This window comes from Mesorhizobium sp. WSM4906 (assembly GCF_029674625.1).
Taxonomy (GTDB): domain Bacteria; phylum Pseudomonadota; class Alphaproteobacteria; order Rhizobiales; family Rhizobiaceae; genus Mesorhizobium.
In genome coordinates, this window is sequence record NZ_CP121355.1 from 112,072 (window position 1) to 169,416 (window position 57,345).

Genomic DNA, 57,345 nt, shown 5'->3' on the forward strand with positions numbered 1-57,345 from the left:
GGCGGCCGGCCAAACCATCATCTATTTCCAGGCGCCCTGGGGATTGCAGCTCGAAGCAATCAGCTACCCGCAAGGCATGGCCTACGAGAAGGGCGCGGAGACTGTGCTGTGGAGCCCGAAGGATCCGACCAAGTGAGCGGATCCGCTAGAGCGTCGAGCAATCGTTCAATTATGAAACTTCAAGCTTGAAATAATTGATCGCTGGCGCAATACTGAACATTGGGATCGCCGGCCTCGCCGGCGACTCCTATGCGAAGAGGAGATCGCAAGACATGAAGGTTGCGGTTCTCGGCGGCGGACCGGCCGGACTCTACTTTGCCATCTCGCTGAAATTGCGCGATGCCGCGCATGAGGTGACGGTCTATGAACGCAACCGCCCGGACGACACGTTCGGCTGGGGTGTAGTGCTATCAGCCGAGACGCTGGAGAACCTGACCAGGAACGACCCGGTCAGCGCCGTCTGGATCAAGAAGCATTTCGCCTATTGGGACGACATCGCCGTCATCCATGACGGCGTGCGCACCGTCTCCACCGGCCACGGCTTCTGCGGCATCGGCCGCAAGCGGCTCCTGATCCTGCTGCAGCGGCGAGCGCGTGAGCTCGGCATCAAGATGATGTTCGAGACGGAGATTTCCGACCCGAGGCCGTTCATGGAAACGCATGACCTGGTGGTCGCGTCCGACGGGCTGAACTCGAGGTCACGCGCGGCTTTCGCCGATGTCTTCAAGCCGGACATCGACACCCGCAAGTGCAAGTTCGTGTGGCTCGGCACGACGCAGAAATTCGACGACGCCTTCACCTTCATCTTCGAGAAAACGGAGCATGGCTGGGTGTGGGCGCATGCCTACCAGTTCGACAGCGAGACCGCGACATTCATCGTCGAGTGCAGTCAGCAAACGTGGGAGCGCTTCGGCTTCGGCGCGATGACGCAGCAGGAGTCGATCGCGGTCTGCGAGCGCATCTTCGAAAAACATCTCGGCGGCCATCCGCTGATGACCAACGCCAACCACATTCGCGGTTCGGCCTGGATCAACTTCCCGCGCGTGCTGTGCGAGCGCTGGTCGCACAAGAACCTGGCGCTGATGGGCGATGCCGCGGCCAGCGCCCATTTCTCGATCGGCTCCGGCACCAAGCTCGCGCTCGAAAGCGCGGTGGCGCTCGCGGACTATGTCGAGTCCGAGCCCGACCTCGAGGCCGCCTTCCGCAAATACGAAGACGCGCGGCGCACCGAGGTGCTCAAGCTGCAATCGGCGGCGCGTAACTCACTCGAATGGTTTGAGGAGGTGGAACGCTATCTCGGATTAGATCCTGTTCAGTTCAACTATTCGCTGCTCACCCGCTCGCAGCGCATCAGCCACGAGAACCTTCGTCTGCGCGACGCCGAATGGCTGGCGGGCGCCGAAGAGTGGTTCCAGCGCAAGGCCGGCGCCGGCGGCAACAGCTTACGCCGCGCGCCGATGTTCGCGCCGTTCAGGCTGCGCGACATGGCGCTCAGCAACCGCATCGTCGTCTCGCCGATGGCGCAGTACAAGGCGGTCGACGGCTGCCCGACAGACTGGCATTTCGCTCACTATGCCGAGCGCGCCAAGGGAGGCGCCGGTCTGGTCTATATCGAGATGACCTGCGTCAGCCCGGAAGGACGCATCACGCCCGGATGCCCCGGCTTCTACAAGCCGGAACACGAGGTCGCCTGGAAGCGCCTGGTCGATTTCGTCCATGCCGAGACCGAGGCGAAAATCTGCGCCCAGATCGGCCATTCCGGCGCCAAGGGCTCGACCCGCCTCGGCTGGGAAGGAACCGACGAGCCGCTCGCCTCCGGCAACTGGCCGGTCATGGCGCCGTCGGCGGTGCCATGGTCGCCGCAGAACCAGGTGCCGAAGGCGATGGACCGCGCCGACATGGACGTCGTGCGCGACCAGTTCGTCGCTGCGGCTAAGATGGCCGGGCGCTGCGGTTTCGACATGCTGGAGATCCATGCCGCGCATGGCTATCTGCTCTCCGCTTTCATCACGCCGCTCACCAACAGGCGCACCGACGACTATGGCGGCTCGCTTGAAAACCGCATGCGCTATCCATTGGAGATCTTCCATGCGGTGCGCGCGGTGTGGCCGGCCGAGAAGCCGATCTCCATGCGCATCTCCGCCAATGACTGGGTGGGCATCGAGGGCGTCACGCCGGCCGACGCGGTCGAGATCGCAAAGTTGCTACATCACGCAGGCGTCGACCTCTGCGACGTCTCGGCCGGCCAGACCACGATCGCTGCCAAGCCTATCTATGGCCGCATGTTCCAGACGCCGTTCTCCGACCGCATCCGCAACGAGGTCGGCATGGCGACGATGGCGGTCGGCAACATCTATGAGCCCGACCACGCCAATTCGATCCTGATGGCCGGCCGCGCCGACCTGGTGGCACTGGCCAGGCCGCATCTCACCGATCCCTATTGGACGCTGCATGCGGCGGTGACCCTCGGCGACCGTGGCGTCAAATGGCCGGATCCCTATCTGCGCGGACGCGACCAGATCTATCGCCTGGCCGAACGCGAAGCAGCGGCGGGGCTGAAGGTATGAGCGCTTCCATGTTGTTAGGTCGGCGCCGCCCCTCATCCGCCTGCCGGCACCTTCTCCCCACAATAGCATGCAGGGCAGCTTGGCGCATGCATTGTCTTGCGCTGCGCTGGTCGACCCCCACTCCGTCTCGGCTTCGCCGATCCACCTCTCCCCCGATCGACGGGGGAGAGGAAGGGCGCGAGCCGATGAGGCTCCCTTCCTTTCCCTCCGGAGGGGGGAAAGGTGGCGCTGCGAAGCAGCGACGGATTGGGGGAACCACCTGGCAACCAAGCATCGGGCCAATCATTCACACCAGTCACAGAATATCTTTGCATGCCATGGCGTTGGTCTGGCGTGAGGGTGAGGAGCAGCGCGATGTTTCGAGGGTTGGCGCATGATCTCCGGCAGGCACGCCCTCGTCACCGGCGGCGGTTCCGGCGTTGGCCGCGCCATCGCGCTGGCGCTGGCGAAAGCGGGCGTTGACGTCACCATCTGCGGCCGGCGCGAAGAAGCGCTCGCCGAGGTCGCAAAGGAAAACGACCGCATCTTCGGCATCGCCGCCGATGTCACCGACGAAGCCGAAATGGCGACCCTCTACGAGAAGGCGGGGGCCGCGCGCGGACCGTTCGACATCGTGGTCGCCAATGCCGGCATGGCCGGCAGTGCGCCGGCGCATAAGGCCTCGCTGGCCGACTGGCAGCGCACGCTCGACGTCAACCTCACCGGTGCCTTCCTGACCGTTAAGCCGGCGCTTGCCGGCATGCTGGCACTGAAGACGGGCCGCATCGTCTTTGTCGCTTCGACGGCCGGCCTGAAAGGCTATGCCTATGTCGCGCCTTATGTCGCCGCCAAGCATGGCGTCGTAGGATTGATGCGGGCCTTGGCCACTGAGACCGCCAAGTCGGGCGTCACCGTGAATGCCGTCTGCCCCGGCTTCGTCGAGACGGACATGCTGGAAGAATCCATCCAGCGTATCGTCGAAAAGACCGGACGCCCCGCCGACGAGGCGCGCGCGAGTCTTGTCGCGACCAACCCGCAAGGGCGTTTCATCCAGCCCGAGGAAGTCGCCGAAGCCGTGCTGTGGCTGTGCAGTGACGCGGCGCGGTCGATCACCGGACAGGCGATCTCGGTCTCGGGGGGCGAGACATGGTAGCGGGACCGACGTCCACCGGGCCGGGCAAGGACAGGCTGCGCCTATGGATACGCCTGCTGCGCGCCTCGCGCACCATCGAGGCCGAGCTGCGCGAGCGGCTGAAGAAGGAGTTCGACACCACGCTGCCGCGCTTCGACGTGATGGCGGCGCTCTACCGGTCGCCGGAAGGCATGCTGATGAGCGACCTGTCGCGCTTCCTGCTGGTGTCGAACGGCAATGTGACGGGCATCGTCGACCGGCTGGTCTCGGAAGGGCTGGTGACACGGGCGCGGCGCAACGGCGATCGTCGCACCTCGATGGTGCGGCTGACCGAGGCAGGTTCGAAGTCTTTCGCGGCAATCGCCGCCGCGCATGAAAGCTGGGTCGGCGAGCTGCTCGGCACTGTCAGCGAGGACGAGGCGCGAAGCCTGACCGGCATGCTGAAATCGTTCCGCAGCAATTGGGAGGGACGCGAATGAGCGCCATGGCCAAGCTCAAGCCGAAGCACTTCCTCTGGGAGGTCGAAGGCCGGGTCGCAAGGATCCGGCTCGACCGCCCGGAGCGCAAGAACCCGCTGACCTTCGACAGCTACGCCGAGCTGCGCGACACGTTTCGCGAGCTCGTTTATGCCGAGGATGTCGACGCCGTGGTGTTCCTGCCCAATGGCGGCAATTTCTGCTCGGGCGGCGATGTCCACGACATCATCGGCCCGCTGGTCAAGATGGATATGAAGGCGCTGCTCGCCTTCACGCGCATGACCGGCGACTTCGTCAGGGCGATGCTCAACTGCGGCAAGCCGATCATCTCGGCAGTCGACGGCGTCGCGGTCGGCGCCGGCGCGATCATCGCCATGGCTTCCGATATCCGCGTCGCCACGCCTGAGGCAAAGACGGCTTTCCTGTTCACCCGCGTCGGGCTTGCCGGCTGCGACATGGGCGCCTGCGCGATCCTGCCGCGCATCATCGGCCAGGGCCGCGCCGCCGAGCTGCTCTACACCGGCCGCACCATGAGCGCTGCCGAAGGCGAGCGCTGGGGGTTCTACAATCGCCTGGTCGATGCGGCGACGCTCGAGGCGGACGCGCTCGATATGGCGGCGCGCATCGTCTCCGGGCCGACCTTTGCGCATGGCATCACCAAGACGCAGCTCAACCAGGAATGGTCGATGAGCCTCGACCAGGCGATCGAGGCGGAAGCGCAGGCGCAGGCGATCTGCATGCGGACCGGCGATTTCGAGCGGGCGTACAAGGCGTTCGTGGCGAAAGAGAAGCCGGTGTTCGAGGGGAATTGAGGATGGATTGTTTATTGGAGACGCTGGCGGGACAGCGCCCCCCTCTGGCCTGCCGGCCATCTCCCCCACAAGGGGGGAGATCAGATGTCACGTCGGCTTTCGCCAATTTCCAACGTCGAAGGAAGAGCGTCGCCGGCGAAGCTGCCGATCTCCCCCCTTGTGGGGGAGATGTCCGGCAGGACAGAGGGGGGCGCCGTAGAGCGGAGATCTTAGAGAGTAGCGGGGGCGCCAATGCCTGACCGCACCTTCCTCGACTGGCCTTTCTTCGAAGACCGCCACCGCCAACTCGCCGAGCGCCTCGACGCCTGGTGCGCGAAAAACCTGCCGGTCGATCATCACGACGTCGACGCCGCCTGCCGCGCGCTGGTGGCGATGCTTGGCCAGGACGGCTGGCTCAAGCCGACCGCGCTCGATCCGGACAATCCCGCACCGCTCGATGTACGCGCGCTCTGCATCACGCGCGAGACGCTGGCGCGCCATGACGGGCTGGCCGACTTCGCCTTCGCCATGCAGGGGCTGGGCACCGGCACGATCTCGCTGTTCGGCACGCCGGACCAGCAGCGCTGGCTGGAAAAGACGCGGGCCGGCGAGGCGATCTCCGCCTTTGCACTTTCGGAACCGCGCTCAGGCTCGGATGTCGCCAACATGGAGATGACGGCCGTCCGCGACGGCGGCGACTATGTGCTTTCCGGCGAAAAGACCTGGATCTCCAATGGCGGCATCGCCGACGTCTATACCGTCTTTGCACGGACCGGCGAGGCGCCGGGCGCCAAGGGGATTTCCGCCTTCGTCGTGCCCGCCAACGCGAAGGGCCTCGGCGTTGCCGAACGGCTGGAAGTGATTGCCCCGCATCCGCTGGCTAGGCTGTCTTTCGACAATGTGCGCGCTCCTGCGTCCGCCATGATCGGCAAGCCCGGCGATGGTTTCCGCATCGCCATGTCGGTGCTCGACGTCTTCCGCTCGACGGTCGGCGCCGCGGCTCTCGGCTTCGCCCGCCGGGCGCTGGACGAAAGCGTCAAGCGGGCCGCCGAACGAAAACTGTTCGGCGCGCCGATGGCAGAGCTGCAGATGGTGCAGGGCCACATCGCCGACATGGCGCTGGATGTCGACGCCGCCGCGTTGCTCATCTATCGCGCCGCCTGGACCAAGGACATGGGCGCCGCGCGCGTCACACGCGAGGCGGCGATGGCGAAGCTCTTCGCCACCGACAAGGCGCAGGAGGTGATCGACAAGGCGGTGCAGCTGCATGGCGGCGACGGCGTGCGCAAGGGTCACATCGTCGAGAGCCTCTATCGCGAGATCCGGGCGTTGCGCATCTATGAGGGAGCATCGGACGTGCAGAAGGTGGTGATCGCCAGGCAGGTGATGGGTGCGGCGTGAGCCGGAAAAATGAACTCAAGGGGCTAGATATGCACACCATCCTGCAGCCGAAAGGCTGGGCCAAGCCGATCGGCTACGCCAATGGCGTCGCGGCGCGCGGACGCCTCGTGTTCGTCGGCGGCCAGGTCGGCTGGAACGCCGAATGTCGTTTCGAAACCGACGACTTCGTCGGCCAGGTGCGCCAGACGCTCGCCAACATCGTCACGGTGCTGGCCGAAGCGGGCGGAGAGCCGCAGCACATCACGTCGATGACCTGGTATTTCACCGACAAGGCCGAATATCTCGCCAATCTCAAAGGAATCGGCGCGGCCTACCGCGCCGTCATCGGCCGGCATTTCCCGGCGATGGCCGCCATGCAGGTGATGGCGCTGGTTGAGGATCGGGCGAAGGTCGAGATACAGGCTACGGCGGTTATACCGGAGTGAGGTCTGGGCTTGGGTTTGATTGCTCGACAATAGGTCGCTGGCGCCCCCAGCCTGGACGGCCAATTTTCAACATCGGCGCTGCCCCTCATCTGGCTGCCGCCATCTTCTCCCCGTAAAACGGGGAGAAGGGGCTGTCATCGGCGGTTTCGCCAATCGCCAGAGTTGTTGAGCAAGCGCCAACGCTGCGATCAGCCCCCTTCTCCCCGTTCGCGGGGAGAAGGTGCCGGCAGGCAGATGAGGGGCGGCGCCAACGCCGGTAGTTAGAACCTCAGCCCAGGTTGTTGATCGCGATCCACACGCGTCGCTTGGCTCCCGCCACAATTTGTGATCAGATGATCATGCCTGCTTCGGTGGGCCGCTTATGTGTCTTCGCACATAGGCTTTATCGGAGGAAAGCAAAAGCGTGGCTCTGGGCTTCGAACCGGTATCGGGACGCATCACCGTCCAGGATGGCGTCTATCAGCAGCTTCGCCATGCCTTGATGGTCGGCAGCTTCGATCCCGGGCAGGTGCTGACCATCGCCTCGCTGGCCGAGGCTTTCGGCACGTCGAACATGCCGGTGCGCGAGGCCTTGCGGCGGCTGGCGGCGGAGAACGCGCTGGAAATTTCGCAAAACGGCTCGGCCTGCGTGCCGGTGGTGACGCGGGCGCGGCTCGACGACCTCTGCCGGGCCCGCCTCGCCGTCGAGGGGCTCGCCGCCGAGCTTGGCGCGCCGCGCCTGACCGCAGCCGAGATCGCCACCCTGCAGAGGGTCACCGACGAGCAGCAGGCGATCGGCCGCGACGGCAGCATCTACGAGCTGATCGCCAAGAACCAGCAGTTCCATTTCACCATCTATCGCGCCTCCGGCTCCGACGTTCTGTTCCAGCTGATCGAGACGCTGTGGCTGCGGTTCGGCCCCTACATGCGGCTTTTGTCCAACCATGTCGCGCCGCTGATGCGCGCCGGCGTCATGGAGCCCTCGGGCCGGCACGTCGCGATCATCGCGGCGCTGAAGGACAAGGATTTCGCGCGAGCCCGCAAGGAAGTGATGGCCGACATCACCGCGACGCAGGAGACCCTGCGCACGATCTGCCCGGATGTGCCCGAGCCCCGCGCGGTGGATTTCGCCGCCTTCGGCAAGGCTTCCTGATTCCCGACAGGTCGCTGACATCTCGGCGGCCAAGGTTTCACGGCTCGCTTTGCTCAATCATCGTGGCATTGGCTGAAGCCTCCACAACGTCGTCATCCTTGGGCGTAGCGACGCGAAGCGGAGCGAAGACCCGAGGATCCATGCCGTGACCTCGGCCAAGGGTGCAACGGCGCAGAATTCTGCACCGCTGGCGAAGTTTCTATGTAACGGCATGGATCCAATGGTCTGCGCAGCGTCGCTTCGCTCCTTGCTCCGCCATAGGATGACGAAACTGAGAGGCGCTTCGACCTATCCCCACAGTGTGCGATTTTGCAGCGGCTTCCTGGACCAAAACAATCGCGTGATTTTCAGCCATCAACCGGTCGTTTCTGACCGCCCGCGATTGATCCCTGTCCGGTTTTGTGATCACATGATCACAAGGGAGCGAGAGACAGCAAATGTCCGGCTATTTTCTCTACCATTCGATCGGCACTTTCCCCGGCAAGGCCGAGCGAATGGCCGCCGCGCTGACGGAATTTTCCAACATCTGGTCGGCGGAGGATGATGGCCAATGGCCGGCCGCGCTTGCCGCGCGGCAGCGCTTCATCGATGCCTGGACGCGGCTGATCGAGGCGCCGCGGGGCACGCTCACCACCGCCGAAAATGTCACCGCCGCGCTCTACAGCCTGATCGGCGGCCTGCCGGCCGCGCGCATGGTGGGAAAACGCCTGCTGGTTGCCGGCGACTGTTTTCCGAGCCTGCATTTCCTGCTCGCCGGCCTCGCCGAGCGTTTCGGCTTCACGCTCGACACGGTGCCGCTGCGGCCAGGCGAAAACTGGGTGCGCGACGAGGATTTCATCGCCCGCTGGCAGGAAGACGTCGGGCTGGCGCTGATCACCTTCGTCACCTCGACGGCCTCTCACCGCTGCGATGTCGGGCGGCTCGCCGCGCATGGCCGCGCCATGGGCAGCATCGTCGGCGTCGACGTCACGCAAGGCATCGGCGTCGCGCCGTTTTCCGTGGCAGCGACGCCGGTCGATTTCGTCGTCTCGACCTCGCTGAAATGGCTGTGCGGTTCCTCCGGCGCCGGCATCCTGCAAGTCGCCCCCGACCTGCTCACGACCTGTCGGCCGGAGCTGCGCGGCTGGTTCAGCCAGCCGAACCCGTTCTCCTGGGATCTCGACGCCTTCACCTATGCCGACGATGCGCGCCGCTTCGACCACGGCACGCCGGCGATCCTCGCAAGCGTGGCCTCGCTGCCCGGGCTGGACTGGGTGGAGAAGACCGGCATCGACGCCATCCGCGCGCGGAATGCAATGCTCGTCGAGCGCATCATCAACGCCGCTCTGGAGAATGGCTGGGCGGTCCGTTCGCCGCTCGATGCCAAGGAGCGCGGCGGCAGCGTCATGCTCGGCCTGCCGCAAGGCGCAGAGCCGGCAACGATCGTCGCTTCGCTGCGCAACGAGCGGCTTTACTGCGATGCGCGCGGCACGACGCTGAGGCTGTCGCCGGGCATGGTCACGACGGAGGCGGCGATCGAAGCGCTGATCGCTCGGCTCAAGGAGCATATCGGTTCGCGGCGGCGCCGCGCATCCTGAATTCAGGCACCGCCTCGCCTGCGGCGCCCGGGAGTTGGGCGCCGAAAGCGGCGGATGAGGAACCGAACCAGAGGGAAGCAAGATGTTGAAACGTCTAGGACTGATTGGGGTGATCATCGCCGCAGGCGTCGCCTTCGCGGCACCTGCCTTTGCCGACAAGATCATGGTTGGCGCCTACCCGGCCAATCCGCCATGGGAATACAAGACCGATTCCGGCGGCTTCGAAGGTTTCGAGATCGACGTCGCCAACGATGTCGCCAAGCGCATCGGCGCCGAGGTCGAATTCCAGGATCTCGGCTTCCAGGCGCTGTTTGCGGCAACCGCTTCGGGCCGCATCGACTTTGCCGTCTCCTCGATCTCGGTGACCAAGGAGCGGCTGCAGAACCAGGGCTTCACGCAAGCCTATTACGACAGCGACGGCACCATCGTCGGCAAGGCGGATTCCACCATCAAGTCGCTCGACGACCTCAAGGGCAAGACCATCGGCGTCATCGCCGGCTCCACCGGCGAGGCCTACATGAAGGAAAACGCCACCAAGCTCGGCGTCGCCGAGACCAAGAGCTACAACGCCCAGCAGGACCTTTTGCTCGACGTGCAGAACGGCCGCATCGACGGCGGCGCCGGCGAGCTCGCCGGCTTCCTGTTCGCCATCAAGCAGATGCCGGCGCTGAAAATCCTGGTCCGCATCCCGACCGGCGAGCGCTTCGCGATGATGACCAAGAAGGGCCATCCGTTGCTTGAGAAGGTCAACGACGCCATCAGCGAAATGAAGAAGGACGGCACGATGGCCGCGATCCACAAGAAGTGGTTCGGCGTCGATCCGGAGGCCGGCACCAGCACGGTGACGCCAGGCCCGATCCCTCAGTAAGCCGGCTAATCACAATATTCGACGAGGGCGGCGGCAAGGGCTGGCGCTCTCGCTTCGACAATTCGGGTCTTTGCCGAACATGGCGGGCCTTGTCTGACGGTGAGCGCCGATGGAACTGATCGATACCTTCTTCAACTGGGGCATCCTGGTCCGATCCTTTCCGATCCTCATTCGCGGGCTCGGCAACACCATCCTGCTCGGCTGCGCCGCGATCGTCTTCGGCACCATCGCCGGGCTGGCGATCTGCCTGGTGCGGCTCTACGCCCCGAAGCCGCTCAGGCGGCTGGCGACGCTCTATATCGACATGTTCCGCGCGCTGCCGATCCTGGTGGTGCTGATCCTGATCTACTACGCCCTGCCCTTCATCGGCATCCGGCTCTCGTCCTTCGTGTCGGCTGCGCTTGCGCTATCGCTGGTGCTCGCGGCCTTCACCGCGGAAGTCTGCCGCGCCGGCATCCAGAACATCCCGAAAGGCCAGTTCGAGGCGGCCGCGGCACTCGGCCTGCCCTTCTGGGTCGCCATGCGCAAGGTGATTCTGCCGCAGGCGATCCGCGTCGTCATTCCGCCGCTCACCAGCAACTGCGTCTCGGTGTTCAAGGACACCGCGCTCGCCTCGGTCGTTGCGATGCCGGATCTCCTGAAACAGGCGACCGACGCGCAGGCGCTGATGGCCAACCCGACGCCGCTGATCGGCGCCGCGATCATCTACCTCGCCTTCCTGTGGCCGCTGGTGCGGCTGGTCGGCTACCTCGAAGAGCGCGGCAAGGCCCAGTCCGGCGCGCACTAACCTCCCCTCGAATGACATTGATGACCTGAAGGAGACTCCCCGTGAACCAGCACCATGTTTCGAAAGCGCCGAATTCGAAAGCGCATGATGGGGCCGCTTCGTTCCCGGTCGAGAGGATCCGCGCCATGTTCCCTGCGCTGAAGCAGGCCGGCGACTTCGTCTTCATGGACAACGCCGCCGGCGCGCAGATCCCGCAAAGCGTGCTCGACGCCGTGACCAACCATCTGGTCGGGCACAACGTCCAGCGCGGCGGCCGCTACGGCCACAGCGTCACCGTCGACCAGTCGGTCGCCGACGCCCGCGAAAGCGTTGCGCTTTTGATCAACGCCTACAGCCCATCCGAAATCTGCTTCGGCATGAACGCCACCTCGTTCATCCGTCTGGTCAGCCTCGGCATCGGCCAGATGCTTGCCAAAGATGGAGATGGGGGACGCGACGAGATCGTCGTCACCGACATGGACCATGACGCCAACATCGCGACCTGGCTGGCGCTGGAGCAGGCCGGCGCCACGTTCAAATGGTGGCGCATGCGCGATGACGGCAATCTCCATGTCGACGACCTCAAGCCGCTGGTCTCGGACCGCACGCGGCTCGTCGCCTGTACGGTGACGGCGCATTCGATCGGCTCGATCGTAGACGTCGCTTCGGTCGCCAGGATCGCGCATGCGGCGGGCGCGGAAGTCTTCCTCGACTGCGTGCATTACGGGCCGCATGGGCTGATCGACGTGCAGGCCTGGGACTGCGATTACCTCGTCTGCTCCGGCTACAAGAATTTCTCGCCGCATATGGGCTTCCTCTGGGGCCGGTTCGAAACGCTGAAGCGGCTGCCGACCTTCCGCGAGGATTTCATTCCGGACGAGCCGCCCTACAAGGTCGAAGCTGGCACCTTCATCTACGAGAACGTGTCGGGCATGGATGCGGCGGTGCGCTATCTGGAATCGGTCGGCCGCAATTTCCTAGCCCAGAACAACCGGTCGCGCCGCGACAACATCGTCGCCGGCATGAACGCCATCCGCGACTACGAGCTGATGCTGGCGCGCGAGATGCTGAAGGTGCTGAGGGATTGCGGCGCGACCATCTACGGCGTCGCCGACGCGGCGCGCATCAACGAGCGCGTGCCGACCTTCTGCTTCAATATCGGCACGCTGTCGCCGCAAAGGATCGTCGAGGAGATGGCGGCCATGCAGATCGGCATCCGCGACGGCCACATGTATGCGCCACAGCTGATGAAGCGGCTCAACCTGTCGATGGACAGCGGCGCGATCCGCGCCTCGCTGGTGCACTACAACACGGTGGAGGAGGTGCACCGCTTCGGCGAGGCGCTGCGGGCGATCATTGCCAAGCTGTCGTGAAACAACCGAGCCTTCATGGGGGAAGTGGTGCGTAGCAAGTTCCGCTTCGTCATCCACGGGCGAAGCAAGGAGCGAAGCGACGCGGCGCAGACCCGAGGATCCATTCCGTTACATCGGAGCGGTGCCAACGGTGCAGAATTCTGCACCACTGCGTTCTTCGGCCGGCGTCACGGAATGGATCCTAGGGTCTGCGCGACGCTTCGCGTCGCTCCGCCCTAGGATGACGACCTCCTAGGCCTAAGCCGCTTTCTTCTTCGCCAATCTTGCCTTGATGCTCGCCACATCGGCACGCGGCGTCGCGGCGAACAGGGTCTTGGTGTAGCTGTGCTTGGGGTCCGAAAAGACCTCGTCGCGCGAGCCGTATTCGACCGCTTCGCCGAAATACATCACCATCACGTCGTCGGCGATGTAGCGCACCACCGACAGGTCGTGGCTGATGAAGACGTAGGTCAGCTTGAACTCGTCCTGCAGGTCGGCGAGGAGGTTGAGCACCTGCGCCTGCACCGAAAGGTCGAGCGCCGAGACCGGCTCGTCCAGCACCAGCAGGCTTGGGTTCAGCATCAGCGCGCGGGCGATGGCGATGCGCTGGCGCTGGCCGCCGGAGAACATGTGCGGATAGCGGTTGTAGTGCTCGGGGCCGAGACCGACCTTCTTCAGCATCTTCATCGCAAGATCGCGGCGTTCCTCGGCCGGCTTGTCGGTGTTGATCAAGAGCGGCTCGCCGAGCACGTCGCCGATCTTCTGGCGCGGGTTGAGCGAGCCGTAGGGGTTCTGGAAGACGATCTGCACCTTGCGGCGCATCTCCTTGGTCAGTCCGTCCCTGGCGATGTCGACCTTGTTGCCGTCAATCAAAAGCTCGCCGGCCGTCGCCGGATCGATCAAAGTGATGATGCGGGCGAGCGTGGACTTGCCGCAGCCGCTTTCGCCGACGATGGCAAGCGTCTTGCCCTTCTCGACGCTGAAGGAGACGCCCTTCACCGCATGCACGGTGCGCGCAGGGCGGAACAGGCCGCCGCCGACATGGTAGTCGCGCTTGATGTTCTTGCCTTCGACGACCTTGGTCATGCGGCGGCTCCAGTCATGTACCAACTCCCTGGGGCGCCGGCTCGAACAGCATGTCGGAGACGGTCGGCAGCCGGTCGCCGACGGCGTTTTCCGGCAGCGCCGACAGCAGCGCGCGCGTGTAGTTGCTCTTCGGCGATTCAAAGAGCGACAACACGTCGGCCTCTTCCATCTTGCGGCCCTTGTACTGGACGATGACGCGATCGGCGGTCTCGGCGACCACGCCCATATTGTGGGTGATCATGATCAGGCCCATGCCGTATTTGGCCTGCAGCGAGACCAAGAGATCGAGGATCTGCTTCTGGATGGTGACGTCGAGCGCGGTGGTCGGCTCGTCGGCGATCAGGAGCTTCGGATTGCAGGCGATCGCCATCGCGATCATGACGCGCTGGCACTGGCCGCCCGACATCTGGTGCGGGAAGGAATTGAGCCGCTCGGCCGGCTCGGGAATGCCGACCTGCTTGAAAAGCTCGATGGCACGCGCACGGCGCTGGGCCTTGTCCATGCCCATGTGAAAGCGCAGCACTTCCTCTATCTGGAAGCCGACGGTGAAGCAGGGATTGAGGCTGGCGATCGGTTCCTGGAAGATCATGGCAATGTCCTTGCCGATGATCTTGCGGCGCTCGGCCGGATTGATCTTGAGGAGATCGCGGCCGTTGAAGGTCATGCGGTCGGCGGTGACGGTGGCCGTCCACGGCAGAAGGCCCATCACCGCCAGCATCGACACCGACTTGCCTGAGCCGGATTCGCCGACGATGGCGAGCACCTCGCGCTCGTCGACACGGAGCGAAACGCCGTCGACGGCGCGGAACGGGCCCGAAGCGGTCTGGAATTCGACGACGAGATTATGGATGTCGAGCAATGCCATCACGACCTCCTGAGCTTCGGATCGAGCGCGTCGCGCAGGCCGTCGCCGATCAGGTTGATGGCGAGCACGGTGATGAGGATGGCAAGACCGGGGAAGGTCACCACCCACCAGGCGCGCAGGATGAACTCGCGCGCCGAGGCGAGCATCGTGCCCCATTCCGGCGTCGGCGGCTGCGCGCCGAGGCCGAGGAAGCCCAGCGCCGCCGCTTCGAGGATGGCGTTGGAGAAGGACAGCGTGCCTTGGACGATCAGCGGCGCCAGGCAATTGGGCAGGATGGTGCGAAGCATCAGCCTCAGATGGCCGGCGCCGGCGACCTTCGCCGCCACGACATATTCGCGGCTCTTCTCGGCCATGACGGCGGCACGAACCAGGCGGGCGAAATGCGGCTGGAGCACCAGTGAGATCGCCAGCATAGCATTGAACAGGCCGGGGCCGAGGATGGTCACCAGAACCAGCGCCAAGAGCAGCGACGGGAAAGCCAGGATAAGGTCCATGACGCGCATGATCGCGACGTCGACCCAGCCGCGGAAATAGCCGGCGAGCAGGCCAAGCGTGATGCCACCGGTGAGAGCCAGCGTGACCACGACCGCGCCAATCAGCAGCGAGAAGCGCGCGCCGTAGAGCAGGCGCGAAAGGATGTCGCGGCCAACCGGATCGGTGCCAAGCAGATATTGAGTGCTGCCACCCGTCTGCCAGGCCGGCGGCCTGAGGAACGCGGTCTTGTCCTGGATGTCGGGCGCATAGGGCGCGAGCAGCGGCGCGAAGAGTGCCGCCAGCACCAAAAGGATGAAGACGAAGAGGCCGATGACGGCGCCGCGGTTGACCGAGAAATAATGCCAGAAGGTCTTGAAGCCGGTCAGTCGGTCAGGGCTGCCGGCGGCCATGGGAGCGATTTCGGTCGACTGACTCATCACGCCGCCCTGATGCGCGGGTTGATGACGGCATAGAGCACGTCGACGATGAGGTTCACGGCCATGACGATGAGGGCGATCAAAAGCAGACCTGACTGCACGACGACATAGTCGCGCTTGAAGATGGAATCGACCATCCACTTGCCGATGCCCGGCCAGGCGAAGATGGTTTCGGTGAGAATGGCGCCGGCAAGCAGCGTGCCGACCTGCAGGCCGATGGTGGTGACGACCGGGATCAGCGCGTTGCGCAGCGCGTGCACGCCAATGACGCGGGCGGCGGAAAGCCCCTTGGCGCGGGCGGTGCGGACATAGTCTTCGCCCAGTACCTCGAGCATGGCGGAGCGAGTCTGGCGCGCGATCACCGCCAGCGGAATGGTGCCGAGCACGATCGCGGGCAGGACGAGATGGCTGAGCGCCGAGCGCAGCGCGTCCCATTTGCCATAGAGGATGCTGTCGATGGTCATGAAGCCGGTGATCGGCTTCAGGAAGAACTGCAGGCCCATGCGGCCCGACACCGGCGTCCAGCCGAGATAGCCGGAAAAGAAGATGATGAGCAGCAGGCCCCACCAGAAGATCGGCATGGAATAGCCGACGAGCGCGGTGCCCATCAGCGACTGGTCGAACCACGAGCCGCGCTTGACGGCAGCGAATATGCCGGCCGGGATGCCGATCACCATGGCGAAGATCATGGCGAAGAAGGACAGTTCCAGCGTCGCCGGGAAGAGCGTCTTGAACTCCTCGAGAACCGGGCGCTTGGATGAAATCGAGACGCCGAAGTCACCCGTGGCGACCTCGCCGACATAGCGCGCATACTGCTCCCAGATCGGCAGATTGTAGCCGAACTGTTCCTTGAGCTCTTCGTAGCGGGCGGGGGTGACGCCATGCTCGCCGGCCATGGCCAGGATCGGATCGCCGGGCAGCAGCCGGACGAAGGCGAAGGCGCAGATGGTGATGCCGACCAGGGTCGGGATCAGAAGTGCTATTTTGTTGAGAAGATATCGGAGCATCGTCGAATGGAATGGGGCGGCGCTAAAATCGCGCCGCCCCGTTCGCAATATTACTCGGCCTTGTCAACGCCGTCGAAGCGATGAATGCCGAGCGGGTCCATCTTGAAGCCGCTGACATTGTTGCGAACGACCGCATAAACCTGGCTGTGAGCCAGCAGGAAGGCGGGCGCCTGCTTGGCGAAGATTTCCTGCGCCTGCTCATAGAGCTTGGTGCGCTCGCCCTGGTCGCTGGTCTTCTTGGCCTTCTGGATCAGGTCCTCGAAGTCCTTGTCGCACCAGCTGGAGTAGTTCGAGACGCCGATGGCCGAGCAGGCGAAGAGGGTGGCGAAGAAGTTGTCCGGATCGCCATTGTCGCCGGTCCAGCCGATCTGGAAGGCGCCGGGACGGTCCTTCTTCTTGCCTTCCTCGCGATACTTCGTCCATTCGTAGTTGACGATGTTGGCCTTGACGCCGACCTTGGCCCAGTCGGCCTGGATCAGCTCAGCCGCGCGCTGGAAGTTCGGGTTGTACGGACGCACGCGGTCGGCGGCCCAGAGCTGGATTTCCTTCAGCCCGGCATCGGCCAGCACCTTCTTGGCCGCTTCAGGGTCGTAGGAATCGAACTTCACATCCTTGTTCCACGACCACATGGTCGGCGGGATCAGGTTCTGGGCCGGCGTGGCACCTGCATCCTGGAACAGCGACTTGATCAGGGCTTCCCGGTCGATCGCCTGGTTGAGCGCATGGCGAACCTCGGGCTTGTCGAGCGGCGGAATCGTCGTGTTGTAGCTCATGTAGCCGATGTTGAGGCCGGCCTGGTCCATCAGGGTCACGTCCTTGTTGGCCTTGATGGTGGCGATGTCGGCCGGGTTCGGATAGGGCGCGACGTCGCATTCGCCGGCCAGCACCTTCTGGATGCGGGCGGTCGCGTCAGGCGTGATGGCGAAGACGAGATCGTCGATCTTCTCCTTGCCCTTGAAGTAGTCGGGGTTCGCCGCATAGCGGATGACCGAATCCAGCTGATAGTCGACGAACTGGAACGGGCCGGTGCCGATCGGCTTGGTCGAGAAGTCGGCCATCTTGCCATCCTTCTCGAGCTGGTCGGCATATTCCTTCGAGACGATCGAAGCGAAGTCCATGCCGAGATTGGCCAGCATCGGCGCGTTCGGCTCGGTCAGCGTCAGCTTGACGGTCAGGTCGTCGACCTTTTCCCACTTGGCGACGTATTTCGGCATGTCCATGCCGGTGTAATAGTCCCAGGTCAGGTTCGGCAGATACTTCTCGCCGTTCCACGGATTCTGCTTGTTGAACTGACGGTCGAAGGAGAAGACGACGTCATCGGCATTGAGATCGCGGGTCGGCTTGAAATAGTCGGTGGTCTGGAACTTCACGCCCGGATGCAGGTGGAAAGTATAGACCAGGCCGTCGTCGGAGATTTCCCATTTGTCGGCGAGGCCGGGCTCGATCTCGGTGCCGCCATGCTTGAACTCGACGAGGCGCGAATAGACCGTGCGCGACGAAGCGTCGAAGTCGTTACCGCCCGTCGTCGTACCCGGGTCGAAATTGGCCGGCGACGCTTCCGAGCAATAAACAAGCGTCTTTGCATTGGCCATGCCACCCAGGACGCTTGCAGCCAGCAACGCGGCTGCAAAAGTCATTGTCTTTTTCATTGAGCACTCCCTGATGTTCTTCCAAGCCCCTCTATCAGGCTCGCGAAGCGCGCATATAAGCACCGTTTTTCGGGCTTTGGAACACCCCGTTTGCGTACCCCATGGTAAGCAGGAAAAGAATCCGTATTCTCCTCAAATAGCGGAAAAAATGAGCAGAATTTTTCACTCACGACATTGTTAACGACCGCATTTTTTTATTGATCGACCGTTTGCCGGAATCAGAACGAGTAGCCCCTGCTTGCAATCCCGGTCCTCGTCCGCATGCGCTTCGAGGAGCGGTCGGGCGAAGAGATTTCGACGGCAAATCTTTCCGCCGCTGCCGCTAGGGCAAGACTTGCACGGCCGCTGATAGAGGCAATACATAGGCGCTATGCCGGATTTGTTGGGAATCCGCGATCGGCGGCAGCGGAGAACGCTTCCGATATCGGAGGCGGACGCGCCGCGAGGCAGCAAGACAAGGCACACCAGGGAGGGATTTGGTGGCAAAAGCAGCAAAGACGACGCCCCCGGCGAAGGCAAAAGCCAAGGCCGCGACCACCAATGCCGGCGCACCCAAGGCTTCACCTGCAAAGACTTCATCGGCCAAGGCCTCACCGGCCAAGACTTCTTCACCGGCAAAGACGGCGTCAAAGCCCAAGGTCACCGCGAAGCCAGTTGCCGCTCAAGCGAAGACGAGCCCCAAGTCCATAACCAAGGCTGAGACCGCAAAAACCAGCAAGCCCGCCGCCACGAAGGCAGCGAGCACCGCAAAGCCGGCATCCGCTCCGGCCAAGCATCTGCCGAAGGCGATCACGGAACTCACCGCCGGGTTGCCGGACAAGCCGTGGCTCAAGAACTATCCGAAGAACATGCCTGCCGAGATCGGCCCGCTGCCATACAATTCGATCGGCGACTTCCTTGTCGGCGCCTGCAAGGAGTTTGCCGGCCGACCGGCCTTCGTCTGCATGGGCAAGTCGATCTCCTACGCCGAGCTCGAGCGGCTTTCGGCGGCCTTCGCCGCCTATCTGCAGTCGAAAGGACTGGAGAAGGGCGCGCGCGTGGCGCTGATGATGCCGAATGTGCTGCAATATCCGGTAGCGATGATGGCGGTGCTTCGCGCCGGCTTCACGGTGGTGAACGTCAACCCGCTCTACACGCCGCGCGAGCTGGAGCATCAGCTCAAGGATTCCGGCGCGCAGGCCATCGTCATCCTGGAAAACTTCGCCAACACGCTGCAGGCGGTGATCGCCCGGACGCCGGTCAAGCATGTGGTGGTCGCGGCGATGGGCGACATGCTGGGCGGCCTGAAGGGAGCGATCGTCAACCTCGTCGTGCGGCGGGTGAAGAAGATGGTTCCCGCCTGGTCGCTGCCCGGCCACGTCAAATTCAACGCCGCGCTGAAGGCCGGCGGGCACCTCGCCTTCAAGCCCGCGGCGGTGTCGGGTGACGATATCGCCTTCCTGCAATATACCGGCGGCACGACCGGCGTCTCGAAGGGTGCGACGCTGCTGCACCGGAACGTGTTGTCCAACGTGGCGCAGAATTCGCTGTGGGTGGAGGACGCCTACACGGTCAAGCCGAAGCCGGCGCATCTCAACTTCATCTGCGCGCTGCCACTTTACCACATCTTCGCGCTGACGGTGAACGCGCTGATGGGCATGCAGCAAGGCGCGCAGAACGTGCTCGTCCCGAACCCGCGCGACATTCCGGGCTTCGTCAAGGAACTGCAGAAATATCCGGCCCACATCTTCCCCGGCCTCAACACGCTGTTCAACGCGCTGCTCAACAACGAGGATTTCCGCAAGCTCGATTTCAAGCCGCTGATCCTGACGCTTGGCGGCGGCATGGCGGTGCAGAAGGGCGTGGCCGAGCGCTGGAAGGCGCTGACCGGCTGTCCGGTGAGCGAGGGCTACGGGCTTTCCGAAACCTCGCCGGTGGCCACCGCCAACAAGTTCAGCTCAAGCGACTTCACCGGCACGATCGGCCTGCCGCTGCCTTCGACCGAGATTGCCATCCGCGACGACGACGGCAACAACGTGCCGCTCGGTGAAGTCGGCGAGATCTGCATCCGCGGGCCGCAGGTGATGGCCGGCTACTGGAACCGTCCGGACGAGACCGCCAAGGTGATGACCAAGGACGGCTTCTTCAAGTCGGGCGACATGGGCTTCATGGACGAGCGCGGCTACACCAAGATCGTCGACCGCAAGAAGGACATGATCCTGGTCTCCGGCTTCAACGTCTATCCGAACGAGCTGGAAGAGGTCGTGGCGCACCACCCGGGCGTGCTGGAAGTGGCGGCGATCGGTGTGCCGGACGAGCATTCCGGCGAGGTGCCGAAGCTGTTCGTGGTCAAGAAGGACCCGGCGCTCACCGTCGAGGCGCTGACTGCCTATTGCCGCGAGAACCTGACCGGCTACAAGCGGCCGAGATACATCGAATTCCGCAGCGAGCTGCCGAAGACGCCGGTCGGCAAGATCCTGCGGCGCGCATTGCGGGAATAACTTGGCCGACAGTATCGCCGGTGTGACGCCAGACCGCCGCGCAGGCCTCGATCCGGCGGAATTCATCAAGGCGAACATGCGGCTTTTGCCGGTGCCGTCGCTGCCTGAAATCCGCCTCTATGCGGCCCATCCCGGCAGCGGGCTGAGGCGGCTCCTGGAGCCGGACGACGGCAAATACGACCGCTCAGCCGAGCCGCAGCCGCCCTACTGGGCCTATGCCTGGGCGGGCGGCGCGGTGCTGGCGCGCTACATCCTCGACCGGCCTTCGAGCGTCGCGGGCCGTCGCGTGCTCGACCTCGGGGCCGGCTCCGGCCTTGTCGCCATCGCTGCGGCAAAGGCCGGAGCAAGCGAGGTGATCGCGGCGGAAATCGACCGCAACGGCATTGTCGCGCTTGGCCTCAACGCTGCGGCGAACGGCGTCGCCATGACCATAATCGGCGAGGACATCACCAACGGTCCGCCGCCCGGCGTCGATCTGGTGCTGGCTGGCGATGTTTTTTACGGACGGGCGGTCGCGCGGCGGGTCATCCCATTCCTCGACCGGTGCCTTGGCGCCGGCATCGACGTGATGGTCGGCGACCCGGGCCGCGCCTGGCTGCCCAGGCGGCGGCTTCGCCTGCTTGGCGAATATCAGGTGCCAGATGTCGGCGGGAACGGCGGCGGCGAGCCGAAGCCGAGCGGAGTGTTTGCGTTTGTGCCGAAGGGCGCCGGTTAGAGCAGCTCATCTCTGGTGGAATCGCTGACCTGCTCTAACGGAAAGCCGTCGCACGCTTTTCCTGGAAGTGCTTCAGCCAGCCGCCACGCTCAACCGCGCGGCCAGAAAATCCGGCAGGTCGGCGACCGAATCCAGGATGACGTCGGCCATCGGCGACAGCGAGTCGCGCGTGCCGGTGCCGGAAAGAACGCCCACCGCCAGCCCGCAGCCGCCCGCACGCGCCATTTCGAGGTCGTGGCGGTTGTCGCCGACCATGGCGATCTCGCTGGGCTTCAGCCCGGTCAGGTCGCAGAACGCGACGACCGTGTCGGGCGCCGGCTTGGGGTTGGCCACGGCATCGTAACCGAAGGCGGCGTCGAAGAGCTGCGCGACGCCGAGCGTGGCGAGCGTCTTCTCGGCGCCGCTGGTGGAATCGTTGGTGGCGACGCCCATGCGGAAGGATTTCTTGTGCAGCGTCCTCAGCGAATCGATGATGCCGGGAAGCGCGACCGCCATCGATGAGCCCTGCACCGAGGTGATCTCGTTGAAGCGGGAGACGGCCAGCATCTGGTCCTCGTCGGACAGGCGCGGGAACCAGAGCTCGACGACATCCATGTTCGAGCCGGACGCGAAGATCGAATCGGGCTTGAAGCGCTTGCTGACGAAATCGAAGCCGGCGGCGGCGAGCAGCCTGTCGGCCTTCCAGCGGTCGCCCTCGGCGGCGTCCATGGCCATGAAGTCGGCAATGCCGAGCCAGGTTGCGTTGAAGTCGACAAGTGTGCCGTCCTTGTCGAACAGAATTCCCTTGATATCCGCCAAATCCTTTTACTCCGCGCCGCGCAATTGGTGGATATGAGCCACCAGTCCGGCAGTCGAGGCGTCGCGTTTTGCGGCAGTCTCCTTGCCTTCCACGACAGGCAGCAGGCCCGTCGCCAATTCCTTGCCAAGTTCGACACCCCACTGGTCGAACGAATTGATGTTGAACAGCGTGCCCTCGACGAAGACGCGATGCTCGTATAGCGCGATCAGCCGGCCGAGCGTGCGCGGATCGAGCTTGCGATAGAGGATGGTGAGCGAGGGCCGGTTGCCCGAAAACACACGGTGCGGCGCGATGCGGTCGACATCGGCGGGCTTCAAGCCCTTGGCCAGCATCTGCGCGCGCGCCTCTTCCAGCGTGCGGCCCTTCATGAAGGCCTCCGACTGGGCCAGGCAGTTGGCGAGCAGCAGGTCGTGATGGGTCTTCAGTTCCGGCTCGTGGCCGACGGCGGCAGCGAGGAACTCGACCGGGATGAAATCGGTGCCCTGATGCAAAAGCTGGAAGAAGGCATGCTGCCCGTTGGTGCCGGGCTCGCCCCAGACCAGCGGACCGGTCGGCGTCGCGACGGCGCCGCCATCCAGCGTCACACTCTTGCCGTTCGATTCCATATCGAGCTGCTGCAGGTAGGCCGGCAGGCGCGACAGGCGCTGGTCGTAGGGAATGACGGCGCGCGCCGGATATTTGCAGACGACGCGGTGCCACCAGCCGATCAGCCCGAGCAGAGCCGGCAGGTTCTTCCGCAGGGGTGCTGAGCGGAAATGCTCGTCCATCTCATGCGCGCCGTCGAGGAAGGCGCGGAAGTTGCGCGGACCGATGGCGATCATCACCGGCAGGCCGATGGCGCTCCAGACCGAGTAGCGGCCACCGACCCAATCCCAGAAGCCGAAGACGCGGTCCTTTTCGATGCCGAACTTCGCCACCAGGTCGAGCGCGGTCGAGACGGCGGCGAAATGCTTGCCGATCGCCTCCTTGCCCAGCGCCTTCTCCACCCATTTGCGCGCCGTCTCGGCGTTGGTCATCGTCTCGACCGTGGTGAAGGTCTTGGAGGCGACGATGAACAGCGTCGTTTCTGGAGACAAACCCTTCAGCGTGTCGTGGATATGGGCGCCGTCGACATTGGAGACGTAATGCGCGCGCGGGCCGTCGTGGTAGGGGGCGAGCGCCAGCGTGACCATCGCCGGCCCAAGGTCCGAGCCGCCGATGCCGATATTGACGATGTCGGTGATCTTCTTGCCGGTGGCGCCGGCGGCCTCGCCGGAGCGGATGGCATCGGCAAAGGCGCCCATGGCGTCGAGCACGGCAATCACATCGGCCTTGGTGTCTTGGCCATCGACCACGACGCCCTTGCCGGTCAAATTGCGCAACGCCGTGTGCAGCACGGCGCGGCCCTCGGTGACGTTGATCTTCTTGCCTTCGAACATCGCGGCGCGGCGGCCTTCGAGATCGGCGGCGCCGGCTAGCTTCTCCAGCATGGCCATCGTGTCGGCGTCGACCGCGCATTTCGACCAGTCGAGCAGAAGGTCGCCATCGCTGGCGGAGAATTTTTCGAAGCGCTTGGGATCGGCGGCGAAGGCTTCGCGCATGATGCCCTTGGCCGCAACGCGCTGGTCACGCAACGCGGCAAGCTGCTTGTCGAAGGCTGACTGGTCCACTGGCGGGCTCCTGGCGGGTTTTTACAATGATTTTAACAGGCTGGATGTTTCCGGCGCGTGTCGTCGCGACATTCTATTGAGCCGATTTCCCTTTTTTCGTTCAAGCGCGGCGGCGATGACCCAAGGTCACGCCTCGATGACCTAAGGGTCACGCCCCGACGACGCAAAGCGTCACGTCTCGATGACGCGAGGCGTCACGCTTCGATGACCTAAGGCATCACGCCTCGATGAGGCAAGGCGCCACGCCTTTATGCCGCACCGCATCACGCTTTTATGATGCGCCGCAGCACCTTTTCGTGGCCAATGGACGGACCACTTCGTGGCCAATGGATCACTGGCATAAATCCCAGCGATCAGAAAAATTGATTGGCGCAACCCCTTGTGCCACCCCTACACTCGACTGGTCCAGCCAAGTGAAAACAGCTGGCCATCCGAGGAAGATCTCCCATGCCACAGCGCAATGACACGGCCATATGGTCCGGCCTGTTCCGGATTTCGGCCGAATCCGGACAAACCCTCCAGGCGCAGATCCGCCAGGCGATCGTAGCAGCCATCCTCGACCGACAAATCGCCGCCTCGATGCCGCTGCCGTCCTGCCGGATTCTGGCGGAAAAACTTGGGGTTGCCCGCGGCACGGTGGTGCTTGCCTTCCAGCAGCTGGTCGACCAGGGCTTTTTGGTGGCGCGCGAGCGGCGCGGCCACTTCGTCAACCCCGACGTGCTGGCCACCCCCGCCAAGCCACACCAGAAGGCACCCGACCAGCAGAACGAGATCGACTGGAAGGCCCGCCGCCAGATCGCCGCCAGCGACATGCCGCCGCCGGCCAAGCATGACAACTGGATCAAGTCCTCCTATCCGTTCGTCTACGGCCAGTTCGATCCGGCGCTGTTCCCGACCGCCGAATGGCGCGAATGCAACCGCATGGCGCTCGCGGTGCTCGAGATCCGCAACTGGGCGTCCGACATGGTGGACCGCGACGATCCGCTGCTGATCGAGCAGATCCAGGCCCGGCTTTTGCCGCGCCGCGGCATCTTCGCCAATCCGGACGAGATCATCGTGACGCTGGGCGCGCAGAACGCACTCTATATGCTCGCCTCGCTGCTGATGACGAAGGGCTCGAAGGTGGCGATGGAAGACCCGGGCTATCCGGACGCCCGCTCGATCTTCCGGCTCGCCGGCGCCGACATCCAGCCAGTACCGGTCGACCAGTCGGGCATCGTGACCTCGGCGATCCCCAGCGATTCAGGCTTCGTCTTCGTCACCCCCAGCCATCATTGCCCGACCATGGTGCCACTGTCGGCGGAGCGGCGGCAGGACCTGTTGGCGCGGGCCAACCGCAACAACCAGATCATCATCGAGGACGGCTACGACAGCCAGCTCCTCGACGAGGCGCCGCAGCAGGCGCTGAAGAGCCTCGACCGCTCGGGCCGCGTCATCTATGTCGGCTCGATGTCGAAGACGCTGGCGCCAGGCCTGCGGCTCGGCTACATCGTCGCCTCGGCCGGGCTGATCGCCGAGCTTCGCGCGCTTCGCCGCTTCATGCTCAGGCACCCGCCGGCGAACAACCAGCGCGCGGTGGCGCTGTTCCTGTCGCTCGGCCACCACGAGGCGCTGGTGCGCCGGCTCTCCGCCGCCTTCGACGAGCGGCGCAAGCGTCTGGTCCATGCGATTTCCGCTTTCCTGCCAGAGTGGCGTTCGACCGACTCGGCGGGCGGAACGTCGCTCTGGCTGGAGGGGCCGCGCGGCACCGATTCACGTGGTCTCGCGGAGGCCGCCGCATCGCGCAGCGTCATCATCGAGCCCGGCGACCGCTTCTTCGAACGCAGCGAAAAGCCCTCGCGTTTCATGCGCTTGGGCATCTCCTCGATCTCGCTGCAGCACATCGAGCCGGGCATCCGGGAACTCGCCACGGCGGCCGGACGCAGGCCCGCTGCCGCCTGATCGCTACGAACTACCGAAAAGAGAGCCGGCGCTTCGCCGGCTCTTTTTATTTTGGCGCGTTTCATCGCTTTAGCATTCTGGCATATTCGACGGAGTTGGTTGGCCCATAGGCTGTGCCAATGCCGGCGGCATAGTCGGGGCCTATAGGGGACGAGGCAGGCCGATGGTGGACCAACCGCCACGCACCCTGCCCCTGAAAAACCAAAGGTGGAGTGCTTTCCATGTCAGTGGCTCTTGAGAAGCAGGAAGCGTCGTCGGACCAGCGTTCGCGGCGGTCCGGCGGGCGCGAAGCGCGCCGCGCGATGCGGGCAGCGCCGCTCGCAGACGATATCCGTCCGGTGCGGCCCGGCCTCGAAGGCGGCAGCTACGGCCCATTGAGCCAGAACGACTGCGAGCGCATCCACGAGGCGGTGCTGACGCTTCTGGAGACGGTCGGCTTCGCCAACGCCATTCCCTCCTGCATCGAAGCGCTGACCAGGGTCGGCGCAACCTATGGCGATGACGGGCGCGTCCGCCTGCCGCGCGCGCTGGTGCTCGATACGATCAAAAAGGCGGCGCGCCACTTCACGCTCCACGGCCAGGACCCCAAACACGACATGGTGATCCAGGGTAAGCGCGTCCACTACGGCACGGCCGGCGCGGCCGTGCATCTCGTCGACGTCGAGAAGCGCGAATACCGCGAATCGCAACTGCAGGACATCTACGACGCCGCCCGCCTCGTCGACGGGCTCGACAACATCCATTTCTTCCAGCGCACGATGGTGCCGCGAGACATCCCCGATCCGCTCGAGATGGATTTCAACACGCTCTATGCCTGCGTGATGGGGACATCGAAACATGTCGGCACCTCGTTCACGGTGCGCGAGAACGTCAAGCCGGCGCTGGAAATGCTCTATGCGATTGCCGGCGGCGAGGAGAATTTCCGGGCGCGGCCGTTCGTCTCCAACTCGAACTGCTTCGTCGTGCCGCCGATGAAATTCGCCGAGGACGCCTGCGGCGTGCTCGAAGCCTGCGTCGAGGGCGGCATCCCGATCCTGCTCCTGTCTGCCGGCCAGGCCGGCGCCACGGCTCCCGCCGCCATCGCCGGCGCGGTTGTCCAGGCGGTGGCGGAAGTGCTGATGGGCCTGGTCTATGTCAACGCGATAAAACCCGGCCATCCGGCGATCTTCGGCACCTGGCCGTTCGTCTCCGACCTCAGGACCGGCGCCATGTCCGGCGGCTCGGCCGAGCAGTCGGTGCTGACCGCGGCGTGCGCGCAGATGGCGCAATATTACGACCTGCCCGGCGGCTCGGCCGCCGGCATGACGGACTCGAAGCTGCCCGACATCCAATCCGGCTACGAAAAGGGCATCACCAATGTGATGGCGGGGCTGTCAGGCCTCAACCTCGTCTATGAATCGGCCGGCATGCATGCCTCGCTGCTCGGCTTCTGCCTCGAAAGCCTGATCATCGACAACGACATGCTCGGCCACTGCCTGCGCTGTGTGCGCGGCATCGAGGTAACCGACGACGCGCTGTCGATCGACACCATTACCGATGTCTGCCTGAAGGGACCTGGCCACTATCTCGGCAACGAGCAGACGCTGAAGCTGATGCAGACCGAGTATTTCTATCCCGCTGTCGGCGACCGGTTCTCGCCCAAGGAATGGAACGAGAAGGGTCGGCCCGACATCCTGCAACGGGCGATCGCCGAGAAGAAGCGGGTGCTTGCCGAGCGTTTTCCGCGGCATGTGTCGCGGCTCGTCGACGACAAGCTGCGCGCGCGCTTCGGCGAGATGATCAAACTGCCGCGCAACAAGATGGGCGGATAAGCTCTATCCCGCAGATCACTCGGCAGTCAGTCTGTAGCGCTCGACGACTTCTGCGCTGATAAGCTTCGCGTGCAGCGTCATCAGCACGATCTGCGCATCGAAACTGTCGCCGGCTTCGAGCGCGGCCTCGATGCGGTGCTCGGCCTCCAGCGTAAGTTCCTTGCCGTTGGCCTGCTCGAAGGTATCCCGTCCAGCAACACAATAGCTGCAAAGCTGCGCCACCGATTGATAGGCCCGCGGCGGCGGCTCTTCCGGCCAACGGTCGTTCATCAGATTGACGATGGTGAGTTTCACGCCCTCTGGCACCAAGGCGGGATGCAGGTCCGCCTGGCGCAGCGCATCATCGAGCTGGCGCAGGTCGCCCGAGCGACCGAACATGCCGAGGAAGCCGAGGGAAGAGCGCCGTTTCGCCATGATGATCTTGGTCCAGCCGGGATGACGCCTATCTGGATGTGCAAGGCGGCTGAAACAAGGGCGTAAGAAAAGGGGCGGCCCGCGCTTCGCGAGCCGCCCCTTCGATTCCCTAAGCAGGAAACCTCAGTGGTTGTCGCGCGGCACGCCGCTGGTATGCGCTACATCCTGGTATTTCACCGCCGGCTTCAGCACCATTCCGGCCGAGAACTGGTCGACCATTCCGCGCTGGATCTCCTGCCAGGGCGTCTGGTGCTTGGGATAGTGATAGCCGCCATTGCCCTGCAGCTCGGCCCGCCGCCTTGCGATCTCCTCGTCGCTGACGAGGATGTTGGCGGTGCCCTTCCTGAGATCGATACGGACGCGGTCGCCGGTCTTGAGCAGCGCGAGGCCGCCGCCGATGGCGGCTTCCGGCGAGGCATTGAGGATCGACGGCGAGCCGGACGTGCCGGACTGACGGCCGTCGCCGATGCAGGCCAGCGAATGGATGCCCTTCTTGATGAGATAGGCCGGCGGCTGCATGTTGACCACCTCGGCGCCGCCTGGATAGCCGACCGGACCGGCGCCGCGCATGAACAGGATCGTGTGCTCGTCGATCCCTTGCGCCGGATCGTCGATGCGGGCGTGGTAATCTTCCGGACCGTCGAAGACCATGGCGTTGCCTTCGAAGGCCTCCGGATCGTTCGGGTTGGAGAGATAGCGCTCGCGGAATTCGGGCGAGATGCCGCTGGTCTTCATGATCGCGGAATCGAACAGATTGCCCTTGAGGTTGATGAAGCCGGCATTGGCCTTGAGTGGCTTGGCGGCGCTGCTGATCACCTCCGGGTTCTCGTTGACGGCATCCCTGCAATTGTCGCCCATGGTCTTGCCGTTGGCGGTGATCGCATCGGGATGCGGCAGCAGGCCGCCCTTCATCAGCTCGGCCACCACCGCCGGCACACCGCCGGCACGGTGGTAGTCCTCGCCGAGATACTCGCCCGTCGGCTGCAGGTTGACGAGGAGCGGGATGTTGAGGCCAACCTTCTGCCAGTCGTCGTTGTCGAGCGCCACGCCGAGATGGCGGGCAATCGCGTTGAGGTGGATCGGCGCGTTGGTGGAGCCGCCGATGGCCGAGTTGACGACGATGGCGTTCTCGAACGCCTTGCGGGTCATGATGTCGGAAGGCTTCAGGTCCTCATGCACCATCTCGACGATGCGCCTGCCCGTCTCGTAGCCCATCTGGCCGCGCTCGCGATAGGGCGCGGGGATGGCGGCCGAGCCGGGTAGCTGCATGCCGAGCGCCTCGGCCAGCGAGTTCATCGTGGTGGCGGTGCCCATGGTGTTGCAATAGCCGGTCGACGGCGCCGAGGAGGCGACGATGTCCATAAATTCGTCATAGTCGATCTCGCCGGCCGACAGCCGCTGGCGCGATTCCCAGACGATGGTGCCGGAACCGGTGCGCTTGCCCTTGTGCCAGCCGTTGAGCATCGGACCGACCGAGAACGCGATAGCCGGAATATTGACGGTGGCGGCCGCCATCAGCAGCGCGGGCGTGGTCTTGTCGCAGCCGATGGTGAGCACCACGCCGTCGATCGGATAGCCGTAGAGCACCTCGACGAGGCCAAGATAGGCGAGGTTGCGGTCGAGCGCCGCGGTCGGGCGCTTGCCGGTTTCCTGGATCGGGTGGCACGGGAACTCGAAGGGGATGCCGCCCATCGACACGATGCCTTCGCGCACGCGCTTGGCGAGTTCGACATGGTGCCGATTGCAGGGCGAGAGATCGGAGCCCGTTTGCGCGATGCCGATCAGCGGCTTGCCCGACATCAGCTCGGCGCGTGTCAGTCCGTAATTGAGGTAGCGCTCGAGATAGAGCGCCGTCATGCCCGGATTGTCGGGATTATCGAACCACTCCTGCGAGCGAAATTTCTTCTTCTTGGTGGGGGCGCCTGCCATGGTGGTCTCCGTATTTGTATGACAAATCGATATGACAACGCGCTCACGCAAGCAAGAGGCACGAGCGCCGCAGACCCGCACTTTGGTGCGATAGACAGATTAAGGGCCACGCGCTACGACCAATCGGCATCAGCAATCCGGGAGGTCTTGATGGCTTTGGTGATCGAAGGCGAGGAACGGATCGCCGCACCCGTTGAGAAAGTCTGGAAGGCCCTCAATGACCCGGACATCCTCAAGGTGGCCATTCCCGGCTGCAAGAGCCTGGAAAAGAAATCGGACACCGAGATGGCCGCGACGGTTGTGCTGAAGATCGGGCCGATCAAGGCGACGTTCAACGGCGAGGTGACGTTGAAGAACCTCAAGCCGCCGCATTCCTACACCATCCAGGGCGAAGGCAAGGGCGGCGTCGCCGGCTTTGCCAAGGGCGGCGCCGACGTGACGCTGACCGCCGACGGCGCGGACACGACAGTGCTCACATATGCAGCCAAGGCCGATGTCGGCGGCAAGATCGCACAGCTCGGCAGCCGGCTGATCCAATCGACATCGAAAAAGCTGGCGGGGCAGTTCTTCTCGACGTTCGGTGAGAAAGTGGGGGGCTGACCCCTCCTCCTTCGAGGGAGGATATCCGCGCTACTCGAAAACTATCGACGGCACGGCGGCTTCCGACGCGCCGCGCTCCTCCTGGACCCTGTCCCAGACTTTTTTGGCGATGTCGCGATAGATCTTCGCCTCGGCGCCGTCCGGCTTCGCCACCACCACCGGCGAACCGGCGTCCGAGCTTTCACGGATACCCATTTCGAGCGGCACTTCGCCCAGGAAGGTGACGCCAAGACGCTCGGCCTCGCGGCGCGCGCCGCCATGGCCGAAAATATCGTAGCGTTTGCCGGTGTCGGGCGCGAGGAAATAGCTCATGTTCTCGACGATGCCGAGCACCGGCACGTCGACCTTCTTGAACATGTTGAGCCCTTTACGCGCATCAATCAACGCAAGGTCCTGCGGCGTCGAGACGATGACGGCGCCGGCGAGAGGTACCTGCTGGGCCATGGTGAGCTGGGCATCGCCGGTGCCGGGCGGCATGTCCACAACCAGCACGTCGAGCGGCCCCCACTCGACCTCGCGCAACATCTGGGTGAGCGCCGACATCACCATCGGGCCGCGCCAGATCATCGGCGTCTCCTCATCGACGAGGAAACCCATCGACATCACCTTGAGGCCATAATTCTGCATCGGCCTCAGGACCTTGCCATCGACGGTCTGGGGCCGGCCATGGATGTTGAGCAGCCTCGGCATCGACGGCCCGTATATATCGGCATCGAGCACGCCGACGTTCAGTCCATTGGCGGCAAGGCCGAGCGCCAGGTTGACGGCGGTGGTCGACTTGCCGACGCCGCCCTTGCCGGAGGCCACCGCAATGATCGCATCGATGCCGGGCACGCCGCGCTTGCCGTGGCTGTGCGAAGCGGGCGCTGGACGCTGCGGCGCTGCCTGGGGAGTTGGGTGCGGCGGCGCTGCCTGCGGAGCCGGACGCGGCCGAACCGGCGCTTCCATGCCGCCGCCCTTCTTTTCCGCCGTCAGCGCAACGACGGCGCTGGCGACGCCGGGGATGGCCTTCACCACGCGCTCGGCGGCGGCACGCAGCGGCTCCATCTCCTGCGCACGGGCGGCGGGAACGGTGATCGAGAAGAACACTTTGGAATCGGCGATGAAAATCTCCGAGACCAGGCCGAGGTCGACGATATTGCCGGTGAAATCCGGTCCGTTGACCGTCTTCAGGCGCTCGATAACGGTTTCCTTGCTGACGGACATGAGCTTTTTCCCAAGCGTTTGCCGGTTCAGATAATGCAGTTCCCGCAGAGAACCAAGCTCCGGAACGACATGTGCGGCGACATGCCTTCAAAAACTTGCGCTCGCTTGTCGGGTTTTGCGGGCGTCTTTCGTCTTCAAGAAAGATGCATCCCGATTGCGCAGGCCGCGGTCGCCGGAAGACAGTGCAACCCTATCTTCCAGGTTACTCCATCGTCCTGGTTTCGGGCGCGGCAGCCAACTGGGAGCGGCCAACGGAGAAAGGAGACAGTCATGCTCGAACACAGCAACGCGACAGCCAATCTCGCGGTGAAGGATCTGGAGAAGGCCAAGGCCTTCTACGCGGGAACGCTCGGCCTCAAGCAAGTCGACGACATGGACGGCGAGCTGATCGTCTACGAAAGCGGCGACACGGTCATCAATGTCTATCATTCGCAATTCGCCGGCACCAACAAGGCGACGGCGGTAACCTGGGCGGTGGGCGACCAGATCGAACCGATCGTCAAGTCGTTGCGCTCGAAGGGCGTCAGCTTCGAGCACTACGATATGCCCGGTCTGTCGCTCAAGGGCGACATCCACGTCGGCCACGGCATGAAAGTCGCATGGTTCAAGGATCCCGACGGGAACATCTTGAATCTCGTGGGAAAGTAGCTTCGCCCGCAGACGCAGGCGGGCCGCATCATCCGGCCAGCCTCGTGGCGAGGTAGGTGAGCGCTGAAATCGCCGCTGTCGCCGGCAGGGTGATGACCCATGCCACGACGATGTTGCCGGCTATGCCCCAGCGCACCGCCGAGACGCGGCGGGCGGCGCCGACGCCGATGATCGCCCCTGTAATGGTATGCGTGGTGGAGACGGGGACACCGAGCCACGTCGCGGCAAAAAGCGTTATGGCGCCGCCCGTCTCGGCGCAAAAACCCTGCATCGGGTTCAGCCGGGTGATCTTCGAGCCCATGGTGTGAACGATGCGCCAGCCGCCGAGCAGCGTGCCCAGCGCCAGCGCCGACTGGCAGGTGATGACCACCCAGAGCGGCACATAGAAGCTCTGGCCGAGCATGCCTTGCGAATAGAGCAGCACGGCGATGATGCCCATGGTCTTCTGCGCGTCATTGCCGCCATGTCCCAGCGAATAGAGCGAGGCGGAAAAGAACTGCAGGACACGAAACGAGCTGTCGACGGCGAACGGCGTCTGGCGCACGAACAGCCAGGAGACGATGAGAACGAGAACGAGCGCCAGGACGAATCCGGTAGCCGGCGAAAGCACGATCGCCGCGACCGTCTTGCCGAGCCCGGACCAGACGATGGCGCCGGTTCCGGCCTTGGCGACACCGGCGCCGACCAGCCCGCCGATCAGCGCATGCGAGCTGCTCGACGGAATGCCCACGATCCAGGTGACGATGTTCCAGACGATGGCGCCGACGAGCGCGGCGAAGATCACCGCCGGCGTCACGATGCTGGCGTCGACGATGCCTTTTCCAACCGTCTCGGCGACATGCAGGCCGAAGAACAGGAAGGCGATGAAATTGAAGAAAGCCGCCCAGAACACCGCATAGTGCGGCCTGAGCACGCGGGTGGAAACGATGGTCGCGATCGAATTGGCGGCATCGTGCAGGCCGTTGAGGAAATCGAAGAACAGCGCCACGGCGACGAGGCCGACCAGCAGGGGAAAGGCGATCGTGGCGTCCATCGCCTAAACGTTCTCGATGACGATGCCGCTGATCTCGTTGGCGACATCCTCGAAACGGTCGACCACCTTTTCCAGCTGACCGTAGATCTCCGAGCCAATCAGATAGGCCATCGGGTCGCTGCGGCCGTGTCGCTTGAACAGGTCCTTCAGGCCCTGCTCGTGCAGGTCGTCGGCGCGGCCTTCGACGCGCATGACCTCTTCGGCTATGGCATTCAGGCGCGCGGCGTTCGCGCCCACCTTGCCGAGCAGCGGGATGGCCTCCGCGACCAATCGGGCAGCCTGGACGATGACGCCGCCCATTTCCCGCATCAGGGGATCGAACTCTTTCATCTCGAACAATTTCACCGTCTTGACGGTCTTGTGCATCATGTCGATGGCGTCATCCATCGACTGGATCAGATCCTTGATGTCGCCGGTCGAAGGGCGTGATGAAGGAGCGCCTGACGGCAAGCAGGACCTCCGCGGTGATGCCGTCCGCCTCGTCCTCGAGGTCGATGATCGTCTGACACCAGCGGTCGATGTCCTTGCCCTGGAGAAGCCGCTCGAGCGCCTCGGCGCCGCCCACCACCGTGCGCGAATGCCGTTCGAACAGGTCGAAGAAGCGATCCTCGCGGGGCAACAGCTTGCGAAACCAACCCAGCATCTCGTCCTCCCTGCTTCCGCCCGTCCCACATAGCGCCATGCGCGGCGCGGGAAAACAGATAGCCGGCTCAAAAATGTGGATGAGATCCGATTGGCCGTGCGTCTTGCGCAGCAGGGCGATTTCCCCGACCTTGGGCAAACCGCGGATCGGATGACATGATCGACAAGCTGGAATTCTTCATTGCGCTCGCCAGGGAAGAGCATTTCGGCCGCGCGGCCGAGGTGTGCGGCGTCACCCAGCCGACGCTGTCGGCCGGCATCAAGCAACTCGAAGAGCAGCTCGGCGTCATGCTGGTGCTGCGCGGCTCGCGCTTCCAGGGCCTGACGCCGGAAGGCAAGCAGGTACTGGTATGGGCTCGACGCATCGTCGGAGATTCAAGGACCATGCGCGAGGAGATGCGGGCGGCGCGCCACGGCCTGTCCGGCCGCATCCGCATCGCCGCCGTCCCGACCGCGCTCGCCATGGTGGCGCGACTGACGACGCCGTTCCGCGAAAAGCATCCCGGCGTCACCTTCTCGGTGCTGTCGCGCACCTCGATCGAGGTGCTGACGCTGCTCGGCAATCTCGATATCGATGCCGGCATCACCTATCTCGACAACGAGCCGCTGGGGCGGGTGACCAGCGTGCCGCTCTATGACGAGCGCTACCAGCTGATCACGGCGGTCGGGAACCCCTATTCCGACCGCGACAAAGTGACGTGGGCCGAGATCAGCCAGCTGCCGCTCTGCCTGCTGACGCCGGACATGCAGAACCGCCGCATCATCGACCAGCATCTGGCCGAAGCCGGCGTACAGGTGCGGCCGACGCTGGAATCCAACTCGATGATCGTGCTGTTCTCACATATCCGGACCGGCAAATGGTCGTCGATCATGCCGCTCAACCTGGCGGAGACATTCGGTTTTTCCGAACCGATCCGGGCCATTCCGATCGTCGATCCCGATGCCAGCCACACGGTCGGGCTGGTGGCGGCGCCGCGCGAGCCGCATACGCCGCTGGTGCAGGCGCTGCTGGACGAGGCGATGGCGCTGGCAGACGATTTCCGCGCCCATCGCTAGGCTAGACAATGCGGACCGATCGTCCTTGATAGAAATTTTCTATCAAGCGACGGGAGAGCTTTATTGATCTCAGGGGTTTCCTCTGATTTCGTAAGGACTTAGCGATAATGCGCCCTTTGCATGTCGTTGCCCCGAAACCGCTCTATATTCTGGGGTGACATATGTTGGGCCGCCACGACCAGGGAGGGCGCTGCATGCCGATGCAGCCTGCAAGTACCGAGATCGCGTCGCGCACGGCGGCGATCGTCAACGAGTTCAAGGGCCTCGAAGGTCCGCTGCTGCCGATCCTCCACGGCATCCAGGAAGAATTCGGCCATGTGCCGCAGGCGGCCCTGCCGGTCATCGCAGACGGGCTGAACCTGTCCAGGGCCGAGGTGCACGGCGTCGTCACGTTCTATCACGATTTCCGCGCCCAGCCCGCCGGCCGACACGTGCTGAAGCTCTGCCAGGCGGAAGCCTGCCAGTCGATGGGCTCGGAGGCGGTCGCCGCCAAGGTCAAGCAACTGCTCGGCATCGATTTCCACGAGACCGCTCGTGACGGATCGGTTACATTGGAGCCGGTCTACTGCCTCGGGCTTTGCGCCTGCTCGCCGTCGGCGATGCTGGATGGCGAAGTGATCGGCCGGCTCGATGACGAGAAGATCGAAGAGATCGTCGCGGAGGTGCGTTCATGATCCCGCGCATCTACATCCCCGCAGATTCCGGCGCGCTGGCGCTCGGCGCCGAAAAGGTCGCCAAGGCGATCGAGAAGGAACTCACGGAGCGCGGCGTCGAGGCCAAGATCGTGCGCAACGGCTCGCGCGGCGCCTATTTCCTGGAGCCGATGGTGGAAGTGGCCACCGCCGAAGGCCGCATCGCCTACGGGCCGGTGAAGCCGTCGGACGTCAAGAGCCTGTTCGACAGCGGCTTCCTCAAGGGCGGCCATCACAAGCGCTGGCTCGGCGCGCCGGACAAGATTCCCTTCCTCGCCAAGCAGACGCGGCTGACCTTTGCCCGTTGCGGCGTCATCGATCCTTTGTCGCTCGACAGCTACAAGTCGCATGGCGGTCTCAACGGGCTGCAGAAAGCCGTCGCCATGGCGCCGGCCGACATCGTCAGCCAAGTCACGGAGTCCGGCTTGCGCGGCCGCGGCGGCGCCGGCTTCCCGACTGGCATCAAGTGGAAGACGGTTCTCGATACGACTTCCGACCAGAAATACATCGTCTGCAACGCCGATGAGGGCGACAGCGCCACCTTCGCCGACCGCATGATCATGGAGGGCGATCCCTTCGTGCTGATCGAAGGCATGGCGATTGCCGGCATCGCCACCGGCGCGACCAAGGGCTTCGTCTATATCCGCTCGGAATATCCGCATGCGGTGGCGACGATGAACAAGGCCGTCGCGATCGCCCGCAAGGCCGGCGTGCTCGGCGCCAACGTGCTGGGTTCGCCTCATGCCTTCGACATGGAGATCCGCGTCGGCGCAGGTGCCTATGTCTGCGGCGAAGAAACCTCGTTGCTCAACAGCCTCGAGGGCAAGCGCGGCGTGGTACGTGCCAAGCCGCCGCTGCCGGCGATCCAGGGCTTGTTCGGCAAGCCGACGGTGATCAACAACGTGATCAGCCTGGCCTCCGTGCCGATCATCATGGACAAGGGCGCCGCCTACTACAAGGATTTCGGCATGGGCCGCTCACGCGGCACGATCCCGATCCAGATCGCCGGCAACGTCAAGCATGGCGGGCTGTTCGAGACGGCCTTCGGCCTGACGCTCGGCGAGATCGTCGACGAGATCGGCGGCGGCACGGCTTCGGGCCGTCCGGTGAAAGCGGTGCAGGTCGGCGGCCCGCTCGGCGCCTATTTCCCGCGCGCGCTTTTCGACACGCCGTTCGACTACGAAGAATTCGCCAAGCGCGATGGACTGATCGGCCATGCCGGCATCACCGTGTTCGACGACAGCGCCGACATGATGAAGCAGGCGCGCTTCGCCATGGAGTTCTGCGCCATCGAGAGCTGCGGCAAGTGCACGCCCTGCCGCATCGGCTCAACGCGCGGCATGGAGGTTCTCGACAAGGTCGCCGCCGGCATCGAGGCGGAGAAGAACCTCGCTTTGGTCAGCGACCTCTGCAACACGATGAAGTTCGGATCGCTCTGCGCGCTGGGCGGCTTCACGCCCTACCCGGTGATGAGCTCGATCACGCATTTCCCCGAGGATTTCAAGCCCGCGCCGACGCGCGTGGCTGCTGAATAGGAGCTGGCAGATGAACATCAGGGCCGACTTCCCGACACTCATCGAAGAGATCGACTACGGCACGCCGGAGTCGAAAGCGACGAAGCAGGTCACGCTGACGGTCGACGGGCAGAGCATCACCGTGCCGGAAGGCACCTCGATCATGCGCGCGGCGATGGAAGGCGGGGTCGAGATCCCGAAGCTTTGCGCCACCGACATGCTGGATTCCTTCGGCTCCTGCCGCGTCTGCCTTGTCGAGATCGAAGGCCGCGGCGGCACGCCGGCCTCCTGCACCACGCCGGTCGGCGAAGGCATGGTGGTGCGCACGCAGTCGGAGCGGCTCGACGCCATCCGACGCGGCGTCATGGAGCTCTATGTCTCCGACCATCCGACCGGCTGGAACGAGAAGGCCGGAACCGGCGCCAGCGAGTTCGACGCGGTGGCAAAGTCGGTCGGTCTCACGGAGAACCGTTACGGCGTCGAAGGGCGCAACCACGTCAAGGAAGAAGGCGGCGTGGCGCCCGGCCATGGCTCTTTGGCCGTCGACTACATCGCCCGCGACGAATCCAACCCTTATTTCACCTACGATCCGGCGCAGTGCATCGTCTGCTCGCGCTGCGTACGCGCCTGCGAAGAAGTGCAGGGCACCTTCGCGCTGACCATCGAGGGCCGCGGCTTCGAGTCCCGCATGGTCGCCGGCATGCATGAGGATTTCATCGCTTCCGAATGCGTGTCCTGCGGCGCCTGCGTGCAGGCCTGCCCGACCGACGCGCTGCGCGAGAAGACGGTGCTCGAAAAGGGCATGCCGGAGCGCTCGGCCGTCACCACCTGCGCCTATTGCGGCGTCGGCTGCTCGTTCAAGGCCGAAGTGAAGGGTGACGAGGTCATCCGCATGATGCCCTACAAGGACGGCAAGGCGAACCACGGCCATTCCTGCGTGAAGGGCCGCTTCGCCTATGGCTACGCCACCCACAAGGACCGCATCCTTTCGCCGATGATCCGCGAGAAGATCACCGATCCGTGGCGCGAGGTGACCTGGGAAGAGGCGATCGCCCACACCGCGAAGGAATTCCGCCGCATCCAGTATCAGTATGGACGCGGCTCGATCGGCGGCATCACCTCCTCGCGCTGCACGAACGAAGAGACCTATCTGGTGCAGAAGCTGGTGCGGCAGGGCTTCCGCAACAACAATGTCGACACCTGCGCCCGCGTCTGCCACTCGCCGACCGGATACGGGCTCGGCCAGACCTACGGCACCTCGGCCGGCACGCAGGACTTCGATTCGGTCGAATTTACCGACGTCGCCGTCATCATCGGCGCCAACCCGGCTTCCGCCCATCCGGTGTTCGCCTCGCGACTGAAGAAGCGGCTGCGTCAGGGCGCCAAGCTGATCGTGCTCGATCCACGCCGCACCGAGATGGTGAAGTCGGTGCATGTCGAGGCGGACTACCACCTGCCGCTGAAGCCCGGCACCAATGTGGCGGTGCTGACGGCGCTGGCGCATGTCATCGTCACCGAGGGCCTGTTCGACGAAGCCTTCATCCGCGAGCGCTGCGACTGGGCCGAGTTCCAGGACTGGGCGTCCTTCGTCGCTCTGCCGGAAAACAGTCCGGAGACCGTCGGCAAGCTGGCCGGCGTCGATCCGGAGGCGATTCGGGGTGCCGCGCGCCTCTACGCCAAGGGCGGCAACGGCGCGATCTATTACGGCCTCGGCGTCACCGAGCACAGCCAGGGCTCGACGACGGTGATGGCGATCGCCAACCTTGCCATGGCCACCGGCAATATCGGACGTCCGGGCGTCGGCGTGAACCCGCTGCGCGGCCAGAACAACGTGCAGGGCTCCTGCGACATGGGCTCCTTCCCGCACGAGCTGCCGGGCTATCGCCACATCTCCGGCGAAGCCGTGCGCGACATCTATGAGAGCCTGTGGGGCGTTAAGCTGGACGAAGAGCCCGGCCTGCGCATCCCCAACATGCTGGATGCCGCCGTCGACGGCTCCTTCAAGGGCATCTACATCCAGGGCGAGGACATCCTGCAGTCCGATCCCGACACCAAGCATGTCGCCGCCGGCCTCGCCGCGATGGAATGCGTCGTCGTGCACGACCTCTTCCTCAACGAGACGGCGAATTACGCGCATGTCTTCCTGCCGGGCTCGACCTTCCTCGAGAAGGACGGCACCTTCACCAATGCCGAGCGCCGCATCAACATGGTGCGCAAGGTGCTGGAGCCGAAGGCGCGCTACGCCGACTGGGAGGCGACGCAGGTGCTTGCCCGCGCTATCGGCCTCGACTGGAACTATACGCATCCGTCGCAGATCATGGACGAGATCGCCAAGACGACGCCGAGCTTCGCCGGCGTCTCCTTCGAGCTGCTCGACCGCGTCGGCTCGGTGCAGTGGCCCTGCAACGAGAAGGCGCCGCTCGGCACCCCGATCATGCATGTTGACGGCTTCGTGCGCGGCAAGGGCAAGTTCATCCGCACCGAATATGTGGCGACGGACGAACGGACCGGACCGCGCTACCCGCTGCTGCTCACCACCGGGCGGATCCTGTCGCAGTACAATGTCGGTGCGCAGACCAGGCGCACCGAGAATGTCACATGGCATGCCGAGGACCGGCTGGAGATCCATCCGCACGACGCCGAGGATCGCGGCATCCGCGACGGCGACTGGGTGCGGCTGGCGAGCCGTTCCGGCGAAACCACGCTGCGCGCGCTGATCACCGACCGCGTCTCGCCCGGCGTCGTCTACACGACCTTCCACCATCCGGACACGCAGGCCAACGTGATCACGACCGACTTCTCGGACTGGGCGACCAACTGTCCGGAATACAAGGTCACCGCCGTGCAGGTGGCGCCGTCCAACGGCCCGACCGAGTGGCAGAGGGAGTATAACGAGCAGGCTCGCCAGAGCCGCCGCATCGCCCCGCTGGAAGCGGCGGAGTAGATGTGTCGAGGCAAGAGCTTCAATCTTGACGGCTGATCGACCCCCACTCCGTCAAGCTTCGCTTGACACCTCTCCCCCGATCGACGGGGGAGAGGAAAGGCGCGTGCGTCCAAAGCTGTCGCGGAGGACAGGCAGTACAGAGGGGTACGCCTCGTGACCCGCCCTCCTGTCACTCAAATCTCTCGTCTCGCGCGTCGCGCCGGCGGCACCGCGGCCGCGAACCGCATGGTGCCGGAGGAGACGCCGGTGGCGTTCTCCTATGCCGGCACCACCCATGCGGTGATGATGGCAAGCCCCTCCGATTTCGAGGACTTCGCGCTCGGCTTCTCGCTGACCGAGGGCATCATTGCCGACCCGGAAGAGATCGAAGCGATCGAGGTGGAGGATCTCGGCGCCGGCATCGACATCCAGATCAAGCTGAAGGACAAGGCCAATACGCGCTTCCAGGCGCGGCGGCGCCGGCTCGCCGGACCCGTCGGCTGCGGCCTGTGCGGCATCGAATCCATCGAGGAAGCGATGCGTTCGGTCGACGCTGTGGGTGCGTCGAAGCTTACGCTTGAGGCCGAGGATGTCATCCGTTCGGTCAAGCTTCTGTCGAAGCTGCAGCCGCTGCATACAAAAACCGGCGCGGTGCACGCCGCGGGCTTCTACGTTCCCGGCAAGGGCATCGTGATGGCGCGCGAGGATGTCGGCCGGCACAACGCGCTGGACAAGCTCGCGGGCGCGCTGGCGAAAGCCGGCATCGACGGCGCAAACGGCGCCGTCGTCGTCACCTCGCGCGTGTCGGTGGAGATGGTGCAAAAGACAGCTGCCATCGGCGCGCCGATCATCATGGCGGTCTCGGCGCCGACCGCACTTGCCATCCGCACAGCTGAGGCTGCCGGCATGACGCTGGTGGCGCTGGTGCGCGGCGACGATTTCGATATTTTCACCCACCCCGACCGGGTGGCTTCCGGAGTTGCCAAGCATGTCGCATGACGAAGACCACATCGCCAGCACCAAGGAAAAGCTGGTGCGCATGGCCAATCAGATCGCCACCTTCTTCCATTCGAAGCCGCGCGAGGAAGGCATTACCGGCGTTGCCGAGCACATCAACAAGTTCTGGGAGCCCAGGATGCGGCGACAGTTCTTCGAGTTGCTGGACGGCGATCCGGAGGATTTCGACGACCTGGTGATCGCCGCCTCGGCCAAGATCAAGCGCCCGCTGACTCCCGAACAGGCCGACAAGAGCCTCGGCTATGCCAGGCCCGCCGATGCCGAGGGCGCAGTTCCGCACAAATAGGGGCCGCACCCCTCGGCGCCAGAGGTCTTATATTTCCGCCCTCTAAAGTTTGGCTGCCGCAAGCGGCCCGTCTCTGCTATGCTCGGCGCAGGAATTCGTCTGGCCGGACGGGGGCAGTTGCGTGAGGCCGATCGAGACCAGATACGCCCGTAGCGGGGATATGCGGATCGCCTACCAAGTGGTCGGCCAGGGTTCGTTCGATCTCGTCCTCGTGCCGGGCTTCATCTCCAATCTCGACCTGCAGTGGGAAGACGAAGGCTACAGCCGCCTGCTGAAACGGCTCTCGGCCTTCTCGCGGCTGATCCTGTTCGACAAACGCGGCACCGGCCTTTCCGACCGCGTCGACACCCGTCACCTGCCGAGCCTCGAGACCCGCATGGACGACGTGCGCGCGGTGATGGATGCCGCCGGCAGCGGCCGCGCCGCGATCCTCGGCGCATCGGAAGGCGCGCCAATGGCGATGCTGTTCGGCGCCACCTATCCGGAGCGAACGCGGGCGCTGGTGCTTTACGGCGGCTATGCGCATTTCCACAAATGGGTGATGCCGCCGGAGCGGCTGGAAGCCTTCATCGAGACGGCGGAGACCTCCTGGGGCACCGGCGCGACCTTGCCCAATTTCGCGCCGGGCCGGGTGGACGACACGCATTTTTCCCGGTGGTGGGCGCGGTTCGAACGGCTGTCGGCCAGCCCGACCGCCGCCGCGGCCCTTGCCCGCATGAATGCCGGCATCGACGTGCGCGGCATACTGCCGGCGATCAGCGCGCCGACGCTGCTCGTCCATCGCCGCAACGACGCGCGCGTCGACCCGGAGGCCAGCCGCTTCCTCGCCAGGAAGATCCACGGTGCCCGGCTGGTCGAAATCCCCGGCCGCGACCATCCGATCTGGACCGGAGACGTCGACCGCGTGGCCGACCTGATCGAGGAGTTCCTGACCGGCCAGCCGGCGGTCGCCGACACCGAGCGCGTGCTCGCCGCGCTGCTGGTGACGCGCATCTACGACACGGCCAAGCTCGGCGACCGCATGTGGAGCGAACGCAGCCAGCGCTTCCAGGAGACATGGCGGCTCTTGGTCGGCCGCCATGGCGGGCGCGTCGCCGGCACGCATGGCGAATTGATGATCTCGCGCTTCGATGGGCCGGCGCGCGCCATACGCTGCGCGGCGGCGCTGCGCGACGCCGCGCAGCAGATCGGCGTGGCGAGCGCGCAAGGGGTGCATGTCGGCGAGATCGAAATGCGCGGCGCGCCGGTCGGCCTGACGGCGCGGGTGACGATACAGCTCGCCACCCATGCCGGGCGCGGGGACATCCTAGCCTCGCGGCTGGTCGCCGAACTCGCGGTAGGCTCCGGCCTGCATTTCGTCGACGCCGGCCGCATCACCCTCGACGAATTGGGCGAGCCGCTGCCGGTGGTACAGGCGACGTCGGAACAGCATCTGGAACCCGCCTGCCGCCCCAAACCCAAAGCAATGGAGCCGGTCGCCTTGACGGCCCGGGAAAGCGAGGTGGTGAGCCTGATCGCGGACGGCATGAGCAATGCGGCGATCGCCGCCGAGCTGAAACTCAGCGAGCATACGGTCAAGCGGCACGTCGCCAACATACTGCTCAAGCTCGACCTGCCGTCGCGGGCAGCGGCGGCGGCGTTCTCGGCAAGGCACGCTGGCCCGGACGGGCCATGAGAGCCATGGCGCTTTCGAGCGAAGCGGGCGAAGCGCCTTAAGGGTTACGAATTCTTCCCATGCAGGCCGGGCGATGTCGCCGAGACGGCACTGCGAATGGAGGATGAAATGCTGAAACTGAATCGCAAGATCGGATTGCTGGCATTTGCCGCAGGCGCATTGCTGGCCATCACCTCGGCTCGGGCCGAAGACGCTTCGGCCACCGCCGCCTACAAGGACATCCAGGCGACGCTCGGCTCGGTGCCAGATATGTTCAAGACATTGCCGGACGTCGCCGTGGCCGGCGCCTGGGCCGAGATCAAGGGCGTCCAGCTCAATCCGAACACCGCCCTCAACGGCAAGACCAAGGAACTGATGGGCCTCGCGGTCGCCTCGCAGATCCCGTGCCAGTACTGCATCTATTTCCACACGCTGGCGGCCAAGGCCAACGGCGCGAGCGACGAGGAGATCAAGGAGGCCGTGGCGATGGCGGCGATCGTGCGGCACTGGTCGACCATGCTCAACGGCAGCCAGGTCGACCTCGCCGCCTTCAAGAAGCAGACCGACGACCTGTTCACCGCCGTCAAGGCGAAGTCGCAGTGAGAACTCGCTGCCCGGCACGTGTGCCGGGCGGCGCCCCAATCGAATGCCCGGTCAGACGGGCCATGGAGATCAAAATGCTGACCAAGACACAAATTGTGGACGGCGCGGCGATCAAGAAGGCGATCGAGGGCCGTGACGGCAGGCTGCTTTCAAGCTTCTACACCGATGACGCGCTGGTGCGCGTGATCGACCGCAACAACCCGCCGAGCAAGCCGCGCGAAATCCGCGGCCGCGCGGCGATCACCACGTTCTGGGACGACATCTGCAGCCGGGCGATGACCCACAAGGTCGACACCACAATCGCCGAAGGCGACAGCCTCGCCTTCACGCAAGCCTGCGCCTATCCGGACGGCACGAAAGTGTTATGCGCGGCGATGCTGGAACTGAAGAACGGCCGCATTGCACGGCAGACGGTCGTGCAGGCCTGGGACGAGTAGACCAACCGCGGCTCAACCGCAAATCAGGGAGGAGAAGCAAATGTTCAGCGCCAGATGGCAGATCGATGCCAAATTCGGGCACAAGCAAACCGCACTGGAACTGATGCGGAAATGGGAGCGCGAGATCGGCTCGCAGGTCGGCCTCGCCGACCTTAAGTTCCGACTCATGACCGGTTCAGTCGGCGCGCGGGAAGCGACGATCGAGGCCCACCACGAGGTCGAGAGCCTGGCCCAGCTGGAGGAATTCTTCGCCAAGATCGCCAAGATCGAAGCGCACGCCAAATGGGGCAAGGAGCTGGAGCCCTATGTGGTGTCGGGCACCAGCGTCTGGCAGATCTTCCGGATCGTGGAGTAGTGGCCCGAGCGGCAGGGCAGATGAGGGGCGGAGCTGACTTCTCAGAACTTGGCGCTGCCCCTCATCCGGCCCTTCGGGCCACCTTCTCCCCGTAAAACGGGGAGAAGGAAAGACCGCCGCTCCCTACATCAGGCCGAGTTGCTTGTAGAAGCCGAGCGCATCGTAATAGTCGCTCTGGGTCGCGATCTTGCCGTCCTTGATGGAAAACGTCGAGGCACCGGTGAAGGAGAACTTCTTGCCGGTGGCGGCCGTGCCGTCGCCCCAGGCACCGGTGTTGGTGCCGGAGAACTCCCACTCGAACGAGACGCGGTCGCCATCGACAACCGGCTTGCCCTTCATTGTCCAAACGGCATCGGGAACGGCCTTCAGGAAGTTGTCGATGACGCCGGTCTTGGCGGCGTCCTTGCCGGCCACCGGCTTGCCGACGGAGGCATCGTAATAGGTCACGTCATCGGCGAAGTAGCCGGCGGCCTTGGCCGAGTCATGCGCATTCCAGGCCGCGACGTAGGCCTCGACCACCGACTGCGCGGTGTCTCCGGCAAAGGACGGCGTCACGGCGAAAAGCGTGGCGGCGACGGCTGCTGATGTCAGAAATTGGCGGCGCTGCATTGTTGTTTTCCTCCCCGGTTGAAATGCTTGCCTCCGTTTGCTCCTCTCCTGTAGGAGAAGGTGACGAAGCTCGGTCGGATGAGGGGCGCCGGCCTGGCGCCAAGCTTACCCCTCACTCGGATTGCCAACCGATTTGCGAAGAGCAAATCGGGGCAATCCGACCTCTCCCACAAGGGAAGAGGTAAAGCGCTAGCCGTGCGCCACCATGACGTGGCGAACGGCGGTGTAGTCTTCCAGCGCGTAAAGCGACATGTCCTTGCCGTAGCCGGACTGCTTGAGCCCGCCATGCGGCATCTCGTTGGTCAGCATGAAGTGGGTGTTGATCCAGGTGCAGCCATATTGCAGGCGGGCGGCCGTCGCCATGGCGCGCGAGATGTCCTTGGTCCACACGGACGAGGCGAGGCCGTAGTCGCTGTCGTTGGCCCAGTTCACCGCTTCGTCGACCTCCGAGAAGCGGGTGATCGAGACGACCGGGCCGAATACCTCGCGGCGCACGATCTCGTCCTCCTGCAGCGCGCCGGCGACAACCGTCGGCTGATAGTAGAAGCCCGAGCCCTCGCCCGGCTTACCGCCGGTGGTGATCTCGATGTGCTTCAGTTCCGAGGCGCGCTCGACGAAACTCGAGACGCGGTCGCGCTGGCGACGCGAGATCAGCGGCCCGATCTCGTTCTCGGTATCTTCGGGAAGGTTGTACCTGATGGTCGAGACCGCCGAGGAGAGGTCGGCAACGAGCTTGTCGTAAATCTTCTTGCCGGCATAGATGCGGCAGGCGGCAGTGCAGTCCTGGCCGGCATTGTAGTAGCCGAAGGCGCGCAGCCCGTTGACCACGGCGCCGAGGTCGGCATCGTCGAACACGATCACCGGCGCCTTGCCGCCGAGTTCGAGATGCGTGCGCTTGACCGATTTGGCGGCGGCCTGCAGCACCTTCTTGCCGGTGGCAACGTCACCGGTGATCGAGATCATGTTGACCTTGGCATGGTTGATCAGCGTGTTGCCGACGCTGTCGCCGCGGCCGAGCACGACATTGACGACGCCTTCCGGCAGAATCTCCGAGAGGATCTTCGCCAGCTTCAACGCCGTCAGCGGCGTCTGCTCCGACGGCTTGAAGACGGCCGTGTTGCCGCCGCCGATCGCCGGCGCCAGCTTCCAGGCCATCATCATCAGCGGATAGTTCCAAGGCGCGATGGAGGCGACGATGCCGATCGGATCGCGCCTGACCATCGAGGTGTGGCCCGGCAGATATTCGCCGGCGACCTGGCCGGGCATCGAACGGACCGCGCCGGCGAAGAAGCGGTAGCAGTCGACGATCGCCGGAATCTCGTCATTAAGCACCGCGTTGATCGGCTTGCCGCAATTCAACGCCTCGAGCTCCGCGAACTCCTTCGCCTCCGCCTCGATACGGTCCGCGATCTTCAAGAGATAGCCCGAGCGCTGCGCAGGCGTCGTGCGCGACCAACTGACGAACGCTTGTTCGGCGGCACTGACGGCGGCCTCGATCTGCGCCGGGCTCGCTTCGGCCAAGTTGAAGATGGTCGCCCCGGTTTTCGGATTGAGGATCGGCTCCTCGGTTTCGGTGCCCTTCTCGAATTTCGAGCCGATCAGCATCTGGGTGTCCATTGGGTGTCTCCCTTAAAAGGAGCGAATAGCGAGTAGCGAATAGCGAGTAGAGGGACGGCTATGATTTCCCTATTGGCTATTCGCTACTCCCTACGCGCTGTTTTTCATTTTCCACTGCCGGCGATCTGGTCGCCGTCGCGGGTCAGGTAATAGGCAAGCAAGATCGGCAGCAGCGTCACCAGCACGACCACCATGGCCACGACATTGGTGACCGGGCGCTGGCGCGGGCGGATCAGCTCCTCCAGCATCCAGATCGGCACGGTCTGCTGTTGGCCGGCAGTGAAGGTGGTGACGATGACCTCGTCGAAGGACAGCGCGAAGGCGAGCATGCCGCCGGCAAGGAGCGCGGTGGCAATATTGGGCAGCACGACATGCCTGAACGTCTGGAAGCCGTCGGCGCCGAGGTCCATCGAGGCCTCGATCATCGAGCCGGAGGCGCGGCGGAGGCGGGCGACGGCGTTGTTGTAGACGACGACCACGCAGAAGGTGGCGTGGCCGAGCACGATCGTCCAGAACGAGAACGGGATGTCGGCCAGAGCGAAGGCCGAGCGCAGCGCGATGCCGGTGATGATGCCTGGCAGCGCGATCGGCAATATGACCAGCAGCGAAATGGTCTCGCGGCCGAAGAAGCGCGTCTGCGAGACGGCAGCGGCGCAGAGCGTGCCCAGCACCAGGGCGATCGCCGTCGAGATGGCGGCGACGCGGATCGACAGCGACAGCGCCTCCCATACGTCCGGCCGGTTCCAGGTGACGGCGAACCATTGCGTGGTCAGCCCCGGCGGCGGCCAGACGAAGCTCTTTTCTTCCGTCGTGAAGGCGTAGACGAAGATCAGAAGGATCGGCAGGTGCAGGAACAGCAGGCCGCAGGCGGCTGCGATCTTCAGGCCGAGCGGAGCGGACTGGCCGCGATCAGAGCGCATCGAAAGCTCCCATGCGCTTGGCGCCCCAGAGGTAGAAGCCCATGATGACGATGGGCACCACGGTGAAGGCGGCGGCTAAAGGGATGTTGCCGGCGGTTCCCTGCTGCGAATAGACGGCCTGGCCGATGAAGAGCCGCGAGGTGCCGATGATCTGCGGGATGATGTAGTCGCCCAATGTCAGCGAGAAGGTGAAGATCGAGCCGGCGACGATGCCGGGCAGCGCCAGCGGAAACAGCACGTTGCGGAAGGTCTGGCCGGGTGAGGCGCCGAGATCGGACGAGGCCTCGACCAGATTGCCTGGCACGCGCTCGAGCGCCGCCTGAACGGGGAGGATCATGAAAGGCAGCCAGACATAGACGAAGGCGATGAAGGTGCCGGTGAAGGACACCGAGAGCGAGTTGCCGCCGACGATCGGCAGCGACAGCCAGCCGTCGAGCAGCCAAAGCAGGTTCAGCTTGGCGAACAGCCAGGTGAGGATGCCTTCCTTGGCGAGGATCAGCTTCCAGGCATAGATCTTGACCAGGTAGCTCGACCACAGCGGCAGCATGACGCCGAGATAGAACAGCGCCTTCCAGCGGCCGCGCGCATAGCGTGCAGCGTAGTATGCGATGGGGAAAGCCACGGCCGCGGAGGCGAGCGTGACAAGCGCCGCCATCGTCACCGTGCGCAGGATGATGTCGAGATTGGCGGCCTGGAACAGGTCGCCATAGGTCTTCAGCGTGAACTCGCGGTTGATGAGGCCGGAGAACTCGTCGATCGAGAAGAAGCTCTGCAAAAGCAGAGCGAAGAGCGAGCCGATATAGACGATGCCCAACCACAGAAGCGGCGGCAGCAGCATCAGAAGAAGCAGGAGTTTCGGCCGGCGCCAGAAGAGGTCGGAGAGCGCACCGCGCATGCCGCCGCTGCCCGGCAGGATGGCGGGGGCCGGATTGGAGTTGAGCGCGGCGATGGTCATGGGGCCGCCTCGCCTTTGGGGAGGACATGGGAAAGGCAGAGTTCCTTCGCGCCCCCCTCTGTCCTGCCGGACATCTCCCCCACGAGGGGGGAGATCAGCAGCTCAGCCGCCGGCCCTCTCCCTGAAACTTTGATGATTGGCGAAAGCGGTCGCGACGTCCAATCTCCCCCCTTGCGGGGGAGATGTCCGGCAGGACAGAGGGGGGCGCCGTAGAGCGCCTCGCCTGCCCGACAGGCTACTATCCCAAGTGCCGTCATACCGTCTCGTCCATCAGATGCAGGTGCTCGCGGTTGAAGGTGAGCATCACCGCCTCGCCCTCGGCGGGCAGCGCCATGCCCGCCGGCACCATGGCATGGAGCCTGAGCCCGTCGGCATCGAGCGCCAACCTCGTGGTGGCGCCGAGATAGTTGGTGCCGACCAGGCGAGCGGCGACGCCGTCGCCGCTCGTCGCGGGAGAGACGCGGATGGATTCAGGCCTGAGACTCCCCCAGCGGTGCTGGCCGGAATAGCGGTGGACGAAATCCGGCGGCAGCACGTTGGACGAGCCGACGAAATCGGCGACGAAGCGCGTCTTCGGCCGCTGGTAGATATCCTCCGGCGTGCCGACCTGCATGATCCTGCCGTCGTTGAAGACGGCGACGCGGTCGGCCATCGAGAGCGCTTCACCTTGGTCGTGGGTAACGAAGACGAAGGTGATGCCGAGCACTTTCTGCAGCGACTTCAATTCCTCCTGCATGTTCTCGCGCAGCTTGAGGTCGAGCGCGCCGAGCGGCTCGTCCAGCAGCAGCACCTTGGGCTGGTTGACCAGCGCGCGGGCAAGCGCGACGCGCTGGCGCTGGCCGCCGGAGAGTTGGCCGGGACGGCGGGCGCCGTAGCCCGGCAGCCGAACCAGCGACAGCGCCTCTTCCGCCGCCTTCAACCGTTCGGCCTTGCCGACGCCCTTGACCATCAACCCGTAGGCGACATTGTCGAGCACGTTCAAGTGTGGGAACAGCGCGTAGTCCTGGAAGACGGTGTTGACGTTGCGGCGATAGGGCGGAACGCCCTCGGCGCGCTCACCGAAGATGGAAATGGAGCCCGCCGTCGGCTGCTCGAAGCCGGCGATCAGCCTGAGGCAGGTCGTCTTGCCGGAACCGGACGGCCCGAGCATGGCGAAGAACTCGCCCGGCGCGATATCGAGATCGACCGCATCGACGGCGCGCACGCTGCCGAAATGGCGCGAGACTTGTTTGAAGGAAACGGCGGAGGTCATGGGCTGCCTTGAAGATCAGGCCTCAAATTCGGGCGTCTGCGCTGCCCCTCATCCGCCTGCCGGCACCTTCTCCCCGTGAAGGACGGGGAGAAGGGACAACCTCCAGCGCTGGCGACCCCTCTCCCGTTCTTCACGGGGAGAGGGTAAGGGTGAGGGGCAGCGCCAATTTCCAAAGGCTAGGCGAGCCTACCGCCCGCCGATGACGCCGATATAGTCCGACACCCAGCGGTAATAGGGCACGCACTGGTCGTTCTGGCTGGCGCATTTCGACACCGGCGTCTTCCAGAACTTGATCTTCTCGAAATTGTCGTAGCCGTTGGTCTTGCAGCCTTCCTCGCCGAGCAGCTCGTTACCCTTGCAGGCGGCCGGCACGACCGGCAGCGAGCCGAACCAGGCCGAAACGTCGCCCTGGACCTTGGGCGACAGCGAGTGCTCGAGCCACATATAGGCGCAGTTCGGATGGGCGGCGTCCGCCTCCATCATGGTGGTGTCGGCCCAGCCGGTGACGCCTTCTTCGGGAACGGTCGAGGCGATCGGCTTCTTGGCGGCGACCAGCGTGTTCACCTGATAGGGCCACGAGCCGGAGGCGACCACGCCTTCGTTCTGGAAGTCGTCGACCTGGATGGCGGCGTCATGCCAGTAGCGGCCGACCAGCGTGCGCTGCGTGCGCAGCAGGTCGAGCGCCGCCTTGTACTGGTCCTCGTTGAGCTCATAGGGGTCCTTGATGCCGAGTTCCGGCTTGTGGAACATCAGGTAGTTGGCGGCATCGGCGATGTGGATCGGGCCGTCATAGGCCTGGACGCGGCCCTTGTTCGACTTGCCGTCGGGCAGCTTCATTTCCTCGAAGACGACGTTCCAGCTCTTGGGCGCTTCCTTGAACACGTCGGTGTTGTACATCAGGACGTTCGGGCCCCACTGATAGGGAACGCCATAGTGCACCTTGTCGACCGTGAACCAGGGCGCGTCCTTCAGGCGATCGTCGACCGTCTTCCAGTTCTTGATGAGATCGGTGTTGATGGGCTGCACGCGCTTGCCGGCGACGAGGCGCAGCGAAGCGTCACCCGAAGCCGTCACGAGATCGAAGCCGCCCTCGTTCATCAGCGAGACCATTTCGTCCGAGGTGTTGGCGGTCTTGACGTTGACCTTGCAGCCGCTCTCCTTCTCGAAGGCGCTCACCCAGTCGTAGTTCTTGTCGGTCTCGCCGCGCTCGATATAGCCGGGCCAGGCGACGATATTGACCTCGCCCTCGCCCTTGCCGAGCTCCTTGACCTGGGCGATCGCCTGACCCGAGAAGGTCAGCGCAACCGTCAACGCCGTGCATGACTTCAGGAATGCACTCATCATCGATCTCCCATTTTGGCGCATGACCCCGAAACCGGTCCGGTTTTCGGAAAGGATCATGCGCAAACCTGAACGCCGGAGCTCTTAGCGCCCCGACCGCCGCGCTCCCGGGCGGCTCTGTTCCCTGGCAGGAAAATTGCTGTGAAAAATCCGGTTTCGCAAATTCATTTATCAGAAAGGCGATATCGGATTTTCCGATAGCTTTCAGAGCCGCTGACGGACCATGCGCTGTGACTGGGCGAGGCCGATGAAGTCGCGGGCGGCCTGCGGGAGGCTGGAACCACGGCGCCAGACCATGCCGACCTGGACCACCGGAAGCGAGCCGGAGATATCGCGGGATTCAATGCGGTCGCCCTCGAGCGACCATGGGCGGTAGACGAGGTCGGGCAGCAGTGCGACGCCGGCTCCGGTGGCGACGAGGCTGCGCACGGCTTCGACCGAGCGGGTGCGGAAGGCGACGTGGGGTCTCGCGCCGATCGCCGAGAGCAGCTTGCCGGTGTTCTCCTCGATCTCGTCGACGGTGAGCATGATCAGCGGTTCGGAGGCGATGTCGCCGATCGAGATGATATCGGCGCTGGCGAGCTTGTGACTGAGCGGCAGCCAGAGCCGATAGGCGGAAACCTCGAGGATTTCGGATTGCAGCGCGGTGCGGTCGCGCAAATTCGAGGTGACCATGACGGCGATGTCGAGCTTGCCGCCGACCAGCAGGTGCTCGAGATAGTCGCCATTGTCCTCGATGGCCGAGACTTCGACGCTTGGGTAGGCACGGCGGTAGCGCGCCAGCAAATCGGAAAGCACGTAGCCGGCAACCAGCGAGGTGACGCCGAGCTGCAGCCGCCCGCCGGCCGTCATCTGGTCGCCGAGAAAAGCGCGGCGCGCATCGGAGACATCGGCCAGGATCTTGGTCGCGTGGCGCAGGAACTGGTGACCCTTGTGCGTGATGTTCAAGCCGCGCGGATGACGCTCGAACAATTCGACGCCGAGGTCGCTCTCCAGTTCCTTGATCGCCTCGGTGACCGAGGATTGCGAAATGGAGAGGTTCTGCGCGGCGCCCGACACCGTGCCCTGCTCGGCGACGGCGACGAAGAACTGGAGCTGGCGGATGGTGAAGGCCATGGGCGGACTAAACACGGCCAATGCGGCTGTGGGAAGTGGGACAATTGAGCTTTGGCGGCCCGTCGGAGCTCACCAACCGCTCATCTCCGGCTGGATAAAATCTCCTGGAATTGCCTTAAGCCACCGCAATGCTGAGCCGCGCCCCGGCCTGGCTGAGCGCGGCGGCGATGTCGCGCGGCGGCGGCTGGTCGGTGGCAAGCTCGGAAAAGCCGTCGAAGCCGCAGACCTGGACCAGTCCCTGCCGGCCGAACTTGGTATGGTCGGTGATGACCAACGAACGTTGGCCGCGCGACAGCACCATGCGAGCGAATTCCGCCTCCTCCAGCTCATAGTCGGTGAGGCCGGCGACGGCATCGACCGCGCCGATCGAGATCACGGCGTGGCTGACCGAGAAGCGGCTGACGAAATCGATCGCGGTGACGCCGAAAGCCGCGCCCGAATCGCTGCGCAGCTCGCCGCCGGCCATGTAGACCTTGTTGCCGTTCACCGTCGCCAGCGTGCGGGCAATGTCGGACGAGTTGGTGACCACCGTCAGCCGGCGATGGCCGAGCAGCTCGCGCGCCAGAAAGGACGTGGTGGTGCCGGTGTCGAGCATGACCGACTCACCGTCGCGGATGGTGGCCGCGACCATGCGGGCGATCAGGCGCTTTGCCTCGGCATTCTCGCGCATGCGGCGCTCGAACGGCGCCTCGCCGGCCATTGACGGAAGGCCGACGGCGCCATGCATCTTCAGGATCGATCCCTCGTCGGTGAGCGGCCTGACGTCGCGCCGCACCGTCTCCAGCGACACGCCCAGCCGCTCGGCCAGGCTGGCGATGGTGATCGTGCCCTCCTCGTTGAGGAGCCGCAGGATTTCGCCATGCCGTTTCGAGTGGATCATGTGAATGTCCGGAATTTTGACCGATTCTAAGGCATTCCTAACGCTTTTAAAGGAATTGCTTATATTTTCGGGCAAAACACCCAAAAAAGGTCACAGCTTTTGATTGACAGTCGGATCGCGCTGGCGTGAGATCAACGCCGTGACAGGCTCGGAACTGCCACGAGAGGATGATGGCAGAGCCGCAATCGACCGACCAGATCTTCTGGAACGTGCCTGGCGAGAGCTTTTTTCGAATCCGCGGGGGCGGATGCCGGGATCCTAAACCTGGCCAAGGGGCTCGTCGGTGCGGTGAGGGATATCAATCCCGGCGTCCCGCACCGACGAGGCTTTTTTGTTCTTTTTCATCGCTTTTTCAGAAACCGGCGCTTTGTCGAAAGCCGGCTGAAGCAGGAACAAAGCCGTGAGTGGCCCCGCAGTTGTCGAAGATCGCATCCGTGCCCTGCCCTGCTGGACCGGCAGTATCGAGATCGAGCCGCTGCCAGGTGGCCTGAGCAACGCCAACTATGTCGTCACCGACGGCGCCGGACGGCATGTCGTGCGCTTCGGCCAGGACTTCCCGTTCCACCATGTTTTTCGCGAGCGCGAGGTGATGACGGCGCGGGCGGCGCATGCGGCCGGGTTCGCGCCGGCCGTGCATTATGCCGAGCCCGGAATCCTGGTGACGGAATTTCTAGGCGCCAGGACCTTTCTCGGGGAGGACGTGCGCGCCAATCTCGGCCGCGTGGCGGCGCTGCTGCGCGGCTTCCATCGCGAGATGCCGAACCACGTCTCGGGCGCCGGCTTCATGTTCTGGGTGTTCCACGTGATCCGCGACTATGCCCGCACGCTGGATGAAGGCGGCAGCCGCAAGAAGGACCAGCTGCCGCGTTATCTGACGCTGGCGGACGAGCTCGAACGGGCGCAGAAGCTTTTGCCGATCGTCTTCGGCCACAATGATCTGTTGCCGGCGAACATCCTCGACGACGGCAAGCGGCTGTGGTTGATCGATTTCGAGTATGCCGGCTTCAACACGGCCATGTTCGATCTCGCCGGGGCGGCCTCCAATGCCGGCATGAGCGACGAGGAGTCCTTCGCCTTCCTGACCGCCTACTTCATGAAGGAGCCGGACAGCGAGATCCGCCGGTCGCACGCGGCCATGCAATGCGCCTCCCTGCTGCGCGAGGCGATGTGGAGCATGGTCTCCGAGCTCTATCTCGATGCGCCCGGCATCGACTACGTCGCCTACACCGAGGAGAACCTGGTGCGGCTCGACGCGGCGCTGGAAAACTACCAGACAAAGTACGGAAAACTGCACCCATGAGCCTGCCCAGCCACGCCGGAATCGTCGTCATCGGCGGCGGCATCATCGGCTGCTCGACCGCCTATCACCTGGCGCGCGACCACAAGGCCGACGTGGTGCTGCTGGAACAGGGCAAGCTGACCTCGGGCTCGACCTGGCACGCGGCCGGCCTGGTCGGGCAGTTGCGCTCCTCGGCCTCGATCACGCGCGTGCTCAAATATTCGGTCGAGCTCTACAAGGGGCTTGAGGCCGAGACGGGGCTTGCCACCGGCTGGAAGATGACCGGCTGTTTGCGACTGGCGACCAACGCCGACCGCTGGACCGAGTTCAAGCGACTGGCGACGACGGCAAAGAGCTTCGGCATGGAGATGCAGCTCCTGTCGCCGGCCGAAGTGAAGCGCATGTGGCCGCTGATGGAAACAAGCGACCTCGTCGGTGCCTCCTGGCTGCCGACCGACGGCCAGGCGAGCCCTTCCGACATCACGCAGTCGCTTGCCAAGGGTGCCCGCATGCACGGCGCCAGGCTCTACGAGGACGTGCGCGTCACCGGCTTCGAGATGAAGGACGGCCGCATCACGGCCGTGAAGACCGAGAAGGGCGATATCGCCTGCGACAAAGTGGTGAACTGCGCCGGACAATGGGCACGCCAGGTCGGCGCGATGGCCGGCATCAACGTGCCGCTGCAGCCGGTGAAGCACCAGTACATCATCACAGAGAAGATCGAAGGGCTCGCCAACGACGCGCCGACGATCCGCGACCCCGACCGACGCACCTATTTCAAGGAAGAGGTCGGCGGGCTGGTGATGGGCGGTTACGAGCCGAACCCGCAGGCATGGACGACTGGTCTGCCGGGGGGCGACGTGCCCAACGACTGGGAGTTCCGCCTGTTCGACGACGATTACGACCACTTCGAGCAGCATATGGCTCAGGCGATCGCGCGCGTGCCGGCGCTCGCCAACGCCGGCGTCAAGCAGATGATCAACGGGCCGGAGAGCTTCACGCCGGACGGCAATTTCATCCTGGGCGCAGCACCCGAATGTTCCAACATGTTCGTCGGCGCCGGCTTCAATGCCTTCGGCATCGCGTCGGGCGGCGGCGCCGGCTGGGTGCTGGCGCAATGGGTGGTCGACGGCGAGGCGCCGCTCGACCTCTGGGTGGTCGACATCAGGCGTTTTTCCGACCTGCACCGCGACCGCGACTGGGTGCGCGACCGCACGCTCGAAGCCTATGGCAAGCACTACACGATCGGCTTCCCGCACGAGGAATATCTGTCCGGCCGACCCCGCATCGTCTCGCCGCTCTACGAGCGGCTGAAGACGCATCGCGCCGTGTTCGGCTCCAAGCTCGGCTGGGAGCGGCCGAACTGGTTCGCGCCCGATAGCGTCGAGCCCGAAGACGTTTACTCGATGGGTCGGCAAAACTGGTTCGGGCCGGTGGGCGAGGAACATCGCCATGTGCGCGAAAAAGTCGGCATCTTCGACCAATCCTCCTTCGCCAAATACGAGATGACCGGCGCCGATGCGCTGAAGGCGCTCGACTGGATCTGCGCCAACGACATCAACAAGTCCGTGGGACGGTTGACCTACACGCAGCTTCTCAACACGCGCGGCGGCATCGAGGCCGATCTCACCGTGGCGAGGCTCGGCGAAGACAGGTTCTACATCGTCACCGGCACCGGCTTCCGCACGCATGATCTCTCATGGATCGGCGACCATATCGGCCAAGGACTCGATGCGACGCTGAAAGACGTCACCGAGGATTTCGGCACGCTGTCGCTGATGGGGCCGCGTGCCCGCGACGTGCTGGCAGCTGTGACGGATGCGGATGTCTCCAACGCCGCCTTTCCCTTCGGCCATGCGCGTGAGATCAACATCGCCGGCCACAAGGTGCGGGCGCTGCGGGTGACCTATGTCGGCGAGCTCGGCTGGGAGCTGCATGTGCCGATCGCCGCCACGGGCGAGATCTTCGATGCGCTGATGGCGGCGGGAAAGAAGCATGACATCCGGCCGGTCGGCTACCGGGCGCTGGAATCGCTCCGGCTGGAAAAGGGCTACCGCGCCTGGGGTTCCGACATCACGCCGAACGACACCCCGCTGGAAGCGGGCCTCGGCTGGGCGGTGAAGCTTCGGAAGAACACCGACTTCGTCGGGCGGCGGACGCTGGAGACGACGGCCGGCAAGCCGCCGACCAAACGCCTTGCCGGCTTCACGGTCGACGATCCCGAAATCGTGCTGGTCGGGCGCGAGACGATCCTGCGCGATGGCGAGCCGGTCGGCTATCTCACCAGCGGCGGCTACGGCTACACGGTGGAGAAGAACATCGGCTATGGCTATGTGCGCAACGCCGACGGCGTCAGCGACGATTTCCTCGCCTCGGGGGACTACGAGCTGGTGGTGGCGATGGAGCGCACGCCGGCAAAGATCCATGTCGAGCCGATGTACGATCCGGCGGGAGAGAAGATCAGGAGTTAGGGCTGGCACGCATCCGCGCGCTCCTCGCGCCGCTCTCATACTGCTACTTTGGCGATTGGCGAAACCGCCGACACAGCGCCCCTCTCCCCGTCACTATACGGGGAGAGGATGCCGGCAGGCAGGTGAGGGGCGGCGCCAGCACTGGATAGGCAAAATCGGAGCAACGGGCCTCGACTTGAAGCTGGACGCGTTAATCGTCGAAGTCAGCGCTGCCCCTCATCGCCCTGCCGGGCACTTCTCCCCGTATAGTGACGGGGAGAAGTGGGCTGGCCGCAGTGCCGGCGCTTTTCTTGCAACGTCGAAACCGTCGATGGCAGCGCTCCTAAATGACGCGCAGCACCAGGCCTCTGCTCGGCACCGTGTCAGCCTCGCCGGGCATCGAGGCGTAAGGCCGTGTCTCCTCGACGCGGGTTATCGCGCCCTGCGCTTCCAGCCCGGCGATACGCTCCGCAAAGCCGGCCTGCCAGAGCGTGTTCTTGACCGTCAGCACGATGATGCCGCCTGGACGGCAGATGCG

50 protein-coding genes and 1 pseudogene (2 of these 51 cut by a window edge) are annotated in these 57,345 nt (G+C 64.5%); 30 read left to right on the forward strand and 21 right to left on the reverse strand.

The genetic code is table 11. The annotated features are described in order from the left end of the window. From QAZ22_RS00545 to QAZ22_RS00600, 12 genes are all read left to right on the forward strand, one after another. Positions 1-136 carry the final stretch of a VOC family protein gene (locus QAZ22_RS00545; RefSeq protein WP_278205007.1) on the forward strand. The gene continues 464 nt to the left of window position 1, outside the view, so the window shows 136 of its 600 coding nt (coding positions 465-600); its start codon lies beyond the left edge, outside the window; its stop codon occupies positions 134-136. Positions 137-272: 136 nt separating this feature from the next. After that, on the forward strand, positions 273-2,567 hold the full coding sequence (locus tag QAZ22_RS00550) for a bifunctional salicylyl-CoA 5-hydroxylase/oxidoreductase (protein WP_278205008.1): 2,295 nt from the start codon (positions 273-275) through the stop codon (positions 2,565-2,567). Positions 2,568-2,940: 373 nt separating this feature from the next. After that, complete coding sequence (locus tag QAZ22_RS00555; RefSeq protein WP_278205009.1) at positions 2,941-3,699, forward strand: SDR family NAD(P)-dependent oxidoreductase; 759 nt, start codon at positions 2,941-2,943, stop codon at positions 3,697-3,699. Continuing rightward, positions 3,693-4,157, forward strand: coding sequence for a MarR family transcriptional regulator (locus QAZ22_RS00560; protein WP_278205010.1), 465 nt, complete (start codon positions 3,693-3,695; stop codon positions 4,155-4,157). Before QAZ22_RS00555 ends, QAZ22_RS00560 begins: the two co-directional genes overlap by 7 nt. After that, positions 4,154-4,966 (forward strand): enoyl-CoA hydratase family protein, encoded by an 813-nt coding sequence (locus tag QAZ22_RS00565; RefSeq protein ID WP_278205011.1) that lies wholly within the window; start codon positions 4,154-4,156, stop codon positions 4,964-4,966. The genes QAZ22_RS00560 and QAZ22_RS00565 overlap by 4 nt, the downstream gene beginning before the upstream one ends. Before the next feature lie 231 nt (positions 4,967-5,197). Beyond that, positions 5,198-6,346 (forward strand): acyl-CoA dehydrogenase family protein, encoded by a 1,149-nt coding sequence (locus QAZ22_RS00570; RefSeq protein WP_278205012.1) that lies wholly within the window; start codon positions 5,198-5,200, stop codon positions 6,344-6,346. Between the two features lie 29 nt (positions 6,347-6,375). Beyond that, positions 6,376-6,771 (forward strand): RidA family protein, encoded by a 396-nt coding sequence (locus QAZ22_RS00575; RefSeq protein ID WP_278205013.1) that lies wholly within the window; start codon positions 6,376-6,378, stop codon positions 6,769-6,771. Between the two features lie 403 nt (positions 6,772-7,174). Further along, positions 7,175-7,903 carry a GntR family transcriptional regulator gene (locus QAZ22_RS00580; RefSeq protein ID WP_278205014.1) on the forward strand — a complete coding sequence of 243 codons (729 nt, stop codon included), beginning with the start codon at positions 7,175-7,177 and terminating at the stop codon, positions 7,901-7,903. Between the two features lie 437 nt (positions 7,904-8,340). Beyond that, positions 8,341-9,480 (forward strand): aminotransferase class V-fold PLP-dependent enzyme, encoded by a 1,140-nt coding sequence (locus QAZ22_RS00585; RefSeq protein WP_278205015.1) that lies wholly within the window; start codon positions 8,341-8,343, stop codon positions 9,478-9,480. 82 nt (positions 9,481-9,562) lie between these two features. Next, positions 9,563-10,348, forward strand: coding sequence for an ABC transporter substrate-binding protein (locus tag QAZ22_RS00590; RefSeq protein ID WP_278205016.1), 786 nt, complete (start codon positions 9,563-9,565; stop codon positions 10,346-10,348). Between the two features lie 109 nt (positions 10,349-10,457). Beyond that, complete coding sequence (locus tag QAZ22_RS00595; RefSeq protein WP_278205017.1) at positions 10,458-11,135, forward strand: amino acid ABC transporter permease; 678 nt, start codon at positions 10,458-10,460, stop codon at positions 11,133-11,135. Between the two features lie 125 nt (positions 11,136-11,260). Continuing rightward, on the forward strand, positions 11,261-12,487 hold the full coding sequence (locus QAZ22_RS00600) for a cysteine desulfurase-like protein (protein ID WP_278207755.1): 1,227 nt from the start codon (positions 11,261-11,263) through the stop codon (positions 12,485-12,487). 237 nt (positions 12,488-12,724) lie between these two features. Here the strand turns inward: QAZ22_RS00600 and QAZ22_RS00605 are convergent, their stop codons facing one another. The 5 genes from QAZ22_RS00605 to QAZ22_RS00625 are packed head-to-tail and all read right to left on the reverse strand — an operon-like array spanning position 12,725 to position 17,984. Continuing rightward, positions 12,725-13,552, reverse strand: a complete 828-nt coding sequence (locus QAZ22_RS00605) for a dipeptide ABC transporter ATP-binding protein (protein WP_278205018.1) — start codon at positions 13,550-13,552, stop codon at positions 12,725-12,727. A 13-nt stretch (positions 13,553-13,565) separates the two neighbouring features. Continuing rightward, entirely contained in the window at positions 13,566-14,417 is an 852-nt protein-coding gene (locus QAZ22_RS00610; RefSeq protein ID WP_278205019.1) for an ABC transporter ATP-binding protein, read from the reverse strand. Next, positions 14,417-15,301 (reverse strand): ABC transporter permease subunit, encoded by an 885-nt coding sequence (locus QAZ22_RS00615; RefSeq protein ID WP_278077346.1) that lies wholly within the window; start codon positions 15,299-15,301, stop codon positions 14,417-14,419. Before QAZ22_RS00615 ends, QAZ22_RS00610 begins: the two co-directional genes overlap by 1 nt. 26 nt (positions 15,302-15,327) lie before the next feature. After that, positions 15,328-16,335, reverse strand: a complete 1,008-nt coding sequence (locus QAZ22_RS00620; RefSeq protein ID WP_278205020.1) for an ABC transporter permease subunit — start codon at positions 16,333-16,335, stop codon at positions 15,328-15,330. Between the two features lie 50 nt (positions 16,336-16,385). Beyond that, positions 16,386-17,984 carry an ABC transporter substrate-binding protein gene (locus QAZ22_RS00625; RefSeq protein ID WP_278205021.1) on the reverse strand — a complete coding sequence of 533 codons (1,599 nt, stop codon included), beginning with the start codon at positions 17,982-17,984 and terminating at the stop codon, positions 16,386-16,388. Positions 17,985-18,463: 479 nt separating this feature from the next. Between QAZ22_RS00625 and QAZ22_RS00630 the strand changes: the two genes are divergently transcribed. Further along, entirely contained in the window at positions 18,464-20,464 is a 2,001-nt protein-coding gene (locus QAZ22_RS00630; protein WP_278205022.1) for a long-chain-fatty-acid--CoA ligase, read from the forward strand. A gap of 76 nt (positions 20,465-20,540) precedes the next feature. Beyond that, the gene (locus QAZ22_RS00635; RefSeq protein WP_278207756.1) at positions 20,541-21,179 is read left to right on the forward strand and encodes a 50S ribosomal protein L11 methyltransferase; all 639 of its coding nucleotides are present in this window, start codon (positions 20,541-20,543) and stop codon (positions 21,177-21,179) included. A gap of 72 nt (positions 21,180-21,251) precedes the next feature. Here QAZ22_RS00635 and QAZ22_RS00640 read toward each other — a convergent pair whose 3' ends face one another. Both QAZ22_RS00640 and pgi read right to left on the reverse strand, forming a co-directional pair. Continuing rightward, the gene (locus QAZ22_RS00640; RefSeq protein ID WP_278205023.1) at positions 21,252-21,977 is read right to left on the reverse strand and encodes an HAD family hydrolase; all 726 of its coding nucleotides are present in this window, start codon (positions 21,975-21,977) and stop codon (positions 21,252-21,254) included. A gap of 6 nt (positions 21,978-21,983) precedes the next feature. After that, positions 21,984-23,558, reverse strand: coding sequence for a glucose-6-phosphate isomerase (gene pgi / locus QAZ22_RS00645; protein WP_278207757.1), 1,575 nt, complete (start codon positions 23,556-23,558; stop codon positions 21,984-21,986). 516 nt (positions 23,559-24,074) lie between these two features. Between pgi and QAZ22_RS00650 the strand changes: the two genes are divergently transcribed. Then, positions 24,075-25,568, forward strand: a complete 1,494-nt coding sequence (locus tag QAZ22_RS00650; RefSeq protein WP_278077293.1) for a PLP-dependent aminotransferase family protein — start codon at positions 24,075-24,077, stop codon at positions 25,566-25,568. A gap of 221 nt (positions 25,569-25,789) precedes the next feature. Further along, positions 25,790-27,379: a trimethylamine methyltransferase family protein gene (locus QAZ22_RS00655; RefSeq protein ID WP_278205024.1), complete on the forward strand. Its 1,590-nt coding sequence runs from the start codon at positions 25,790-25,792 to the stop codon at positions 27,377-27,379. A 15-nt stretch (positions 27,380-27,394) separates the two neighbouring features. On the opposite strand, the gene QAZ22_RS00660 is transcribed toward QAZ22_RS00655, so the two are convergent. Further along, entirely contained in the window at positions 27,395-27,793 is a 399-nt protein-coding gene (locus QAZ22_RS00660) for a hypothetical protein (protein ID WP_278205025.1), read from the reverse strand. A gap of 123 nt (positions 27,794-27,916) precedes the next feature. Next, positions 27,917-29,722, reverse strand: coding sequence for an IlvD/Edd family dehydratase (locus tag QAZ22_RS00665; protein ID WP_278205026.1), 1,806 nt, complete (start codon positions 29,720-29,722; stop codon positions 27,917-27,919). Positions 29,723-29,872: 150 nt separating this feature from the next. On the opposite strand from QAZ22_RS00665, the gene QAZ22_RS00670 reads away from it, so the two are divergent. Beyond that, complete coding sequence (locus tag QAZ22_RS00670) at positions 29,873-30,322, forward strand: carbon monoxide dehydrogenase subunit G (RefSeq protein WP_278205027.1); 450 nt, start codon at positions 29,873-29,875, stop codon at positions 30,320-30,322. Positions 30,323-30,352: 30 nt separating this feature from the next. Here QAZ22_RS00670 and QAZ22_RS00675 read toward each other — a convergent pair whose 3' ends face one another. Continuing rightward, on the reverse strand, positions 30,353-31,528 hold the full coding sequence (locus QAZ22_RS00675; protein WP_278205028.1) for an Mrp/NBP35 family ATP-binding protein: 1,176 nt from the start codon (positions 31,526-31,528) through the stop codon (positions 30,353-30,355). A 270-nt stretch (positions 31,529-31,798) separates the two neighbouring features. On the opposite strand from QAZ22_RS00675, the gene QAZ22_RS00680 reads away from it, so the two are divergent. Next, positions 31,799-32,176 (forward strand): VOC family protein, encoded by a 378-nt coding sequence (locus QAZ22_RS00680; protein WP_278205029.1) that lies wholly within the window; start codon positions 31,799-31,801, stop codon positions 32,174-32,176. A gap of 28 nt (positions 32,177-32,204) precedes the next feature. Here the strand turns inward: QAZ22_RS00680 and QAZ22_RS00685 are convergent, their stop codons facing one another. Both QAZ22_RS00685 and QAZ22_RS00690 read right to left on the reverse strand, forming a co-directional pair. Continuing rightward, a complete protein-coding gene (locus tag QAZ22_RS00685) occupies positions 32,205-33,209 on the reverse strand; it encodes an inorganic phosphate transporter (protein ID WP_278205030.1) in 1,005 nt (334 codons plus the stop codon). Positions 33,210-33,212: 3 nt separating this feature from the next. Then, positions 33,213-33,852, reverse strand: a pseudogene (locus QAZ22_RS00690) (DUF47 domain-containing protein). A 155-nt stretch (positions 33,853-34,007) separates the two neighbouring features. Between QAZ22_RS00690 and QAZ22_RS00695 the strand changes: the two are divergent. The 10 genes from QAZ22_RS00695 to QAZ22_RS00740 all read left to right on the forward strand — a co-directional run bounded on the left by QAZ22_RS00695 (position 34,008) and on the right by QAZ22_RS00740 (position 44,388). Further along, positions 34,008-34,907, forward strand: a complete 900-nt coding sequence (locus QAZ22_RS00695) for a LysR family transcriptional regulator (protein WP_278077309.1) — start codon at positions 34,008-34,010, stop codon at positions 34,905-34,907. Between the two features lie 194 nt (positions 34,908-35,101). Beyond that, entirely contained in the window at positions 35,102-35,581 is a 480-nt protein-coding gene (locus tag QAZ22_RS00700) for a formate dehydrogenase subunit gamma (protein WP_278205031.1), read from the forward strand. Next, positions 35,578-37,134 (forward strand): NADH-quinone oxidoreductase subunit NuoF, encoded by a 1,557-nt coding sequence (locus QAZ22_RS00705; protein ID WP_278205032.1) that lies wholly within the window; start codon positions 35,578-35,580, stop codon positions 37,132-37,134. Before QAZ22_RS00700 ends, QAZ22_RS00705 begins: the two co-directional genes overlap by 4 nt. Positions 37,135-37,144: 10 nt before the next feature. Continuing rightward, a complete protein-coding gene (fdhF, locus tag QAZ22_RS00710) occupies positions 37,145-40,057 on the forward strand; it encodes a formate dehydrogenase subunit alpha (protein ID WP_278205033.1) in 2,913 nt (970 codons plus the stop codon). 153 nt (positions 40,058-40,210) lie between these two features. Then, positions 40,211-41,035 (forward strand): formate dehydrogenase accessory sulfurtransferase FdhD, encoded by an 825-nt coding sequence (gene fdhD, locus QAZ22_RS00715; protein ID WP_278205034.1) that lies wholly within the window; start codon positions 40,211-40,213, stop codon positions 41,033-41,035. Then, entirely contained in the window at positions 41,025-41,339 is a 315-nt protein-coding gene (locus QAZ22_RS00720; protein ID WP_278077314.1) for a formate dehydrogenase subunit delta, read from the forward strand. Before fdhD ends, QAZ22_RS00720 begins: the two co-directional genes overlap by 11 nt. 160 nt (positions 41,340-41,499) lie before the next feature. Next, the gene (locus tag QAZ22_RS00725; protein WP_278205035.1) at positions 41,500-43,014 is read left to right on the forward strand and encodes an alpha/beta fold hydrolase; all 1,515 of its coding nucleotides are present in this window, start codon (positions 41,500-41,502) and stop codon (positions 43,012-43,014) included. A 108-nt stretch (positions 43,015-43,122) separates the two neighbouring features. Next, the gene (locus QAZ22_RS00730; protein WP_278205036.1) at positions 43,123-43,596 is read left to right on the forward strand and encodes a carboxymuconolactone decarboxylase family protein; all 474 of its coding nucleotides are present in this window, start codon (positions 43,123-43,125) and stop codon (positions 43,594-43,596) included. A gap of 74 nt (positions 43,597-43,670) precedes the next feature. Further along, positions 43,671-44,033 (forward strand): nuclear transport factor 2 family protein, encoded by a 363-nt coding sequence (locus QAZ22_RS00735; protein ID WP_278205037.1) that lies wholly within the window; start codon positions 43,671-43,673, stop codon positions 44,031-44,033. A gap of 40 nt (positions 44,034-44,073) precedes the next feature. Further along, positions 44,074-44,388, forward strand: a complete 315-nt coding sequence (locus QAZ22_RS00740) for a hypothetical protein (protein WP_278077318.1) — start codon at positions 44,074-44,076, stop codon at positions 44,386-44,388. Positions 44,389-44,511: 123 nt separating this feature from the next. On the opposite strand, the gene QAZ22_RS00745 is transcribed toward QAZ22_RS00740, so the two are convergent. The 8 genes from QAZ22_RS00745 to QAZ22_RS00780 all read right to left on the reverse strand — a co-directional run bounded on the left by QAZ22_RS00745 (position 44,512) and on the right by QAZ22_RS00780 (position 53,078). Beyond that, the gene (locus QAZ22_RS00745) at positions 44,512-44,997 is read right to left on the reverse strand and encodes an ester cyclase (protein ID WP_278205038.1); all 486 of its coding nucleotides are present in this window, start codon (positions 44,995-44,997) and stop codon (positions 44,512-44,514) included. A gap of 189 nt (positions 44,998-45,186) precedes the next feature. Continuing rightward, complete coding sequence (locus tag QAZ22_RS00750) at positions 45,187-46,614, reverse strand: gamma-aminobutyraldehyde dehydrogenase (protein ID WP_278205040.1); 1,428 nt, start codon at positions 46,612-46,614, stop codon at positions 45,187-45,189. A gap of 104 nt (positions 46,615-46,718) precedes the next feature. Further along, positions 46,719-47,534 (reverse strand): ABC transporter permease, encoded by an 816-nt coding sequence (locus tag QAZ22_RS00755; protein WP_278205041.1) that lies wholly within the window; start codon positions 47,532-47,534, stop codon positions 46,719-46,721. Then, entirely contained in the window at positions 47,524-48,489 is a 966-nt protein-coding gene (locus QAZ22_RS00760; RefSeq protein ID WP_278205042.1) for an ABC transporter permease, read from the reverse strand. The genes QAZ22_RS00755 and QAZ22_RS00760 overlap by 11 nt, the downstream gene beginning before the upstream one ends. Before the next feature lie 253 nt (positions 48,490-48,742). After that, complete coding sequence (locus tag QAZ22_RS00765; protein WP_278205043.1) at positions 48,743-49,741, reverse strand: ABC transporter ATP-binding protein; 999 nt, start codon at positions 49,739-49,741, stop codon at positions 48,743-48,745. 186 nt (positions 49,742-49,927) lie between these two features. Next, positions 49,928-51,082 (reverse strand): ABC transporter substrate-binding protein, encoded by a 1,155-nt coding sequence (locus QAZ22_RS00770; protein ID WP_278205044.1) that lies wholly within the window; start codon positions 51,080-51,082, stop codon positions 49,928-49,930. A 204-nt stretch (positions 51,083-51,286) separates the two neighbouring features. Next, on the reverse strand, positions 51,287-52,198 hold the full coding sequence (locus QAZ22_RS00775) for a LysR substrate-binding domain-containing protein (RefSeq protein ID WP_278205045.1): 912 nt from the start codon (positions 52,196-52,198) through the stop codon (positions 51,287-51,289). 115 nt (positions 52,199-52,313) lie between these two features. Next, positions 52,314-53,078, reverse strand: a complete 765-nt coding sequence (locus QAZ22_RS00780) for a DeoR/GlpR family DNA-binding transcription regulator (RefSeq protein WP_278205046.1) — start codon at positions 53,076-53,078, stop codon at positions 52,314-52,316. A 400-nt stretch (positions 53,079-53,478) separates the two neighbouring features. Between QAZ22_RS00780 and QAZ22_RS00785 the strand changes: the two genes are divergently transcribed. Continuing rightward, positions 53,479-54,378 (forward strand): phosphotransferase family protein, encoded by a 900-nt coding sequence (locus tag QAZ22_RS00785; RefSeq protein ID WP_278205047.1) that lies wholly within the window; start codon positions 53,479-53,481, stop codon positions 54,376-54,378. Then, positions 54,375-56,828 carry an FAD-dependent oxidoreductase gene (locus tag QAZ22_RS00790; RefSeq protein ID WP_278205048.1) on the forward strand — a complete coding sequence of 818 codons (2,454 nt, stop codon included), beginning with the start codon at positions 54,375-54,377 and terminating at the stop codon, positions 56,826-56,828. Before QAZ22_RS00785 ends, QAZ22_RS00790 begins: the two co-directional genes overlap by 4 nt. Before the next feature lie 322 nt (positions 56,829-57,150). On the opposite strand, the gene QAZ22_RS00795 is transcribed toward QAZ22_RS00790, so the two are convergent. Continuing rightward, a protein-coding gene (locus QAZ22_RS00795) for a class I SAM-dependent methyltransferase (RefSeq protein WP_278205049.1) crosses the window boundary here: on the reverse strand, positions 57,151-57,345 show its end. The gene runs 438 nt beyond the window's last position; the window shows 195 of its 633 coding nt (coding positions 439-633); its start codon lies beyond the right edge, outside the window — the gene reads right to left on this strand; the stop codon is at positions 57,151-57,153.

What these genes read in the sequence shown, in the direction of transcription:
- QAZ22_RS00560 (WP_278205010.1), top strand. Translation starts at nt 3,693, where the DNA reads ATGGTAGCGGGACCGACGTCCACCGGGCCGGGCAAGGACAGGCTGCGC.
- QAZ22_RS00765 (WP_278205043.1), bottom strand. Translation starts at nt 49,741, where the DNA reads ATGACCTCCGCCGTTTCCTTCAAACAAGTCTCGCGCCATTTCGGCAGC.
- QAZ22_RS00620 (WP_278205020.1), bottom strand. Translation starts at nt 16,335, where the DNA reads ATGCTCCGATATCTTCTCAACAAAATAGCACTTCTGATCCCGACCCTG.
- QAZ22_RS00650 (WP_278077293.1), top strand. Translation starts at nt 24,075, where the DNA reads ATGCCACAGCGCAATGACACGGCCATATGGTCCGGCCTGTTCCGGATT.
- QAZ22_RS00600 (WP_278207755.1), top strand. Translation starts at nt 11,261, where the DNA reads ATGTTCCCTGCGCTGAAGCAGGCCGGCGACTTCGTCTTCATGGACAAC.
- QAZ22_RS00575 (WP_278205013.1), top strand. Translation starts at nt 6,376, where the DNA reads ATGCACACCATCCTGCAGCCGAAAGGCTGGGCCAAGCCGATCGGCTAC.
- QAZ22_RS00665 (WP_278205026.1), bottom strand. Translation starts at nt 29,722, where the DNA reads ATGGCAGGCGCCCCCACCAAGAAGAAGAAATTTCGCTCGCAGGAGTGG.
- QAZ22_RS00700 (WP_278205031.1), top strand. Translation starts at nt 35,102, where the DNA reads ATGCCGATGCAGCCTGCAAGTACCGAGATCGCGTCGCGCACGGCGGCG.
- QAZ22_RS00605 (WP_278205018.1), bottom strand. Translation starts at nt 13,552, where the DNA reads ATGACCAAGGTCGTCGAAGGCAAGAACATCAAGCGCGACTACCATGTC.
- QAZ22_RS00615 (WP_278077346.1), bottom strand. Translation starts at nt 15,301, where the DNA reads ATGGCCGCCGGCAGCCCTGACCGACTGACCGGCTTCAAGACCTTCTGG.
- QAZ22_RS00695 (WP_278077309.1), top strand. Translation starts at nt 34,008, where the DNA reads ATGATCGACAAGCTGGAATTCTTCATTGCGCTCGCCAGGGAAGAGCAT.
- QAZ22_RS00610 (WP_278205019.1), bottom strand. Translation starts at nt 14,417, where the DNA reads ATGGCATTGCTCGACATCCATAATCTCGTCGTCGAATTCCAGACCGCT.
- QAZ22_RS00585 (WP_278205015.1), top strand. Translation starts at nt 8,341, where the DNA reads ATGTCCGGCTATTTTCTCTACCATTCGATCGGCACTTTCCCCGGCAAG.
- QAZ22_RS00635 (WP_278207756.1), top strand. Translation starts at nt 20,541, where the DNA reads ATGCGGCTTTTGCCGGTGCCGTCGCTGCCTGAAATCCGCCTCTATGCG.
- QAZ22_RS00790 (WP_278205048.1), top strand. Translation starts at nt 54,375, where the DNA reads ATGAGCCTGCCCAGCCACGCCGGAATCGTCGTCATCGGCGGCGGCATC.
- pgi (WP_278207757.1), bottom strand. Translation starts at nt 23,558, where the DNA reads ATGCGCGAAGCCTTCGCCGCCGATCCCAAGCGCTTCGAAAAATTCTCC.
- QAZ22_RS00735 (WP_278205037.1), top strand. Translation starts at nt 43,671, where the DNA reads ATGCTGACCAAGACACAAATTGTGGACGGCGCGGCGATCAAGAAGGCG.
- QAZ22_RS00685 (WP_278205030.1), bottom strand. Translation starts at nt 33,209, where the DNA reads ATGGACGCCACGATCGCCTTTCCCCTGCTGGTCGGCCTCGTCGCCGTG.
- QAZ22_RS00595 (WP_278205017.1), top strand. Translation starts at nt 10,458, where the DNA reads ATGGAACTGATCGATACCTTCTTCAACTGGGGCATCCTGGTCCGATCC.
- QAZ22_RS00590 (WP_278205016.1), top strand. Translation starts at nt 9,563, where the DNA reads ATGTTGAAACGTCTAGGACTGATTGGGGTGATCATCGCCGCAGGCGTC.
- QAZ22_RS00745 (WP_278205038.1), bottom strand. Translation starts at nt 44,997, where the DNA reads ATGCAGCGCCGCCAATTTCTGACATCAGCAGCCGTCGCCGCCACGCTT.
- QAZ22_RS00740 (WP_278077318.1), top strand. Translation starts at nt 44,074, where the DNA reads ATGTTCAGCGCCAGATGGCAGATCGATGCCAAATTCGGGCACAAGCAA.
- QAZ22_RS00705 (WP_278205032.1), top strand. Translation starts at nt 35,578, where the DNA reads ATGATCCCGCGCATCTACATCCCCGCAGATTCCGGCGCGCTGGCGCTC.
- QAZ22_RS00625 (WP_278205021.1), bottom strand. Translation starts at nt 17,984, where the DNA reads ATGAAAAAGACAATGACTTTTGCAGCCGCGTTGCTGGCTGCAAGCGTC.
- QAZ22_RS00720 (WP_278077314.1), top strand. Translation starts at nt 41,025, where the DNA reads ATGTCGCATGACGAAGACCACATCGCCAGCACCAAGGAAAAGCTGGTG.
- QAZ22_RS00670 (WP_278205027.1), top strand. Translation starts at nt 29,873, where the DNA reads ATGGCTTTGGTGATCGAAGGCGAGGAACGGATCGCCGCACCCGTTGAG.
- QAZ22_RS00675 (WP_278205028.1), bottom strand. Translation starts at nt 31,528, where the DNA reads ATGTCCGTCAGCAAGGAAACCGTTATCGAGCGCCTGAAGACGGTCAAC.
- QAZ22_RS00570 (WP_278205012.1), top strand. Translation starts at nt 5,198, where the DNA reads ATGCCTGACCGCACCTTCCTCGACTGGCCTTTCTTCGAAGACCGCCAC.
- QAZ22_RS00755 (WP_278205041.1), bottom strand. Translation starts at nt 47,534, where the DNA reads ATGCGCTCTGATCGCGGCCAGTCCGCTCCGCTCGGCCTGAAGATCGCA.
- QAZ22_RS00730 (WP_278205036.1), top strand. Translation starts at nt 43,123, where the DNA reads ATGCTGAAACTGAATCGCAAGATCGGATTGCTGGCATTTGCCGCAGGC.
- fdhF (WP_278205033.1), top strand. Translation starts at nt 37,145, where the DNA reads ATGAACATCAGGGCCGACTTCCCGACACTCATCGAAGAGATCGACTAC.
- QAZ22_RS00750 (WP_278205040.1), bottom strand. Translation starts at nt 46,614, where the DNA reads ATGGACACCCAGATGCTGATCGGCTCGAAATTCGAGAAGGGCACCGAA.
- QAZ22_RS00565 (WP_278205011.1), top strand. Translation starts at nt 4,154, where the DNA reads ATGAGCGCCATGGCCAAGCTCAAGCCGAAGCACTTCCTCTGGGAGGTC.
- QAZ22_RS00680 (WP_278205029.1), top strand. Translation starts at nt 31,799, where the DNA reads ATGCTCGAACACAGCAACGCGACAGCCAATCTCGCGGTGAAGGATCTG.
- QAZ22_RS00760 (WP_278205042.1), bottom strand. Translation starts at nt 48,489, where the DNA reads ATGACCATCGCCGCGCTCAACTCCAATCCGGCCCCCGCCATCCTGCCG.
- QAZ22_RS00655 (WP_278205024.1), top strand. Translation starts at nt 25,790, where the DNA reads ATGTCAGTGGCTCTTGAGAAGCAGGAAGCGTCGTCGGACCAGCGTTCG.
- QAZ22_RS00780 (WP_278205046.1), bottom strand. Translation starts at nt 53,078, where the DNA reads ATGATCCACTCGAAACGGCATGGCGAAATCCTGCGGCTCCTCAACGAG.
- QAZ22_RS00775 (WP_278205045.1), bottom strand. Translation starts at nt 52,198, where the DNA reads ATGGCCTTCACCATCCGCCAGCTCCAGTTCTTCGTCGCCGTCGCCGAG.
- QAZ22_RS00550 (WP_278205008.1), top strand. Translation starts at nt 273, where the DNA reads ATGAAGGTTGCGGTTCTCGGCGGCGGACCGGCCGGACTCTACTTTGCC.
- QAZ22_RS00660 (WP_278205025.1), bottom strand. Translation starts at nt 27,793, where the DNA reads ATGGCGAAACGGCGCTCTTCCCTCGGCTTCCTCGGCATGTTCGGTCGC.
- QAZ22_RS00770 (WP_278205044.1), bottom strand. Translation starts at nt 51,082, where the DNA reads ATGAGTGCATTCCTGAAGTCATGCACGGCGTTGACGGTTGCGCTGACC.
- QAZ22_RS00725 (WP_278205035.1), top strand. Translation starts at nt 41,500, where the DNA reads ATGCGGATCGCCTACCAAGTGGTCGGCCAGGGTTCGTTCGATCTCGTC.
- QAZ22_RS00555 (WP_278205009.1), top strand. Translation starts at nt 2,941, where the DNA reads ATGATCTCCGGCAGGCACGCCCTCGTCACCGGCGGCGGTTCCGGCGTT.